Origin of the sequence: Lentilactobacillus parakefiri (assembly GCF_002157585.1) — a bacterium.
GTDB classification, from domain to species: Bacteria; Bacillota; Bacilli; order Lactobacillales; family Lactobacillaceae; genus Lentilactobacillus; species Lentilactobacillus parakefiri.
This window is the reverse complement of sequence record NZ_BDGB01000064.1, coordinates 519-58,189: the sequence shown is the minus strand read 5'-3', so window position 1 is coordinate 58,189 and position 57,671 is coordinate 519. Positions and strand designations below refer to the sequence as shown.

Here is a 57,671-nt window from a genome sequence, read left to right as displayed (position 1 = left end):
TAGTTGTACATATACCCAGGATAAACCTCGGTTGCCTGATAAGGCGAAATCACGTCAAATAGAAACTGGCCGTCAGGATTCAAATGGTCATACACTGCTTTAAAAGTTGTCTGCAAATCTTTTTGATCAATCAGATAATTCAGTGAATCATCAAAACAGCAGATTAAATCATATTGATCGAGACCCTCGAGATTTCGCATATCAGTTTGAATAAAGGGCACGTCAACGTTTGCCGCGCGTGCTCTTTGCTCAGCAATTGTCAGCATGTCCTCTGATAGATCTGCTCCGGTAACCTGAAACCCCATTTGGGCTAATTTAATTGCCAAACGGCCGGTTCCACAAGCAAGATCCAAAATTTTGATTTCTGAAGGCTGCTTTTGAATGATCTTTGCCTTAGTCACAACAAAATGGGCCCAACGATCATAGAGAGTTACGTCAAATAAATCATCATAAAATTTGGCGAATTCTGTATAGATCATTATGCCTCCACCCATGAATCGATATTAACAATTGGGGCGTCCGACCATAATTTTTCCAAATTATAAAAATCACGGACGTCTTTCTGGAAAATGTGAACGACCACGTCGCCTAAATCAATTAAAATCCAGCGGGCAGTATCCTTCCCAGAAACGCTATAGACATGGACATCGGAAGCTTCAACCTGGTCGACAACTTCATCAGCGATCGCTTTGACCTGTCGATTGGAAGCTGCATCAGCGATGACAAAATAATCGGCCATCAGACTCACCTTTTGCATATCAAGAACAACGATATCGTTTGCTCGTTTACTGTCCGCAGCCCGAACAACGACTTCTGAAATTTCTTTAGTGTTCATATTTACTCCTTAATCTATTCCTGAGCTCGGAACCCAGCTATTATAAGTGACAATTGTCTGTGGGAAAACCGGCTTGTTATGGGTAACTAAATAACTCAATGTCTGTTTAGTTTGATAAGCAACCCCATCTTGCAGATTGTTCCTGGTAATCTTTCGTGCTTCATCGACGCCAGGAAATGCTCGACCGGGCTCAATGTAATCTGCCATGTAAACAATTTGTTCTAATGGCGTCATGTACTGGTGTCCAACTGTATGGTACCTGACGGCGTTTAAAATATCAATATCATTGATCTGCAACTCATTTTTAACGAATAACCAGCCGACCACTCCGTGCCAAATTGCATTGCCATAATTCAGTAATTCAGGATCTAATTGATAGTCCTTGATTGCTTGAATGAAGTCAGCATCTGGACGCTGCTTGGCATAATCATGAACCAATCCACCAATTGCCGCTTTTTCAATATCAACGCCATTTTGCTCGGCTAAATCCATGGCAGTTTGTTCGACGCGTAAGCAGTGCTGATAGCGGTGATCCGTGAGGGCAGCCCGTAATTTAGCAACCAACTCGTCACGGGTATAAGGAACGAAATGGCCATGATAGCTTAGCTGATCATTTTCCATATAAATGGTTCTCCTTTATATAATGTTCAACGGCAGCCGGCACCAGATATTTAATGGATTGGTGCTGGCGCATTTTGGAACGAATCAGTGATGATGAAATATCAATAAACGGCACATCAACCCAGATGACCGGATATTTGGAAGCTGGGGTATACCCATCACGCTTGACGCCAACAAACGACACTAATTTGATCAAGTCGTCAATGCGATACCATTTAGGCAAATAGTTAACCATGTCACCGCCGATGATAAAATAATATTGATTCTCTGGATGTTGTTGCGTCAACTGCTTCATGGTGTCGTATGAATAACTGACCCCACCACGCATAATCTCAGCCATTTCAATGGCAAACTTGGGATTGTCCCGAATAGCGCAATTGATCATGGCCACCCGATCTTTAGCGTCAATGGCAAACTTTTTGTCAACATGTGGTGGATTGGCATCCGGCATAAAATAAACCTTGTCGAGGCCAAGTTGATCTCTCACCTGTTCGGCAATGATTAAATGACCATTGTGAATTGGATTGAAGGTCCCGCCCAAGAGGCCAATCCGTTTGCCGTTTTGTTTGGTAATCGTTTTAGTCTGTGTTAATGTTTCAACATGATTCATGACGTTGCTCATAGTGCCTTACCTCTAAATTGCCAAAACTTCATTGGATAATTTTTGCTTACTTGGATCTTTGGATGGTTTGAAGAGTACCAACGTCTTACCGATGGTCTGAACCACCGTGACATCGCTTTTGGTTTCAATATAGGTCTTAATGTCATCAACGGTCGCTGTGGCATTCTGTAAGACATTGATTTTGATGAGTTCTCGCGTATCAAGTGCCTTTTGAATCTCATCAAGCCAAACAGTTGAAAGGCCGCTTTTACCGACCTCAAAGATTGGCCGCATGCGGTTGGCATTGGCTCTTAAAAAGCGTTTTTGTTTTCCTGTTAATTTCATAAATGCCTCTTTAGTTAAATCATTGCGGGGCGCATCAAAACAGATACGCCTTTAGGAGCCCAGCCTGTAACCGAAACCCCTTCTGGAATCGTTACCCAACCCAGACCTTCAATCACCAAATCACTCTTTTCAGTTGATTTGAATTCATGGGGCTCCAATGCTGGAAAATCAGCCTTTTGGTCCTCAGTTGGTGGGGCCAGAAAGGAACCGACATGGGTCGCGTAAAACTCGTCGGCATTTTCCAATTTCGTACGGTGAATAAACAAATTATTTTCAGCATACACAGTGAATCCGTGGCGCTTATCACCGGAATTGTAATCAAAACGGGCCACTCCCGCGAAGAAAAGTGTTTGACCAGGATTCAACTGGTAACCTTTAGGCTTGATCGTTTTTTGTGGTGTCACCAGATTTAATTCTTTGCCAGATAAATGGTGAGCCATTTGCTCAGGCTGAATGATCCCTGGTGTATCCACCAGGTTATGACCATCGTTCAAAGGAATGTCGATCCGATCCAAAGTCGTCCCGGGAAAACGGGAAGTGGTGATCAATTCCTTGATCCCAGTTGATTGGCGAACAATTGAATTAATTAAGGTTGATTTACCAACGTTGGTAACACCAACCACGTAAACATCTTTTCCTTGACGATACTTTTCAATTTGATCCAACAAATGATCAATATCAAAGTTTGTCTTCGCAGAAATCAGTTCAACGCCAATTGGCCAAATGCCAGCAGCATTAGCCTGTTGCCGCAGCCAATCCTTCACTTTGTTGTGCTTCAAAGCCTTGGGCAAAATATCCAGCTTGTTCCCAACTAACAGGACCGGATTATTACCAACAAATCGATGGAGGCCGGGAATGAGACTTCCGTTCACATCAAAAATATCGACGACATACACGATCAAGGAGTCCGTATCAGAAATACTGGTTAACAGCTTTAAGAAGTCATCGTCTGATAAACTGACGGGCGCAATTTCATTATAGTGTCGAAGTCTAAAGCAACGCTGACAATAGACTTCCCCATTTTCAAGCCCCTTCTTCAAAGCAGATTCCGGAGTATATCCGAGTGCGTTCTTGTCAGTCGTCTGGACAGCTGCCCCACAGCCCACACAATGAACGACTTCACCGTCAACAATAACTTCATTATTTGCCATAATTCCTCCTATTTCCAATGTAAGTCAGGATATTTTTTTGATAATTTATTCCAAACGATCTTTTCAAAGTAACGGTTGATGGTGGTATTCCACGCATCGTCACGCACCAGTGGCTTGACCAAAATACTACGAACACCGCAACGATTAGCTGCAACGACATCAGTCATCAATTGGTCTCCAATCATGACGGTGTTGCGTTTTTGCAGATTAAATTCTTTTAAGGCGTGCTGAATACCAATCGTTAACGGTTTCATTGCCCGGGGGACAAATGGTAGTTCGTAGTCCTGAACGGCACGTTGGATCCGCTTATGACTGTTATTGGATACAACAATCACCTTAATCCCAAATTTTTTATTTTCTGACAACCAGTTGCGTAATGCCTGAGAACCCTTCTTAGAGTTCCAAGGGACCAACGTATTGTCTAAATCGGTTAGAACACAGTTGATATTATGATCCCTCAGGAATTGGGGAGAAATCGTGTAGATATCCCCAATCATCCATGTTGGTTTAAATCGAGACAACATATGTCGCTCCTTAAATATCGTTAATTTATTTAAAAAAACTTCCACCAAACTATCGGTGAAAGTCATTTTAGCACATCAAAATTACTTAAGTGCTTTTTTAGCTTCGTCAGTTAAAGCTTTGAACGCTTCAGTGTCGCTAACAGCTAAATCAGCAAGCATTTTACGGTTCATGTCGATGTTGGCAAGCTTCAGTCCGTGCATAAATTGGCTGTAGCTGAGGTCATTAAGACGTGCAGCAGCGTTAATCCGTGCGATCCAAAGTTTACGGAAGTTACCCTTGTTGTTACGACGGTCACGGAATGCGTATACCTGTGACTTCATCACTTGGTCTTTGGCAGTCTTGAATAAACGAGACTTTCCACCGCGATAACCCTTAGCTAATTTTAAAACACGCTTACGACGTGCATGTGTGACTGTTCCACCTTTTACTCGTGGCATTTTGAATTCCTCCTATAGTTTGAAAAGTAATGATTGAATGTCTAGTTTCTTTTATAGATGTGGCAATAACTTCTTGTAAGTCTTGATATTAGTCTTGTCCATCATACTAGTACCACGAAGTTGGCGGCGTTGCTTCTTTGTCTTACCATGAAAACGGTGACTGGTATAAGCATTCGCACTTTTAAATCCACCGTTGGCAGTTCTCTTGAAACGTTTTGCTGCAGCACGGTTCGTTTTTTGTTTAGGCATTGGTAAAAATCCTCCTCAAGTATTTAAAAACTATTATTTTTGATCTTGGTCTTTTGGTGAAAGCATTAAGAACATGCTTCTTCCGTCCATTTTAGGTCGTTGGGTAACGGTTGCGACATCTGCTGTTTCAGCAGCCATTCGGTCAAGAACTTTTCGGCCGATATCCTTATGCGTAATGGCACGGCCCTTAAATCGAATTGAGACACGAACCTTTTCGCCCTTTGCCAAAAACTTCTTAGCATTCTTCAATTTGGTGTTAAAATCGTTCACATCAATTGTTGGGCTTAATCGAACTTCCTTGACACTGATGACTTTTTGTTTCTTACGAGATTCACGTTCCTTTTTCTGTAAATCGAAACGATACTTCCCATAATCAAGAATCTTTGCAACCGGTGGTTTGGCTTTCGGTGCAACCAGGACAAGATCCAAATCGGCATCTTCGGCTAACCGAAGTGCTTCTGACTTAGTCTTAACACCAAGTTGATCACCATTAGCACCAATCAAACGAACCTCACGAGCACGGATTCCATCATTAACCATCATATCTTTTGCTATGGTACTTCACCTCCGAATAATTTGAAAAAGCAGAAAGAGAGTGGGCACACAATTGCGCCCGCTCTCAATTAAAGAACTTGGCTGACCAAGCTCTTACTCGATATCATGCCCAGCAAATTCAGAAATTTACTCAGGCGAGAAGCGGGTAGCTCCTGCTTTCATTTGAACAACTATTAAAGAATATCATCTAATCACTTATGTGTCAACTATCAACCATTAGCCACGTCGACATGCTGCCAATAAAAATTATTAATCGTCTTCACGTGAGTACGAAGCAATGTCTTTAGAGACTTCATCAATGAAGTCTGGAACCGACTTCGATTGGGTATCCTGTTCACCATACTTACGAACTGAAACACTGTTGCCACTCACTTCTTCATCACCAACAACCAGCGTGTATGGAATCTTATGGGTCTGGGCATCACGGATCAGGTAGCCCATCTTTTCAGCACGGGTATCAACTGATGAACGAATCTTCAATGCCCGGAGTTGGTCGTTAATCTTCTTAGCGTAATCCAAGTGCTTGTCTTGGCTGACCGGAATGATCTTAACTTGATGTGGTGCCAACCAGGTTGGGAAAGCACCCTTGTAGATTTCAGTCAGGTAGGCAACAAATCGTTCCATAGTCGAAACCAAACCACGGTGAATCATCACTGGCCGATGTTGTTTGCCATCTTCACCGATGTAATGGAGATCAAATCGTTCAGGGAGCATGAAGTCTAATTGAATGGTTGACAAAGTTTCTTCATTTCCCAGCGCAGTCTTGGTCTGAACATCCAACTTTGGACCATAGAAGGCAGCTTCACCTTCAGCTTCAACATAATCCAAACCCATTTCATCCATGGCGCCTTTCAGCATGGTTTGAGCACGGGTCCACATTTCATCGTCATCGAAATACTTCTCAGTATTCTTCGGGTCACGATAGCTCAAGCGGAAAGTGTAATCGTTAATGTCAAAGTCGTGATAAACCTCAACCATCAAGTTCAAGATATTCTTGAATTCTTCTTGAATTTGATCCAAGGCGACAAAGGTGTGACCATCGTTCAAGGTCATTTCACGAACTCGCTGAAGTCCGGATAAAGCGCCTGACTTTTCATAACGGTGCATCATGCCCAATTCGGCGATCCGCAATGGCAATTCACGATATGAACGAATGTGATGGTTATAAATTTGAATATGACTTGGGCAGTTCATTGGACGCAATTCAAGCTCTTCACCATCACCCATATCCATTGGTGGGAACATGTCTTCACGGTAGTGGTCCCAGTGTCCTGATTGCTTGTACAGGTCCAGGTTGGCCAAAACCGGTGTGTAGACGTGTTGGTAACCGTTGGCAACTTCCTTGTCAACAATGTAGCGTTCAATGGTTCTTCTGATTGTGGCACCATTTGGCATCCAGTAAGGCAGGCCGGCACCGACTTTAGGATCAACAAAGAATAGATCCAGTTCGTTGCCGATTACCCGATGGTCACGTTCATGAGCTTCTTGACGTTTCTCAAGGTCTTCATCCAACTCTTTTTGTTTATTAAAGGCCGTTGCATAGATCCGTTGCAACATTGGGTTGGATGACTTTCCCTGCCAGTATGCTCCGGCAACCGAAAGCAGCTTGAAGATCTTAACTTTACCAGTTGATGGCAAAACTGCTCCCTCAGCGATTGATTTGAAATCGCCGATTTGGAAGAATTTAACTTGGCCGTTGACTTCATTTTCTTTGACCAATTCTTTTTGATAAGGATCGTCGCCAGCGACTTGGGCAGCGTCAGCAGCGCTTAAGAAGACCACGCTAATTGGCTGATCTGCTTTGATGATCTTGTGCATTGAATCTTCAAGTGCACTCAATTGATCAACACTGATTTGAGTATCAGGCTTGTCGGTATCCACAAAGAAGCCATCTTCATCGGCGTCACTTTCACCAAAGTGAATATGATCAAAATCATTGGCGATCGCCATTTTTAAGATTTGAGCAGCAGTCGCACGCAAAACACTGAGACCCTCGTCACTATCTGAAGTAACAATTTCAATCTTGCCACCTTTATGTAGGGGCTCATCGTTGTTGACCCACTGACCATCAACCTTGGCAGCAACGGCTTTTTTACCTAAACTAACGGCAATTGATTTGGCAATGGCTTCTGAGGTAACGCCATCATCAAATTGTTTAACACTGCCATCTGGAAATTCAAATGAAAGTTGTGACATATTTCTTACTCCCTTTATATTTTATTGGAGCCACAAAAAAAGCCCCTGACATACTTATACAAGTACATCAGGGACGCAATTAGCGCGGTTCCACCCAAATTGGATTTTTGGACACAGATATCCAAAAAGCTCTCAAGTGGCTGCTAACGGTACCAACCGGGAAAGCATTATCCGCAATCCATTCTCAAAGAGTGGTAACAAAAGATTTCTCAACAAATGGTCTTCCAGGCTGGGACCATTCTCTCTGTGATGAGTCATCACTGTCATGTCTCTTTGATTCATTGACATTTAGTATAGAGTTGCACTTTAAAAATGTCAATTCAATTTGCAAATTAACTTGGTCGTCGATTTTTACCGGTCATCTCAACTTCACGTGATAAGAATCGGATTCGCTGCATTAATCGTTTGGCTTTCAAGGGCTCATCGTCCCCTTTTTGATTGATTCGCAAATGTTCCTGTTCAAGTTGGACCATTGAGAAATTGGACGTGAAAAACGTCGGTAACTGCTGCTGCATCCGATATTCCAAGATAACCCCCAACACCTCATCTCGAACCCATGAGGACATGGAGTCGGCGCCAATATCGTCAATCATTAAGACGGGGGACTTTTTAATCACATCAATTTTGTCGCTGACAGAGTTGTCGTTAATTGCTGACTTCATCTCAACGGCGAAACTTGGAAAATGAACCATCGTCGTTTGGATCCCGTTATCAGCAAGTTCGTTGGCAATTGCGCCCGTCAGATACGTTTTACCGACACCAAATGGCCCGTATATGTACAGACCCGGATGGAAAGCCTTTTTATCCGCCTTCATTTGAGCAATAAAATCCAACGCCATTGAAAGGGCTGTGAACCGATTGGGGTCTGGATTGTTGGGATCAGCACCATCAAATTCAACGATCCGGGCATCTTTAATATCTTTGGGCATTGAAACGGTTCTGATTCGCCGTGCCAAAGATTGACTCCGTTGTTTCTCAATGACCTCGGGGGATGCTGAATAAGAGATGTCAATCAAATGATCGTTAATCACCAGTTGTGGCAAATAGCCAGGCGCAAATGATTGTTTTTTAGCCTTAATTTGATTTTTGACATTGACATACTCATACAGTTTGGCGGCTGAACGGTCAACCGCATCTGAAGCCAGTTCATCTTGATGATCGTGAAGAAATTTGGCAATCTCAGGATCATTTTTTATCTGTTCAATAATTTTTTGGAAGCCACTCGCGACGTTGCCACCTTTGAAGTGGCGGTCTTCCATCAATTTCTTGACAAAATCACTTACTTTTTCCATTCAATCTCACCTACTCCCCGGCTTTTTTAACTTATCGAGCTGTGCTTTGAGTTGTTTTCTTTGGGCCTCAGTTAATTGTGAGGTTGGCTTGCTTGTCGACGGTGTTTGATCATCCTTAGCCCAATCAGGCAGGGTCTCTTTAACATTAACCCGCCGCTGTTTGTACTTGGCAGCCCGCTCGTCGGCCTTTTTCTGCTTGTCGATTGTGCGATTCTTGATGGCATTAATGGCACTCTCAGCATCAAAAATATCATGTTGGGACCAGTCGTCCGCAATCGTTGACATCAAATTTTTATTCAGGGTCGAGCGATTTTCGTCCACCAATAAATAGTAGATCAAAATATTGATGACTTCATTCGGCAACGCCCTCAGGCTGACAAGCTCGCGTAAAGTCCGCTGTTCACCGCTGGTCACAATACCGTGCTTTTGTTTCTTAATTTGTTCCAAAAACATCACCGGCGCAACCTTTTTACTGATTGAAATCAACTGGGCGACTGGCGTGTCAAATTTTGTGGCAGACGAATTGCTTTTGACAGCTGGCGTTGATTTCTCAACATTCTCTGCTTGATGGTGGGTAAAACTATCCGTGATGATCGCTTTGAGCTGATTCTGATTTAATTCGTTGGTACTGAGATTAGTCGCCTTTTGGACAAGTTTTGACATTTGAATTTCATCAATCCCGTAAAGCAGGTTTTCCGATAAAATGAGATCTCTAGCAGCTTTAACAGAGTTGAGATCCACGTAGGAATTTTCAAGCATATTTAGCAGCAACTTGAAATTAAATTGGCGACTATCCGGTTCAAAGCTGCTCTCGCTGATAGTTGCCGAAGAGTGAGCAATCGTTGATTTGGCATCATTGACCGCCCCTGGAATATTTTTAATCAGGTTCTGAGGCACAGCAAATGAATCCAGCAAAGATGCCGAAACATTGGTCGTCTCACCGAGATCTGGAAGTGGCGAAACAAGTCGATCGACAATCTGCTTATAGGTCGTCTCGCCCACCTTACCCAAGAGGATAATCGACAAAATATCGGTTCGTAAAAACTGTTCGGCAGATAATGGCAGGTTCAACGAGTAAATTAAGATATCCGGCTTGGCGTTAGAAACCAGTGTGTTGATCAGCTTAACACCCTCCAACTGCTTTCGAATCGCCACCAGCTGACCAATCTTGCAATTAAGCATACTTTGAATTTCGTAGTGCTTATGCAAAATTAACTGATTATGGTCGCTTAAACTCATCGACCACAACAAGTTGTATAACCCCAATGCTTTTTCACCAATCATTGGTAGATACAAATTGGTTAAAACACTGTGATCCAAGCTCCGATTAATGTGGGCATTGATCGTGAGATACTTTGTATCGGGTGTTAACTTGTCGAACGACTCTGCCATTTATTTGTCCCCCGAGTGATCCTGACCCTTTTTCTTATCCTTTTCCATAATTTCTTTAAGCTCTTTATAAAAGACCGACATGTCCTTAAACTGTCGGTAAACACTGGCAAATCGGATGTACGCAATTTCATCCAAGTTAGCCAAGTCTTCCATAACGTATTCACCAATTTGCTGGCTGGAAACTTCATTTTCGCCTAACGACCGTAGTTTATTTTCAACCCGATCCACCAAATTGGTGATTGCATCCATGGATACTGGACGCTTTTCTGCTGATCTGACAATGCCTTTTAACAGCTTCTCACGATTAAATTCTTCGCGGTTGCCATTTTTCTTCACCACTAATAACGGGGTTACTTCCACCCGTTCAAATGTCGTAAATCGAAAACCGCAGTGTTCACATTCTCTTCTTCGTCTGATCACCCGGCCGTCATCAGTCGGCCGACTGTCAACCACCTTGGAACCGTTGTATCCGCAATGAGGACATTGCATGGTGTTCACCTCGTCTATTTCGTTTCCTTCGCCAACCATCTATCGACTTGTGTTAGCGTTGTTGTCATTGTTCCTGAGTTATAAATAATTGTATCAGCCAAATCGCATTTTGTCTGCAATGGCCATTGGTTCCTGATTCTTTTAGTTGCATTTACAATACTTAGTTTATTGCGTTTCATCAATCGACGCAACTGAGTAACCGGGTCGCAGTATACCACGACGATCTCGTCGACCAGGTGGGCATAACCATTTTCAAACAGGGTTGGCGCATCAAGCACCACTAACTCGGCGTTTTGATAAGTATCAAGCTGGCGGAAAATCTCTGATCGAATGAACGGATCAATGGTTCGAACCAACTGCTTAAGGTCTGCCGGGTTACTAAACACAATGTGGCCGAGTGCTTGGCGATCAAGTGTCCCATCAGATAACAAAATCCGTTGTCCAAAGTGATCCACTAGTGCGGAAAGTCCAGGCGTTCCAAATTGTTCCACTTGATGGGTCACGATGTCAGCGTCAATCACTGGAATCCCCCGCTGGCGAAGATAGTCACTGACCACCGATTTTCCGGTGGCAATTCCGCCAGTTAAACCAATTAATTTAGTCATTTTTTTACACCACGCAAGGGCTGGCATTGAGGACAAAAATGAGTTCCCCGCTGTGCCAACTTAATTTTAACGATTTTTGTGCCGCACCTTGGACACGGTTCGCCTTCACGACCATACACATTTAATTGATTTTGGAAACTGCCGGCTTCACCATAGGCCGTTGAGTATGAATGAACGGTCGTTCCATGGCCGGCGATGGCCTTGGCTAATTCTGCAATGATGTTTTTCCGCAACGCTTTAATTTGACCCAGTGTCAATGTGTTGACGGGCTGTTGGGGATTGATTTTGCTCAGCCATAAAACCTCGTCGGCATAAATGTTGCCAAGCCCGGCAATGTTACTTTGGTCCAGCAAAAAAGGCTTGATGACCTTACGGCTTTTAGAAAATATTTTCTGCATGTAATCGACCGTCAATTCTTCTTCGGTTGGTTCCGGTCCGATCGTTTTCAATCCGGCAACTTGCATCTCGGTGCCGGTATCAACCAAATTCATTCGGCCGAATTTTCGGGTGTCGTTATATCGTAACTGGCGGCCGTCAGTTAGATGAAAAATGATGTGGGTATATTTGCCAACTGGTGCCCCTTCAGGCTCCACATCGTACTTGCCTTCCATTCGTAAATGAGAAACAATTGTTAAATTGTCACTTAATCTGATCAACAGATATTTGCCCCGCCGATCAATTTTTTCAATCAGTTTGCCGCGGAGGGCTTTTTTAAAATCGTTTGGTGGTAAATTAATCATTTTGGCATACAAAACATCCACCGATTGGATGGTACTTCCTTCAACCAATTGGGTCAGGCCGCGTCGCACGGTCTCAACTTCAGGTAATTCAGGCATTGAGATCCCCCATTTACTTCAATTTATTTTGCATCATACCAGGTCTTACCCCAGTGGCTTTCAACTTTTAGTGGCACATTCAAGTGAATGGCTGAATCCATCACACTTGGAATCAATTGTTTGACGGTGGCCATTTCTTCGTCAGGTACTTCAAAAATTAATTCATCATGAACCTGCAGCAACATGCGGGTTTTCATGTCCTTAATTGCATCCGCCATATTAATCATGGCAATTTTGATAATATCTGCTGCGCTGCCCTGGATTGGCGTGTTCATCGCTGTCCGCTCAGCAAATGACCGCAAATTAAAACTCTTGGAATTGATATCCGGCAAATAACGGCGTCGATGGGCAATTGTCTCCACATAGCGGTGATTGCGGGCAAATTCAACGATGTCTTCAGTGTACTTTTTAACGCCTGGATACTCCTCAAAATAACGTTCAATAAATGAATGGGCCTGCTTTCGGGTAATGCCTGTGTTGGACGCTAAACCAAAATCACTAATCCCGTAAACAATCCCAAAGTTGACGGCTTTGGCTTGACGCCTAAGCTCCGGGGTCACTTCTTCATTTGACGATAAGCCAAAAATTCTCCGAGCAGTGGTGGCGTGGATATCTTCGCCATTTTTGAACGCATCCTGCATGTTGTGATCGTCAGTGATCGATGCCAAAACCCGCAGTTCGATTTGGGAATAATCAGACGAGAAGATCTGCCACCCGGGATGAGATGGTATAAAGGCCTGACGGATTAGTCTGCCTTCTTCTGAGCGAACCGGTATGTTTTGCAGATTCGGATCAACTGAAGACAGCCGCCCTGTTTGGGTCAACGTTTGCAGATATCTGGTATGAACTTTAGAATCATCCGGATGAATGACCTTCAGCAAGCCATCCACATAGGTTGACTGTAGTTTGGAAATCTGGCGATAATCTAATACATTCTGGACGATTGGCGCATCCGGGGCCAGTTTCTCCAAGACATCCACTGAAGTTGAGTAGCCGGTTTTAGTCTTCTTTAAAATTGGCAGACGCAACTTCTCAAACAAAATTTTTCCGAGCTGTTTAGGAGAACCAATGTTAAATTCTTCACCAGCTTCTTGGAAAATGGTCTGCTCAATTTCAGCCAACCGTTCTTTGAATTTACTGCCCATGCCTTCCAAAGTTGCTGAATCAACTTTGATACCATTAATTTCCATGTGAGCAAGTACAAAAGCGATCTTAATTTCAATGTCCCAATACAATTTAGATTGATTATGGGCATCCAAATCTTTAAACAGCCCATCGTGCAGTGCATCAATTGCTTTAGCCTTGTGAACCAAATGTGCCAGGAAGGTCGGCGAATCGGGATCAATGTTTCGCTTAGCACCCTTGCCATACACTTCCTCATCGGTTTTAACGTTATAGAACCCGTGCAAGTGGGCAACGGTGCCGACATCGTTACTGTTATTAGTTGTATTAAGCAAATACGATACCAACAGCATGTCAAAGTCAACATTGGCAAGGTTGATGCCTTGTCGATAAAGGCCCACATAGGTCCGTTTAGCATCAAAGACATTCTTTTTGATGGACTTACTGGTCAAAAGACCGCTGACGTGCTGATTGTGAAGCAGATCCGGATCATTGGTCACATACCAGTGATCGCCCTGTCCAATCGCAAAACCAACCAATGGCGAAATGTGATAATTTTCTTCTGACATCTCTAAATGAAACGAAACTTCATCCTTAAATTGATCGAGTTCAGCAGCATTCTTAGTGGACAAAACCGTATATTGAATATCAGCCTGATCGTCCGCATGGTCCTGATCATCCACTGACAATTTTGCCAGGAATGATTTGAAACCCATTCGTTCGTAGAAATCAGTCAGTTTGTCAATATTGTCCCCTTGATACTTCAATTGATCCAACGAAATGGTGACCGGGGCATCCCGATTAATGGTTGCCAACGTATGAGCACGTTCTGCTTGTGCTTGATCATGAATCAAGTGTTCCTTCAACTTTTTGCCAGAAACCTGATCAATATTTTGATAAAGATTGTCAATGGTGCCAAATTGTTGGACAAGCTTGACTGCCGTTTTGTCACCGACCTTCTCAACACCCGGATAATTATCGGAGTTGTCGCCCTTAAGCCCCTTGATTTCAATAATTTGACTGGGTTTAACCCCCAACTTTTCTTCGACATGCTTGGGTGTATAAGTTTCCAACTCAGTCACACCCTTTTTTGAAACCTGAACGGTGGTTTTATCCGAAGTCAACTGGGTCAAATCCCGGTCTCCGGTGACAATCACAACTTGATAATTGTTGGCTTCTTCAGCCTTTTTAGCCAAGGTGCCAATAATATCATCGGCTTCATAATCTGGTAATTCATAGGTCGAAATCCCCCGGGCGTTAATTAATTCCTTTAAGAATGGAAATTGCTCAGACAGTTCAGTTGGCGTCTTTGCGCGACCACCTTTATAGTCAGCGTACATTTTCGTTCGAAAGGTTGTCTTGCCGGCATCAAATGCAACCAGGACGTCAGTCGGCTTTTCATCTGTCAATACTTTATCCAGCATCCGGTTGAATCCATAAATGGCGCTGGTATGTAAGCCAGATGGATTGGTAAATTTATCCATGGCCGTGTATAAAGCATAAAACGCTTTGAAGGCAATACTGTTACCATCAATTAATAATAATTTTTTAGTCATTAACTTCTCCTCTGATGAAAACTATTACTCTAATTTTACCACGACAGATAATAAAAAACGATTAACCAAATCAATGGCCAATCGTTGTAACAAGGTCTAAATTAACGGTCGTTATTGCCGAAAATCGAGAGTAATTGGAGAAATAGATTCACAAAGTCCAAGTACAATTGTAAAGCACCGAAGACTGCCAAACCGGTCATGGAAACTTCACCGTTCCCCGAATACTGGTTGTACATTTGTTTCATTTTTTGGGTATCATAGGCAGTTAAAACCGTGAAGATTAGCACTGCAATGATTGAGAAAACAAATGAAATCACCGAACTGCGTAAGAAAATGTTAATAATCATGGCAATGATTAAAGCAATTAAAGCTGCCGTCGCTTGCGCACCCCAACGATCGAGATTCTTGTGGGTCACTAACCCAACGGTCGTCATTGTGATGAAAATTGCCGAGGCGGAAACAAAAGCTGCCGCAATTGAGGCACCCGTATATGCCCAGGCAATCGTCGCAAAGACAAAGCCACTTAGAATTGCATATAACATCAAGACCGTAAACGCAAGGGTTGGCCGTTTCAATGCCTGAAGTGAAATGACAAATGGTAGGACAAACCACAAAATCATTGACCCCCACATGACACCTTGGTGACTGGCAATGTAAACAGCCATTCCACCGGCAGTCGAACCGCTAACTAAAAATGCTGTTGCGGCAGAGACTAAAACCGCCAAACTCATCCAACCATACATTTTGGTTAAAAAAGCATTCAACCCGGCTGCGTTGTTGACGACTCGTCGAGCTTTCTGTTGTTCGTTTGGATAATTGTTCATTCAATCCGCTCCCTTTTGTTTGTAAGTTCAAATATTGCCTCAAACAATTTGCAGTATTTATACTTATACTGTTAAATAATTCTACCAAATAAAAGCCATTAATCAAGTATTTACGACTCAACTAACGACTTCTATAGGATATCTTAATTAATCTTTTTGCTCAAATGACTTAACAGATCTTCATAAGATTTCTCGTACTTTTGAATGTCGCCGGCACCCATAAAAATCACCACGTCGTTATCGTAATCCAACAGTGGTGACATGTTGTCGACAGACAAAATGCGACCACCCTTCGTGATCTTCTTGGATAGGTCTTCACTGGAAACTTTTCCGTGACTTTCTCGTGGTGAACTATAAATCGAGGTCAGGAAAACTTCGTCAGCTAAATTCAAACTCTTAGCAAAATCATCCATCAAAGCAATTGTTCGACTGAAGGTATGCGGTTGAAAGACAACCGCGATCTTTTTGCTAGGGTATTCCTGACGAGCAGCATCAATGGTTGCTTTAATTTCAGTTGGATGATGGGCATAATCGTCGATGATTGTCATCCCGGCAATTTTACGTTCAGCAAACCGACGCTTAACGCCTTGGAAAGTCTTTAGTTCTTTGCGGATTTCATCTAAGTCAACATCTTCGAAGTAAGCGACGGCGATCACAGCCAACGAATTGAAAATGTTATGTTCACCAAACAAAGGCACCGAGAAATTACCGAGATTTTTACCCTTGTAAGTGACATCAAAACTCGAACCACTGGTTGTCCGCTTAACATCAACCGCCTGAAAATCATCAGTATCGTTTAAGCCATAATAATAAATTGGCACCTTGGCTTTCAGTTGACGGAGACGTTTGTCGTCGCCCCAAGCAAAGATTCCCTTCTTCGTCTGATTCGCAAACGTTTGAAATGCGTCGGCAACATCATCGATGCTCTTGTAGTAATCGGGATGATCAAAATCAATATTAGTCATGATGGCGTAATCTGGTTCAGTTGCCAGAAAATGACGACGGTATTCATCGGCTTCGTAAACGAAGAAACGGGCATTTGGGACACCCTTCCCAGAACCATCACCAATCAAGTAATCAGTTGGGGCGATTCCCGAAAGCACATGGGACAACAGTCCAGTCGTGCTGGTCTTGCCGTGGGCACCAGAAACCCCAATACTGGTCTTACCCTTGATGATTTTGCCAAGAAACTCGTGGTAACGGTAAACCGTCAAGCCCATTTCCCTGGCTTTCTTGATCTCTGGATGGTCATCCGTAAAGGAGTTGCCGGCAATCACTGTCAGTCCTTCGTGAATGTTGTTTTCATCAAAGGGTAAAATTTTGATGCCGGCCTTTTCAAGTCCTCGTTGCGTAAAGGTGTACTGGTCAATGTCTGACCCCTGCACTTTCTCACCACGGTCATGCAAGATTAAGGCCATGGCGGCCATCCCAGTTCCTTTAATTCCTACAAAATGATATACCGTATCTGAATTCATTAGACATCCTACCTATCCCATTATGTTATTTTTGATTATTTTCTGGAGATTTCCGAGCGGATTCATCTGCCGTCTGCTTATAGTACACTGTCCGCGGCTTGGACCCCTGCTGCTCTGAAATCAAATTCTTTTCCTGCAAATGATCAATAATGTTTGCAGCTCTATTATACCCGATTGAAAATACTCGTTGAAGCTTTGAAGTCGAAATTGTGTCTTCGCTGCCAATATATTTTAAAACTTGGGGCATCAATCGGTCCTCAGAACTCGTTTCAGCAGTCGCTTTTTTCAAGCTGTCAGGTGTGAACAAATATTTAGGTTCTCCCTGCTGACGGACATAGTCAACAATTCCGTCAAGCTCTTGATTGGTCACGAAAGCACCCTGCAATCGGACTGGTTGATTGCCACCACTTCCAAGATACAGCATATCTCCGCGACCAAGTAACCGTTCAGCTCCAGCCGAATCCAAAATCGTTCTGGAATCAACCTGACTGGAGACCATGAAAGCAATTCGCGTCGGAATGTTATTCTTGATAGTTCCAGTCACAATATCAACACTTGGACGCTGAGTGGCCACAATTAAATGAATGCCGGCTGCCCTGGCTTTTTGAGTAATTCGGACAATGTAGTCTTCAACTTCACTGGAGGCGACCATCATCAAGTCGGCCAATTCGTCAATAATCACAAGAATATAAGGCATTTTGAGCCCGTATTCTTTTGCTTCACTTGCCTGTCGATTGAACTGTTCGATATTTTTAGCACCCGCTGCAGCCAATTTTTCATACCGCTGATCCATTTCCTTGGTGACCCATTTGAGAGAGGCAGCCGCAGCCTGTGGATCAGAGATAACCGGCGATAATAGGTGTGGTATCCCATCATACGGCGCCAGTTCCACTGCCTTGGGGTCAATTAAGAGCAACCGCAAATCCGCCGGTGTCGCTTTATACAGTAAAGAAACCAACAAACTATTGATAAAAACACTTTTACCGGATCCAGTTGCCCCAGCAATCAGGCCATGGGGCATTTTCTTGATATCAGTCGTTCTCGGGACTCCTGACAAATCAACGCCTAATGCGGTCGTAAGTGGCGAGTGACTATCTTGGAAATGCTTGGTCGAAATAACTTCTGAAAGCACAACCGGTCTCGGATTAGGATTAGGGATTTCGATTCCGACAGTGGTTTTTCCGGGAATTGGTGCTTCAATTCGAATATCCTTGGCTGCCAAAGCCAGCTTCAAATCATCGGTTAAATTGGTAATTCGGCTGACTTTGACGCCAAGTGCCAATTTAACTTGAAATTGGGTCACTGTTGGCCCATTTGTCCAATCAACAACCTGCGCATTGACCTTAAAGGCGGCAAATGTTTGATTGAGAATCTCAGATTGATGAGTGATCCAATCATCAATTGAATCGGATTCCATTTGCTGCGGTTTCGACAATAAAGATAGCGGTGGAAAATGGTAACCATGGTCGTCAATCGAAGTGTTTAATCCAGTTGTCTGAGATGAGGATTGCCGTTCAACGACATTAGCCGATTGACCAATGTGATTAACTTTTTTAACGTCGGCATTGTGGTTAAGTTGTTGCGCGTTAAACAAAGAAAGGTCAGATTCACTGGCCCTTTGATTATGCATAATTGAACTGAACGACTGCCCCAACCCGTGCTGACTCAAAGCCTTCCTGGGTTGACGATTTAAATGTCGAATAGCCGGGTCTGAACTGGTTTGTGGCTGCTCAGGCACAGGCGACTTCTCTGATGAGTTCTGAGGTTGACCCTTAGTCGGCTTAACGGGCTTTGTTTTGGGAACAGGTTGATTGGAACGCTGCTCACGAGGTTGATCAATCGTTGGCTGTTGATCAGCAATCACGATTAAATCGTCATATGTAATCCTCAGCCGACGCGTCAATTCATCGTACAAACGATGTCTGCGATGGGCCTGGCTGAGAAAATAATTAGTTTGAATTTGCTGCTTGCGTTTATCGGATTTTGAACGCTTTTGAGGTTTGAAATTCTTAATCTCTTTCAAAAAAGCCGGAGTCTCATCCCCACGGTCAAATTTGGCATCTAGGAGCCTGTTTGACCGCGTGTCTTGGATTTTAGGCACTGCCGGCTGATTATTCTGTTTCGTTATCCGCTCTTGACGAGGCTTTCGGGTAATCCCCTTCCGCCGGAAAAAAGCGGGTCCATCATAATGCTTCATTACTCATCCACCCAAAATCCTTAATCGAATAAATGCTGTGCCTTGTCAAAATCAAAGGCATCCCCTACCTGATAGTCATCAGGTAAAATCAGTACACCTGGAACCTGTGGCGCGTTCTTCAATCCCAACTCACGGCCGGAACAAATCATTCCATCACTCTCAACACCACGTAACTTACCCGGCCAAATAATCTGGCCGTCAGGCATCATGGCGCCACTCAAAGCAACCACCACTTTAATGTCTTCACGCATGTTCGGCGAACCACTGACAATTTGAACGTCTTTGCCAGTGCCAATGTCTGTTTGAGTGATCTGTAAATGATTAGCCTTTGGATGGTCTGCCACTGACTTAACATAGCCAACAACAAACTTCGGCTGATTATCATAGCGGACATCCGCCGGGAAATCGTGATCGCCCAAATATTGATTCAAGTGAGCAACCTGTTCTTCAGTTAAATGAATTTGGCCATTTTCATGAACAATTTCTGGAAGAATTTCGCTTACTGCTAAAAAGTTGTACCCCAACGTCTGATTAGTATCAGCTGCAAAAATCCGGGCAACCTTGTCATGAATCGTCACGCTTTGTTCACCCACATCCGGGTTCATGATGAGGACCATTGTGTCGCCTGTACTGTTTGGGTTATAACTGGTTATTAACATTTCAAAATTCCTTCCAACAATTAATTATTTTTCTACGGTACTTGCTAACGAGTTAATAAAGTTTTCAACTTCTGCTTTGGTCTTTCTGTCACCATTATTGAAGCGGCCGATTTCTTGACCATCTGAATAGGCAACAAAACTTGGAATCCCCATAATGCCCATCTCACCAGCCAGATCAATATTTTCATCACGATCAACTTGTAAGAATGTGTATTCAGGATATTCGGCTTCAATGGCGGGCATAGCCGGTTTGATGAAGCGGCAGTCCGGGCACCAGTCGGCCGTGAAGAATAGCATATACTTGCCATTCTCAAGTTGTTTGGTCAAATCTTTTAAATTCGTTTTAGGTAAATTTTGCAAAATTATCATCCTTTCACTTACTAATGTAAAGTACATCATAGCATAAATCTTCGGCCAACTAAATCAGTTTGCTCATCGGCTGCTAATAGTCTAAGGTAGACGTATTACATACAAAAAACAGGTGAAATGATGAAAAAACAAACAGTTTTCTATGCCCTATCACTCGCAGCCCTTGCTGCCAGTACCTATATCGTGGCTAAGTCCGATCGCAAACACGAAACTTTTTTAGCAGCTATCATCAAGGATACCAAACAATCGGCTGCATTAAAAGGTTTCAAGTACATCGGCAGCTGGAGCATACTACCGGCAACCGAGTCAACGGCCATTTTTCACTTTGGCTTTAATTACTTGAACGCTAATGGTGACCGAAAAGCAGAAGCCTTTTGGGTCGACCAAGCTTCACAACAAGTGGTTAAACATCAAATTATCACGCTGTGAAATGAGCAATCAGCTTATAAATTGGCCCCTTTGGACTGAATTTGTGCTCATACTCAGTTTCAATATTCGCTTCATTTTCAGGGGAACGGTGCAAATCCAGTGAAACATAATCGAATGTCATTGGAAAATTGTTCATCGTGACCAAGGTGTATTCAAACAACCCACGATTATCAGTTTTGAATTCGATGTCGCCATCTTGGTCCAGCACATGGTTATAAGTTTTCAAAAAGAGCGGGGAAGTCAAACGACGTTTGGCATGCCGCTTTTTTGGCCAAGGATCAGAAAAATTCAAGAAAATCTTTTTAATTTCATTTTCATAGAACAATTCATCAAGGTCGGCACCATCAGTCAGAACAAACTGGACGTTTGGCAATGAATCTGCCATAAATGACCGAAGTGCCGTCGCAATGACAGAAGTCTGCAGTTCAATGCCGATATAGTTAATGTTGGGGTTGGCTCGAGCTGTTTCAATAATAAAGCGTCCCTTGCCAATTCCAATCTCAACATTGAGGGGTTGAACCTTGCCAAACCGGTCCTGCCATTTCCCCAACCAGTTCTTTGGATCCGTCACAATATAATCGCCATGGTCTTTGATATATTGATCGGCCCATGGCTTTTTTCTTACACGCATATCATTCTCCTATTTTATTCAACAATTTATCTGGTTCGTTCGCTTCTAGCGAGGCGTTTCGGCAGATACAGATAGACAAACAGCCAGATTTCGAGTACTTCACCAACAATCACACCGATGAAAGTCACTGGCGTTGCCAAATTAACGGCTAACACTGCCACTGCAAAAACGACACCTACTGTATTCAATAAGTACAGTAGAACCCTTTGAAAACTTTTTAGTTGGTACCGATTAGTGATTGGGTACACATGCACAAATGCGTTATCCGAGAAGTGAAAATAAAACGGGATCATTTGGAAGCCGATTAAATAAACAAACAATAGGCTCAAAAAGATGGGTAACAGCGCCCCCTTGACGAATACCAGAAACAAGGTTCCAATCACGAGTAATCGCACGTACAACCCACTCATTTCATTGTCGCGGACAATTCCATGGGCATACAAGTACAAATAAGTATTCCGAGGAATTAGTTTGATTCGATTCAAGATCCCGTCAACATAACGACGTCGTTTGACAGAACCCTGCAAAGTTGGGACGTCAGTAAATAAATTAAAGAATTGGTAGACGGTGTGCATCCGACTGTTTTCATCGTCAATCATCGTTGTCCAATCAAGCGATCGATTAGCCCAATTTTGCCGGGTAAAATAGCTGGCCAAAAGCGCAGCCAAAGAAATGATCAGGCCAATCCAATAATTAATGTAGACTGACAAACCCAGTGCAATCACGGGAACCAGCAATCGAAAGATGAACCGACTCGCCAACCACGATTGTCGTAAGTGGTATTTGCGGGCGAAGTCCGTATTTAACCAGGTTAATTTCAGAATCAAAATGCTTGCCAAAAGCAGATATAACTCGGTTGTCGTCGCATGCATGGTAACTTGAACAAACGGCATTAGCAAAATCCAAAATAGGACTTGGATTGCAATGGCGATTGACACACTATATCTAAAACCGCTCCGAAGATAATGATAGAGTTCCGCCTCTTTAGGCAGCAAAAAAACATAGTCGGGGCCCTCAATCAAAGTTGCAAAACGCCCCAGCTGCACGCTGACCAATAGAATTCCGACAATAACAAGTGGCGCCCACCACAAACCGGTGTGCAATTGTTTCAGTGCGTTGGAATAATAGTAGCCCAACCCACCGATTACAAATAACAGTGCCAGAACAAAATAGTCGTTAAAAACTAATCTGAGATAACGCATCATTTCCTTGAGATGCGTTGATAAGCGCTGCCTGAATAACTGCTTCATGAGGCATCGCCTTCCCTTGCCAAAGTCAGGTAAATATCATTAAGTGAATCGCCAGCATCTGGGAATAATTTCCGGAGCTCTTCAATGGTACCTTCTGTCCGAACTTGACCGTCGTGAAGTAACACAAACCGGTCACAATAACGCTGGGCAGTATCCAGCACGTGAGTCGACATTAAAATGCTGGCACCCTGTCGTTTTCTTTCAGAGATCAGGTTCAACAAGTCATTAACAGCCAATGGGTCCAAGCCAAGAAACGGTTCGTCAATAATAAATAGCTTGGCATTAGTCAAAAAGGCACAGACAATCATCACCTTTTGTCTCATCCCTTTTGAAAAGTTATCTGGGAACCAGTCTAATTTGTTGTCTAACCGAAAAAGCTTCAGTAGATCATGTGCGCGTTTCCAAGCCGCATCCTGATCAAGCCCATACGCCAACATGGTCATTTCCAAGTGTTCCTTTAAGGTTAATTCTTTGTAGACAATGGGTTGCTCAGGAATATAGGCAATTTGGGCTTTATATTGTTTAACGTCATCGTTCAAACCAATACCGTTAATTTTGATTGATCCTCTAAAGGGTGTTAACAACCCGATAATATGATTGATGGTCGTTGACTTTCCGGCCCCGTTTAGGCCAATTAAGCCAACCAACTCACCATCTTTAACGTCAAAATTGACGTCTTTTAGCACTGGTACTTGGGAGTAGCCCCCAACCAGATTTGAAACTTGTAAGGTCATTGTTTACCTCCGTATGATGATAAATGTACAAACAAGATTATACCATACAAAATTAGCCTTTGAGCTGGGTCAAAAACGCATTAATGGTATAATACACTTAGTATTCACAGAAAGAAGGTAGAGATTTTGAAAGATTGTATTTTTTGTAAAATCGTAAGAAATGAGATCCCCAGTTACACCGTATATGAGGACGACATTGTCAAGGCATTCCTGGATATTTCTCAAGGCACCCCTGGACATACACTGGTTATTCCAAAGAAGCATATTGCCAATATCTTTGACTATGACGAAGAATTGGCAAGTGCCGTCTTTGACAGAATTCCTAAGATTGCCCGGGCTGTGAAAGCTTCAAATCCTGACATTAAGGGCATGAATATTTTAAATAATAACGGCCAAGTTGCTTATCAATCCGTCTTTCATTCACACTTCCACCTAGTTCCCCGATATACCAGCAATGACGACTTTAAGATGATCTTCAAGGATAACTCCAACAAATACTCACCGGAACAGTTGAAGGCCATCCAAGAATCAATCGAACAACACATGGGTGATTAATCATGAAAACCGTTTTTAAAATTGTCGGTGCATCCGCCGTTGTCGCCGGCGCTTATTTATACAGTCGAAAAGAAACCCCACAAGAATTCGTTGAACGAGCCAAGTTAACCTTCAATGATCGAAAGAAAAAAGCTGCTGACTGGAAAACTGCTTATGATGACTTCAAGAAATCAATGGATGCCTTCACAGCGCAGATACCTGTGCTCGAGAAGACGATTGATGACATCTCACGCGACGTGGATGAAGCCATGTTCAAAATTCAGCCCCGCCTTGATGAAATCAACAATTATACCGACAAATTGAAGTGAGCAAAATATGAATATTTGTTTAAATTCTTGCGGTCATTATATAAACGAGCCAGATTATGTTATTATTATCGGGAACGTTTGCTTTGCAGACGAATACTTTTAGGAATGGATGTGTTTTTGTATGAAAAAATGGCTAATCGTTTTAGCCGGCATTATGATGAGTTTTACTCTCGCAGCTTGTGGCAGCAAAACTGTTGCAACGACTAACGGTGGTAAGATTACAGAAAGTGCTTATTACAGCAGTTTGAAGAGTACTTCAAGCGGTAAACAAGTATTGCAACAAATGATCTTGAACAAGGTCTTGGACAAGCAATATGGTAAAGATGTTAAGGACTCTCAAGTTAACAGTGAATTCGCTAAATACAAGAAGCAATACGGTTCATCATTTAACTCTGTTCTCCAACAAAACGGTATGACTGCTTCACAATTGAAAGATTCAATTCGTTCTAACCTCTTATTGAAGCAAGCCGTTAAAGATAACGTCAAGATTAGCGACGCTCAACTTCAAACGCAATTCAAGTCTTACCAACCAAAAGTAACTGTTAACCAAATCTTGGTTTCAAAGAAATCAACTGCCAACAAAGTTATCAGCGAACTTAAAGACGGTAAGAGCTTCTCAAGCTTAGCTAAAAAGTATTCAACTGATACAGCAACCAAGAACAAGGGCGGCCGAATCGCAGCATTTGACAACACCAACACTTCACTTGATACCAACTTCAAGAAGGCTGCTTTCAAGCTGAAGAATGGTCAATACACTAAGACCCCCGTTAAGACTCAATATGGTTACCAAGTTATCCAAATGGTTAACCATCCATCAAAGGGAACTTGGAAGCAACACGAATCTGAATTAAAGGATCAAATCGTTACCAGCAAGATGTCTGATAGCAATACCTTACATTCAGTTGTTTCCAAAGTTCTTAAGAAGGGTAAAGTTACCATCCAAGATAAAGACCTTCAAAACGTCTTATCTGATTACCTTTCATCAAGCTCGTCATCTAAGAAGTAATTTCAAAGCGATTCATACAAAAAGGATTGGACAATGTCCAATCCTTTTTGTGTTGGTTCAATTATAACAATTCACCTTGTGTCGGTTTGTTCTTTGGGTCAACTGATTTTTCCGGTTTGTAGAATCGCCGATTATCCAACCCAAAGATCCGATCACTGAACTGTCCGGGATCAATGTTCTTAGTGGCGCTTTGAATCATGACAATCGTAGCGTCTAACTCATCCAAGTGATGGAGAATTTCGGCCTCCAATATTTTCGGCCGTTCAGGCGAACCATACTCGAGTAAGCCATGATGGGACAGAACCATGTGTCGTAATAAAATGAGATCTTGAGATTGCTGATCAATCCCCAACTTGTCAGCCGCTTCAACAATTTCAGCGTCCATAATACTTAAATGGCCGAGCATATTGCCTGCTAACGTGTATTCTGTCGCAATCGGCCCAGAGAGTTCAATGGTTTTCCCAAGATCATGTAAAATGGCACCGGCATACAGTAATGGACCATTAATGCAGTCATACTGATTGACGATCGAATGAGCCAGTCTCAAAATTGAAATCGTGTGAAAAGCTAATCCACCGGCAAAGTCATGATGATTGGATTTTGCGGCTGGGAAGGTATAAAAGGCGTTTTCGTGCTTTGAAATTAAGCTGCGGACAATTCGATTATCGACGGCATTGGTAATCTCAAAGATGGTTTGGTCAATGTATTCTTCCATCTGGTCACGAGACATACCAGCTCGTTTGATAAAGTTAACCGGATCATGCGGCTCACTTTGATTGGCCAGCCGCATGGCTAGAATCTTGATTTGGGGAGAATTCATATAGTTCTCCCGCTTTCCTTTCAGCAGAACGACTTTTCCAGACACAAAGGCTTCAATATCCGCTGGGGATGCATCCCAGTACTTGCCCGAAATTTGGCCGGATTGGTCTTGAAAGACTAAAGATAGAAACGGCTTGCCATTTTTGGCCACCCGCTTGGAGGCGTCCTTTAATAATACATACATCTCGAATTCTTCATCCAATTTGATATCCATCAATTGTTTTGCCATAAAATCGCCTCCTAAAGCGTTTTAAGATCCAAGACAGGCATGTTGTCAGCATTGCCTTCGAGATTGGCGGTGAAATAAAGGACTTGGGTCTTCTCACTCACCTGTTGAAGCATCATCAGGGCTGCTTTTTTTCGGCTTTGATCGAAATTCACAAAGCCATCGTCAATGATAATTGGCATCGGGTATTGGTTGCTGAATCCAACTGCCATCGAAAAGATCAGCGCCAAGTAAAGCTGTTCCAACGTTCCGGTAGATAATTCGTTAATTGGAAAGGAAACATCGTCTTTTCTGACAACTGAAATTTCCTTTTTAAAAATAATATCCTTATAAGCATCATTCGTCAAAGTCGCAAAATATTGTTTTGCCAATTCGAGCGTCTTGGGCAGCCGACCCTTGCTGGCGATGTCCAAAACGGCTTGAATCCATTGAGAACTCAGCTTAAGTGCCAAATACTTTTGGACATTGCTGACAATTTCAGCCTGTTGGTTGGCCAATTGCTGACGCAGGTCATAATATTTGCCATCCTTGATTAACCCATCAATTTCTGTCTGAAATTGGGTCATTTCCCGACTTAAATCTGTCAGTTGATCTTGTAGACCCTGGACTTGTTTCGTAGCTTCATGAACCTCGGTGTTTAAGGCATCTTGATCGACCTTCGCAGGAATAACCACGTTAGCAGATTTGATTTGACTCTCAAAGGTTGTTTTTTGCTCCAATTTCTTAGCCAAGTCTGACTGAAAAGTAACACTTTGTTGAAATGCTTCATCATCGTCAACATCACGGCTTTCCAAGAAGGCCCGCTTTTGCTTGACCAGTTCAGCCAACTTGGTTGTAGCGGCGTTCAGTGTCTTTTGATCGTCATTCAACGTCGTTTGTTGCTGCTGATAATCAGTTGCTAATTTATGCCAGTGGGCAACGGCCTTGCCAATGGTCTCGACGGCGGCGGAATACTTAGATTGGTCGAACTTCAACCAGTCCGTGGCAAACTGCCACTGATCAAGATACCCCTGGTACTTAGCTTGTTGCTGAGCGAGCGTATCCTGTTGGTTTTGATAACTTTTTTTCAGACGCTGAATTTCCTGAAGTGAGCTTTGCATATGAAGCCATTGAGATTTATCAATTCCCTGCAGATCAAATTGCGTCTGAATGGCTGTCAATTCTCCACGAATCTGTGTAAGTTGTCGATCAAGTTCAGCCGGATCCTCACGAGTTTGATCTGTTTGCCGTTTTGAACCACCTTTGGCAGTGTACCAGCCCCAAACAGCCGCAGCGGCCGCTAAAATGTATCCGACCCATCCAAATGACTTGGATCCTAATAAAAGAGATAGTACCGCAAAGGCGATCGCTACACCATACCAGATGAGACCATTACCATGGTGCTGGTCGGGTTGAACAGGTCGCTGACGGGTCCTTTGAGTACGCTTTTCTTGAAGATTCTGTTCCTTTCGCAGCAACTCATTGACTTTAGCAAAGGTCTGATCATCAAATGGTCGCGGCAGCCCCCCCTCTTCGTTTTTGTTAATTGAATCTAACTGCGCTTGAATTTGTTGTTGAACGTCTTTTTGTTGCGACTCCCCCAGTTCAATCGCTAAAGCGGCCTTCCTAATTTCAGGTAGACCCTGAGCTAGTCGCTCGATGGTGTCACTATGAGTCTCATAAAAGGCTTGGGCAGGTGTTTTCACCGTTTTACCGGCATCTGCATCAACAACCTTTTGAGCTTTTTGAACAGCCGCTTTTTGGGATGTCAGCGCCATATTGAGTTTATTAAATGCATTCAGGTCCCCGCTGCTGAATTTAGCCTTCACCTGAGCGGAATCAACATCGCTGAGATCACTCAGCTTGTTAACCAGTGGTAACACCGTCTGTAAGCGGCGCTTATCATCCAGTTGATGATTGGCTGCCTTTAGAGCCACTTGGAGATCATTCAAGTCTGATTGATCCCGCTTTAAGTGAGTCCGCAAGTCCTGGTAGCGCGGAAAATGATCCTTTGCGGCGCTGACTTGATCTTCAAGCTTTTTATAAGCGGCAATTTGCACGTTGATGGTTTTGGTTCGGCCGCGAGGTGCATATAGCTTTGCAGACTGCTTGTCCAAATCAGCTTGCAGGTTCATCCAATCCCCAGCCCCAGCAACGCCAATCGATTGAATCCGCAGCCGTAATTCATCCCGGCCCATTTTATAAAATTCGGTTTGATCAATGCTGCCAAAGTAAAATAACTGGTCGTAAGCAGTTCGATCAATGGGGGTAATTAATTGCTGGTAATCATCTTCACTCAGTTCGGTATCGTTATCCAAATCATAAAATTTGACGGTCCCGCCATATTTCAAGCCTGTCCGGACAACCTTGTAAAGATGGTGATCGGAAGAGAAAGTTATTTCACCACCGTACGGCGCGCTGCCTTTCGGCTGATATTGACCATGAACAGAATGTTTTTTGTCAGTGAAGCCAAATAAAACACCCTTGATAAACGCGATAATCGTACTTTTGCCAGCTTCATTTTGACCATAAACAATCTGAAGTGGATTCTTTATATCAATTAATTGATCAATCCAGCGGCCAAAGCCATAGATGTTTAACTGTTTAATTATCACTTGGATTTGTCCTCCTGTGTTCCGTCATGAATCACGTTTTCTTGAAGGATGGTTCCTGCTTGATCAAAGATTTCCTGTTTGGCTTCTTTGGCCCCAACTTCATCCTTGATAAAAGCCGGTTGTTTATTGAATTCCTTGAGAAGTTGATCAAAAACTTCATCGTTCAAGGTTTCTGCCTTGGCTTGATTAAAATAGTCCTGGTCAATACTGCTGTAGACCAAACTTTTGACTTGTGGTGCTTCAATCGAAGTAATCCAGCAGTTCAGCTGCTGCCATTTATCAGCATTTATTTCTTGAAGTTCGTCCAGGAGATCGCCATCACTCATTTTAGTGAGTAAATCAGCATCAACAGCCGTTTGACTGGTCAATTGGATCCGAATAAAATGCAACTTCGAATAGTGCAGATCAGCGATCTTTTCCAGAATGGCTTCTACCAATTGGTCAACCGAGACCTCATCCAGGGAAATGATCACCCGGTCCCAAATGATCGGGGCGGTTGGGATAAATTGAGTTTTAAGGCGTTTGTCATCGCTTTGAACCAATAGGTAACCCTTTTCACCGGATTCGTTGATATGGCGCCCTTGGGTATTACCAGAATAATTGATGGTTTGCTGCTCATTTAACGCCTGACGCTTATGAATGTGGCCCAATGCCCAGTAGTCATACCCCTTCTCCTGAAGTTCGGACAACGTAAATGGGGCGTAATTGGCCTCTGGAGAATGAAGTGAGCTTAAACTTCCATGAAGCATGCCGATATGCCAATCAACGTTGTCAACTGCTGTTGGGTAGTTTTGAATCATCGGCTGGGTGATCCACTGCTTATCAAAACTAAAGCCGCTGACGGCCACCACTTCACCGTCATTTAGGGTATACTTTTTGGTTTCAACCTGGTTACCGAAAACCAGTGTATTATCTGGATAACCAAAGGACGCCGGGTCTGCCGTGGAATAATCATGGTTGCCAAAGCTGACAAATGCTTCAATTCCATGGTCATTCAATCGATTAAGCTGAGCAATTAAAAATGCGTCGGCAGCCACACTGCGCTCTTCTCTGTCAAACAAATCACCAGCCAAAAGGACAAAGTCTACTTGCTGGTCAATTGCATCATCAATGATTTTTTGAAAGGAGTCAAAGGTTGATTGGTGAATCTTCTCCCAGAGCTCGTTGGGTAATACATGATTTTTGAGCCCCAAAAAAGGACTGTCCAGATGTAAATCTGCGGTATGGATAAATTTCATATTCGATTCCTTCCTTGATTATGTACAAAATAAGGGCCAAGACAAAAGTACTCAAACTTTTTTTGTCTCGGCCCCTTTTGTCACGTGCTTGATTTCCTTATGACTTGTACAGATCACTGATTGGCTTTGTCACCGTTTCATTAATATCAGATAATAATTGGCTCAATGCCTTCTCTTTAGTCATCAATTCAGAAATTAATTGACTCTCACGCATTTTCCCAGCAATTGCCTGGATGTTTTGAATCTCATCTTGGGTTGGCTGGACACCCTGCATTTGCTTTTGCTGAAGATTTTGTTGGGCGTCTTGAAAGTCATTGAACAACTTGTAATCGTCTAAGCTTTTCTTCAGCGCATCATAAGCAGCTTTAATCTCAGTAAATTCATCAGACGCGATTAATTCTGCTTGGAGCTGGTTGGTTGTTGCGGTCATTTTTTCATTCATCAAATAGTGTCCCCTAACAAGTTTATTTACCTAATTCTAACACATTCTAAAAATTGCTTCCTGAAAAAGTTAATGGTTGAACCAACTTTTGGCATCATCTATTAAATCTTTTGCCTTTTGTTCGATTTGGTTACCATATTGATTCGTCTTCTTTTGAATGGTATCCCAAAGATTGTCGTTACTACTTTCGCCTTGAACAATCGATTGAGCATCTTTGGTGTTGAAACTCGAATTCTTGGTATACGGCAGCATCGTCTGCATCTCATTTTTGAAAAGCGGTCCAACACCTGTTCCACTTAGGTTCTCCAAGTGGTGTGCCTGACTGGTACTATCAAACCCTTCCCAAGTTGCGACAACCAAGTCAGGTGTATAGCCAATAATCCACTTATCCTTGGTTGCGTCAGCTGAACCGGTGTTATCGGCTTCTGTACTACCAGTCTTACCGGCCACTTGGTAGCCATATGGCTTGGCATCGGCACCGGTTCCGTTGTTGAAGACGCCAAGCATCATGCTGGTCATCTGTTTGGCAACCGAACCGGACATGATTTGCCGGCCTTCTTGCTTAGCGGTATTGTCAACCACCACCTTGCCAGTGGAGTCAACAATCTTTCGAATATAAAATGGTTTAACAATCTTGCCGCCATTTGCGAAAGCGGTATAAGCACCAGCCATTTGCTGGGGTGAAACACCACCGGACATCCCACCCAAGGCTAATGCCAGGTTCTTATCTTTCTTCGTGACTGGGATGTTAAAGTCCTTAACTGACTGATAGCCTCGATTGACACCGATTTGATTCAGCAGCCAGACGGCCGGCGCGTTCATACTCTGCGCCAACGCTTCATACATTGGCACCTTGCCTTGATAAACGTTATTATAGTTTTTCGGTGTGTAATGATTGGTCCCATAAGCTTTCTTCTTATCCACCAGCTCGGAATCAAATTTGTAGCCCGCTTCAAGTGCCGGTGTGTAGACGGCCAATGGTTTCATTGTTGAACCGGGTTGCCTGCTAATTTGGGTGGCCCGATTATAACCACGAAAAACGTGTTTACCGCGACCGCCAACCACGGCGGTCACCCCGCCGGTGGTTGGTGAGACCCCGATCGATGCGGCCTGGACTTCAGTGCCGTCAGCAGCATTAGCCGGAAACATGGCATTGTTGTTAAAGTTGGTCTGCATTGCCTGTTGCTGAGCTTGATTTAAATTAGTGTAGATTCGATAGCCACGGTTCATAATCTCTGATTCAGTCATGCCATACTTACTGATTGCCTCATCAATAACGGCGTCAAAGTAATACGGATACTTGTAACCGTCTTTTCGAACGTAAGTGTCCCGCACCGTGATTGGGGTTTTCTTGTAGTAATTTGCCTGAGCCTGATTCAGCTTGTTGTTTTCAACCATCAGCTGCAAAACAACATTTCGGCGCCACTTAGCGGCTTTTGGATGATCAATGGGGTTAAAGGCACTTGGCGAAGTCAACATCCCCGCCAAAACAGCTGAGTCGGGAACCGACAGGTTGACAGCATTTTCACCAAAATACTTTCTGGCGGCGTCTTGAACACCCCAAACCCCGTTACCAAAGTAAGCATTGTTGAGATACATCGTCAGTATTTCGTTTTTCGAGTAAACATTTTCAACTTGAATCGACAGGAATAGTTCCTTTAATTTTCGAGTCATCGTCTGCTCTTGCGAAAGATAGGCATTCTTAACCAGTTGTTGAGTCAACGTACTTCCGCCACCACTGATGTAATTGCGATGCAGTAATTTGTTCTTAACTAGTAAGAACATCGCCCGGGCAATTCCTTTGAACGAGAAACCATATTCATGGTAAAAATTGCGGTCTTCCGTCGATAAAACGGCCTTTGGAATGTTAGCCGAGACCTGATTCAAATGAACATAGGTCCCCTTTTGTGCGTATAATTCGCCAGCCTTGTGATTGCTGACATCAAAAATTTCAGTTGTCTTTGACAGTGACGATTCCAGGTTCTGGACATGAGCTGTTTTAGCAAGAAACACCAAGTAGGTACTGGTCACAAGTGAGATGCTGAGAAAAACCACTACCAGCCACTTAACCAAATGGAACCTTCGACAAAATCGGTTGAAGCGTCTCAAGAAGTGCCCCACCGATTTTCTAAATGAGTTGGTTGAATTGTTATTCATACAATACTCCTTTTGTGAATACCCCAATATTGTATCATATCTAAAAAGTGGGGAAATTACGGGTAGAAAAATTTAAGGAGGATTTAAAAAAGATTGGGAGGCAAAGCTGCTAATCGGGTCCTTTAAAGCTTGGTGAAAACAAAAAAGCCCCAAACCGGTTGACTTGGGACTTTCAGACTTAACGATTGATTACATTGCATCTGGGGCTTTAACACCCAATAGACTCAGGGATTCTTTGAGAACGATTGAAACCGCTTTGACCAGTGACAAACGAGCAGCTAATTGGTCATCTTCGACCAAAATCTTTGAATGGGCATAGTACTTATTGAAGGCTTTTGCCAATCTCAATGAATACTTGGCAATTTCTGATGGCTCAAAGTCCTTGCAGGCACTCTTCACAACATCTGGGAAATCCTTCAAAGCAGTCACCGTTTCCCAGGCAGCCGGATCGTCCAGCTGTTTGTTGGCACCATGAAGATCGATGTCGCCAGCTTTTCTCAAAATACTTTCCGCACGAGCATGTGAGTATTGCACGTAAGGTCCGGTTTCTCCTTCAAATCGAAGCTGATCTTCCAGAACAAAGTCGATGTTATTGGTCCGTTCATTCTTCAAATCACCGAAGATAATGGCGCCAACACCCACTTCTTTGGCAACCTCATCCTTGTTAGGCAAGTCAGGATTCTTGGCTTCAATCTGCTTTTTAGCAAGGCTGATTGCATCATCCAGGACCTCGTCCAGTAAGATAATCCGGCCAGAACGAGTGGAGAGCTTTTTTCCGTTAACGGTGATCAGGCCAAACGGAATGTGGTGCAGATTTTCGGCGGAAGGTAAGCCCATTTCAAGCAAAACGGCCTTCAACTGCTGGAAGTAATAGGTCTGTTCAGCACCGACAACGTATAAGTTCATTGCTGGTTTGTAGGTGCGGTCACGGTAAATAGCGGTGGCGATATCACGGGTAATGTACAATGTCGCACCGTCACTCTTTAAGATGAGGGCTGGATTCAAATCATATTTGTCTAATTTAACAACTTGGGCACCCTGAGATTCTACGAGCAGACCCTTGTCTTTTAGAATCTGAATCCCTTCATCCATCTTATCGTTATAGAAGGCTTCACCGTTATAAGTATCAAAGGTCACCCCTAGTTTTTCATAGATCTTGTTAAATGATTCCAATGAAACTTTACGGAACCACTTCCATAAAAAGACTTCTTCTTCGTTGCCGTCTTCCAACTTCTTAAAAGTCTCACGGGCTTCGTCATCCAGTTCAGGATGTTCCTTATCTTCCTTGTGGAACTTAACGTAGTACTTGACCAGGTTATTAATTGGATCTTTTTTGACGTCTTCTTCATTGCCCCACTTCTTGTAGGCAACAATTAATTTTCCAAATTGCGTTCCCCAATCGCCTAAATGGTTATCCTTAATTGGATGGTACCCATTTTTGACTAACAGTTTAGCAATCGAATTTCCAATCACAGTCGAACGCAAATGTCCCATTGAAATTGGCTTGGCAATGTTAGGTGATGACATGTCGATTGGGACATTGCCGCCTTTACCACTGTCATTTTGGCCGTATGCTGCGCCTTCCTCTAAGACTTCATTCAAAATTTCATTACTGAAGTTGCCCTTATCCAAGAAGAAGTTCAGATAAGCGCCCTTTGCTTCAACCTTCTCGTAGGAAGACTGGTCAATTTTCTCAACCAATTCTTGTGCAATGGCGTTGGGTGCTTTGTGGAAAACTTTAGCCAATGAGAAGGCAGGAAATGCCAAGTCGCCCATTGCCAGCGTTTTTGGCTTCTCCAGCTTTTCGTAAACCTCAGCTGATGATAATTCGTCGTTTAAGACACTTAAAATTGAGTTCGTAACCTGTGCTTTGTAGTCCATTAATGTTCCCTCCATCTATAAATATACAAAAAGACTCTTACAAAAATAATTGTAAGAGACGAGTAAACCCGCGGTACCACTCTATTTGATAAAAATATCCGCTCAAAGTATTAAATTGATATTCTAAAAAGCGCGCTTTGCTGACTAAATTTTTCGGCTCCCACCATCCCGAAATCGCTGACAATTCAGTGACCAGCTACTGTTCTTTTATTGTTGAATATTTATAATGTTCATTATGTATAATAACTTGTCAACCCGGTACGTGTCAACATTTATTACCACAACCCCAGTGCTGATACAACCAACACTAAGCGGGTAACGGGAATCGGACCCGCGACGCAAGCTTGGGAAGCTTGTGTTTTACCACTAAACTATACCCGCATAACAAAAATAATTATACCATTTTAAATTATCTTTGTCATAAAGATTTGAAATCGCTAAAGAATTTTGGAAAGGATTGCTTTTTGAAGCTAAAATATAGATACTTGACTTAAGAGGTGATTTGAATGTGGATCATATTGAACTACAGCTGCTGGGCAATTCTATTTGTGAATTTTATCTGGGGATTAACCAGATCGATTAAAAAGCACGTCATCGATTCGATGATGATTGCCCGCCTCTTCTACTGGCTCATCATGATTAGTCAAGTCGTTATTTCACTGCGTTCATTTCACCGTCACCCACTACTGGTTATTATTGGTGCGGTAATCACACTGGCAGTCATTGCGTTAACAGAAACGGCTTATGGCAGAAAACAAGACGTCAATTACAGCCCAAAACTGCTGTGGCTTTTGATAATTGCCACACCGATAGCTGTTTTCCTTCAAACTTTGGTCAACTATTAAGTTAGTTGGCTATTTATTTTGCCCGATTTTGCTGAGCTAGTTGGATACACTTGTCAGCCAAGACCGTCTGGGCATCAATGACCGGATAGTCGTGATTGCCGGCCCGCTGCTGAGCAACTGACAATTCCGTACAGCCCAAAATGACGATGTCACACTTTAAGGACTCAACCATTTGGGAGAGAATCAAGTGATACAGACCCTCGTCTACTTCATTTTTAGCTTTAATATCATCATAAATCAAGGTCATAGTTTGATCGGCAATTTTGGCCGTTGGTTTAACCAATTCATAACCAGCGTTCATAATTTCTCGATCATAAATTTTGTCATGCAGTGTCCCCTCAGTCGCAATGATTCCGACTCGTTTAGCATTGGGCGCATAGTCTTTAATAGCTACGACGGTTTCTTTTGGCATATGCAAAATCGGCACATCAGTGAGTTTTTGGAGCTCATCATAAAAATAATGCGCGGTATTGCAGGGAATCGCAAAAAAGTCTGGGCCTAAGGTACTCTGCTGCTTAATGTCATCAGATAACGGAATCAACGGATTGGGCTTTGAGTGATCCAAAATATAATCAGTTCGATCAGAAATGGTCGAATGATTGACTAAGATGTAATTTAGATAGTCCTGGTCTTTTTTTGCCTGCGTCCGCTCATTTAAGATATGAATGAAGGTCTCAGTTGCTTCGGTGCCCATGCCACCAATGATTGTAAAGAAATTTTTCAACTAAATCAGTCCCTTATTTTTCGACAAAGTACGTCTTAAAACTCTTGGCATAATTGTGCATCATCCACTTATATAATGCAAAGCGTTTGATGTTTTTGTCCTTAGCATACCAGAAAGTGTCCCCATAACGGCCTTCATTGATCATTTCCATAGCTTGTTTTTTGGCATCATTATCTTTGGCGTATTTTTCAAAGATCTTAGGTGTCACACCGAGCCACAGGAAGAACTGACTTTGATCCTGATTGGCATACAACGTTTTTTTGTCCTTCAATGAGTCGAAGACGTAATCTTGAACCACCCAGTCAGCTAGATGATGGCCGTTCAAGGTCACAAAGAAACTGCTGCGGCCTGTTCGCAAATTGATTTCAAACAACTTGTAAGAATTGTCTCGATGGTCAAACTTAAGGTCAAAATTGGCATAACCATGGAATTTGATTTTTTCAAGAAATGCTTGCACTTTGTTGTAGATTTCCTGGTTAAAGTCGGGAATAATTGCGACATAGTTTCCAATCGCAGCCGGGGCCGGATCTTCCAGCAATGGATGGCCCAGACACATCAGTTTAACCTGATGGTTCTTATCAACATAAACGTTTAAGGTCCGCATATTACTGTCGTCACCGGGGATAAAGTCTTGAAGAATAAAATCAGATGTGTAGCCGTTGTCATAACTCTTGGCAACAACATTCTGGAATTCCGCTTCACTTTTGATGATAAAGGCCTTTTTGCGCCCTTCAAAATGAATATCCAACCACTCAACACTATTGGCGGGCTTAAGGGCAACTGGATAGCCAAACGGCTGTTCAATTGGCTCACCTGAGGCGTACATCGCTTTGGAAATGATCTTTGTCTTAGGATATGGCAAATCATATTGATCACACATCTTGTAGAAGTTCTCTTTATCATTGAGCTTTTTAATGAGATCATAATCAATGTAAGGACAAATGAAGACATCTTCTAATTCTGCCTTGTGTTTGGCGATTAATTCAGCATAGCCATCCCCACAACCGATCAAAATGACCGGTTCTTGATGGTTAACATAACGATTTTTAATCTGCTTCATCGACTTAATCCAGACCGGATCCTCACTGAAGCCGGGAATCAGCTCTAAATCAACAATTTTTGTGAAGCGCGTCGGTGCCAGTTGGGTTTGGGCAAATGCTTTGACGGGCTTACCGTAAATTTCGTATAAACTTCTGGCCATCCCATAGGCATTAAAGTCACTACCTAAAAGAACAGGCGTAAAATCAAGCTGCTTATTTTTCATTACTAGAGTCCTTTCACGAGATTTTTAACAATTGCCGCATCGCCTTCATACGGAACGTTTTTACCATTCATTTTTTGGTACTGATCATGGCCCTTGCCAGCAACGACAACCAAGTCACCTTTTTGACTGTTTGAAATTGCCTGAGTGATCGCCTGTTTGCGATCGGCAATGTAGGTTGTGGCCACTCTGGATGTGTCAATGTGAGCAGCAATTTCCTTGGCAATTTGTTGGGGATCCTCAGTTGCGGGATCATCAGTCGTCAAATAGGCCTCATCGGCAGACTCATTAATTGCTTTTCCCAGACCTTCACGCCGGTCGATTCCCTTATCGCCGGTGCTGCCGGTAATAACGGTTACTTTGCCGGCTGGAGCCTGCTTCTTCAAGAAATCAAGAACCGAATGAAGGCTGCCGTAGTTATGGGCGTAGTCAACGTAAACCGTTCCATGGTCACGAGTCCGATAAATTTCCATTCGTCCGGGTACCCGGGTATTAGCCAAACCGTATGCAATCTCGTTGGGTTTGGCACCCATCAAAGCGCTGGTAATCGCTGCGGCAACCGCATTGCCTTCGTTGTAATCGCCGGGAATGCCAATTTGATACACGCCATCGATGTTCAATCGTTTGGCTTTAGCTGATCGGGCAGTTACTTGAATTTGATTTTCCGTCAGTGAATCCTTTAAAGAGCGATATTCGACGTCCACCGGAAAGTCAGTTTCTGAATGCTGACCAGCTCTACCATAAATAAAAATGTTCTCCGGCTGAGTGGTGGCTTTGGCTGCGTAAAAAATGTCAGTCAAATGCGTCCCATCGGCATTCAGCACGCAAACATCGGAATTAACCAGTAACTGTTCTTTGCAATGCAAATAGTCAGCAAAAGTTGGGTGTTCATTTCGGCCGATATGGTCAGGTGAAATGTTTAGAAAAACCCCGACATCGTAATGCAGGCCGTAAACCCGGTTCTTCTTGTAAGCCTGTGAAGAGACTTCCATTACTAAGTGACTCATCCCATTATCAACGGCTTTTCGCATTGTCGTGAATAAATCCAGGGATTCAGGGGTCGTTAAAGTCGATTTAACAACATCTTGTGGCATCAATCCAACCACCGTATTAATTGTTGAGGACAATGCAACTTTGCGTTGGTAAGTTTGGTCCAGAATCGCCTTGGTAAAGTAGGCTGACGTTGTCTTGCCTTTCGTTCCCGTGTAAGCAATCGTTGGTAAATCATCTTGTGGAAACCCAAAAAATGCCGCACTTACGAGCGACATTGCTTTTTGGATATTTTTAACGATAAAGCCTGGGATGGCGGCGTTTGCGTATATCTTTTCGGACATGTAGGCAGTCGCCCCGTTTTTTTGCGCATCATCCAGATAAGCTGGTTTAAAGTTACCCTTACAGAAAAATAAACAATTATCAGTGACTAATTTAGAGTTGTATGCAATCTGGTCAAAAGGATGACTTGAGCTGCTCAATTGACTTTCAAGCAATAAATTGTGTTCATTGAGTAAAACTAAAACCTCAGCAACAGTCATTTGTGCCAATTCGTGCACCTTCCATTCTTCGCATATTTCTAAATCTGAGTCCGATGAACCAAACTGACGGTATTCTCAGTTGTATCTTCTGGGAAGTAAACTTGGTACCAGAGGATAAAGGTATAGATGGTGAAAATCTTCTGCATGTTGGACTTGCCTTCAGCATGTTCCTTTAAAAGCCGGTCCAATTCGTTGACGTTGAAGAACTTCTGACCGGTATCAGAATGAAAAGCATTCACAATTCGTTCATGATACTTGGGATCATTGATCCAGCTGGCGATTGGAGACGGGAAGCCAAGCTTTTCTTTAAGAGCGGTCTTTTTAGGCATTTCCCGTTCTGCTGAAGTTCGCAAGGCAATTTTGGTTTCATCAGGGGTAATTCGCGTCTTAACCGGCATGGTTTCGGCAAATTTGGCAACTTCCTTATCAACAAATGGCACCCGAACTTCAAGCGAGTTACACATACTCATCCGATCAGCCTTATGCAAAATGTCGAAAGGCAGCCAGGTATTGATATCAAAGTATTCCATTTGAGTCATTTCGTCTTTACCCTTAACATCGTCAAAAATGTGCTTGGTATAAGCACCTGAATCGGTGTTAATTGCAGGATCCTTTAAGACTCGATTCCGATCATCATAATTAAACACGTAGTTCACACGATAGTAGCGTTCACTTAACGGCTGTGCACCACGAACCAAGAAGCGTTTGCCATGGAAACGAGGGAGCCGCTTGGCAACGGCAGCCAACCCCTTACGAACGGGCTTTGGCACATATTTCTGGTAACGATCGAATGGAATGGCCTCCAGATAGGTGTTGTAGCCACCAAAGAATTCATCAGCACCTTCACCAGATAAAGCGACTTTAACGTGCTTGGACGTGTCCTTTGATAGGTAGTACAACTGAATGGCAGCTGGGTTGGAAAGCGGCTCATCCATGTAATACATCATGGTTGGTAGGAAATTGAAATAGTCATCACCATTCATGTAAATTGGCGTATTCTTTTGATTAATGGTCTTGGCAAATTCAGTCGACCAAGCCAACTCACTATATTTGGAGTGGTGAAAGCCAATTGAGAAGGACTGGATTGGCTTTAACTTTGCGGCTTCGTTCAAAACGTAACTTGAGTCAATTCCACTAGATAGGAAGCTACCCACTTCAACATCGGCAATCATATGGGCCTTAACAGAATCATCGATCAATTTACCAATCTTGTCAGCGTCCCCTTCAATTGTTTGACCGTTATCAATATGATCGTAGTTGAATTTGTAGTAACGATGGGTTTCGGTCTTGCCGTTCTTGTGCAAGAAGTATTGACCCGGCAACAGTTTATAAACGTGCTTGAACATGGTTTCTCTTGAAGGGATAAACTCAAAGCTCAGATGAATTGGCAGTAAGCGCAAGTTCAGTTCCTTATTGAAATTAGGGTGTTCCAAAAATGCTTTGATTTCAGAACCCCAAAGAAAGGTATCACCGTCATCGTAATAGTATAACGGCTTGATTCCAAAGTGATCCCGGGCACCAAAGACCTCGTTATTCTTCTTATCATAAATCACAAAGGCAAACATGCCGCGAAGTTTATCTAATAAGGCTGGGCCCCATTCTTCGTAGCCATAGACCAACACCTCGGAATCAACATCAGTCTTGAATTCATATCCTAAATCGCGAAGTTCTTCACGAATTTCTTTATAATTGTAAATTTCACCATTAAAAGTCAGTACCTTAGTCTGGTCAGCGTTAAACATCGGCTGACGGCCATGGGCTAAATCAATGATTGAAAGTCGACGAAATCCCATTGAAACATTATCGTCGGTAAAATAAGCTTCGTCGTCGGGGCCACGATGCTTGATCCGATCAGCCATGCTGTTAATGGTACCTTCTGGAACATCTTTTTGGTTAACGTAACCAACAAATCCGCACATATTTTATACCCCTTTTATCAAATCTTCTTGGTTAGTCTTGAAATTAATAACGTTGTATATTTTATCAGATTACATAGCTTGCTACCAGTCCTATAAACCTTTCTTAAAGAACGGCTTGGTTAAAGGAAATTAAAACACTTTCGAATTTCATTTTACCATTCTTTTACGTTATACTTTAAATAGAGTATCAAATTGTTTTGAAGGGAGAGATACAAATGGATGAGATCGTATTTTTCAACCCAGGAGATTCTATCGGCAACTTTCATGATCATAATGAAGCTGTCAAAACAGCCCAAATTTATAAGGAAAAAGAACAGAACAAGCGGGTTCTGGTTGTTCATGGCGTCGACAACAAAAACTTCGACATCTTTATGGCTGACGACATCATTAGCCATGATAATGAAAAAAATGCCATTCAAAAGCCCTATAAGATTTCGGATCGGATTTAATGAAATAAGAATGGAACTCAAAAAGGATTCAGAATTTGTTATTTATAGAACAATTCTGAATCCCTTTTTGAGTTGTTTAAATGTGAATAGCTATGCTTTTGTATTAACAACCAAGACTTTCGTCGTCGCGTTTCGAACAACAAAGGCAGTTGTCGAACCAATCAGAAGTCGGTTAATGGCATCGACACCTGATTTACCAATAACGATCAGATCGACATCGTGCTCATCCGGATAAACATGGGCAATGATGTTCTTTGGATTACCGATATCAATGGCCGTTTCATAGTTGACACCTTGCGAATCAGCATACTTCTTAACCTCAGCAATAATATTTTCAGCGATCTTGTGCTGGTCATCATACATGCTTGGCGGCATGCCAGCAGCCCCTGCGCCGTAATAGAAATTAGTGTTGTTAATAACCGTTACCAACTGCAGCTTTGAGTCAAATTGCTTGGCCAGCTTGCAAGCCTCTTCCAGTGCCTGTTGGGAATTTCTACTTCCGTCAAGTGGTACTAAAATGTTGTTGTACATAAATATCACCCTTCTTTCTTGTAAGCGGAAACATTCTTGTCTACACCACTATAATGCTACGATTATATACAAAAAGCAATTAATGAGTTTAGAGATATATTCTTAATCACAATGATCATAATTTCCTGTAAAATAACCGTATTTAACCAGTGCAATCACAACTTTGATATAATGAATGCATCAACTTAGAGAGAGGCTGATTGAATATCCCATTGATAACGATTCTGCTTGATTTAATTTGTATTGGTCTGTATTTTGTTCAGGATACTTATGGTAGTACTGCTATTTACATGACCGGGTTCATTATCCAGACCGTGATAACCATTTTTTTGATTATCGCCGCTTTCACGTATAGTGGGAAAAAGTATACCAATCACTTTTTTTCAATTTACAATACGACATTTCGATACGACATCATTGTCATTTCTGCAATCGTAAACGCTTTGATGCTGTTTTTGTACGGCATGAACGTATTTGGCATTAATAACGTTATTTTTTCGCAATGATGGGTTAATGCCTAAGCTACTTTGGCTGATAGTGGTTTTAACACGAAAACGCCTCAACCCATTATTCCTAATGGATTGAGGCGTTTTCTGTTATGCCCTCGGCAGGATTCGAACCTGTACTTGATTGCTCAAACAGCGACCTGAACGCTGCGCGTCTGCCAGTTCCGCCACGAGGGCAACAACAGGTTTTATTTTACACTAAAAGTAGTAACTTGAAAAGAAGTTTTGTCGTTTTGTTTTAAAAACCAGGTATCTGCTTGAGCTTGGATCATGTTTCATCATCAAATAACCAATCAAAGCCATCAAGAAGGCCCCCGCCAAATCAGCGATCAGATCGGTCATGGTATCCATCAAGGCAGCTCGGCCAACTAACAACTTACCGGCTTCTTCGTACCGTTGAAGATTCAAGCCACCCAAACCATCAGCTGTAAACTCATACATTTCCCAGAAAACGCCACAAGTCGTCCCAAACGTAAACGCAAACAAGCTCATCAAAAATGGCTTGTTTGTGGCGTTATCCCTGGCGGTCATCAATCCTTGAAAGATTGAGAAGCCTAACCCGGCTAACATCATTGCGGAAAAGACATGTTCATATTTATCCCAAAATGGCACCCCGTAAAATTGGAGGCCTGATCCCAAGAAAATGGACATATACAGAAAGATGTAGAAGAAAATCAATTCAATCTGTGGAAAATAAAACCGACCCAACTTTTCAATCAAAAATGGCAGGCTGGCAATTATAATGCCAATAAAGACTTCCACCAAGAGCAGTGTCTGCCCGTGGATTTTAGGTTGGCCCTTCATTAACCAATACCCAAAGTATCCGATATAAGCGGCCATTGAAACGACCGTAATCCAAAACAACCAAGTACTAAATCTAAATTTACTAATCTTCATATGTAAAAATCCCCTTTTGTGTCAAAATAATTGTCTGCAATTAAATTGACTCCCGTGTATAAGTCTTGCTTTTAAATATAAATACATTACAATAATAACATAAAGTATTTAAACTCATTCGACTAGTGTCGGAAGTAGCTATCAGCCACTTTCAGCACGCGCAAAACCAATAGGAGTTGAAAAAATATGCCTCAAATCCAACCAATTCACCTAGACGAGCAGTTGTGCTTCCAAGTCTACTCGGCGAATAAGAAATTTAATCATTTTTACCAACAGGCACTAAAACCTTTCGATTTAACTTACCCACAGTATATTGCGATGTTGACGCTATGGCAATACGCACCGCTCTCTGTTAAACAACTGGGTGAATATTTACATCTTGACAGCGGTACTTTGACGCCTTTACTGAAACGACTCGAAAGTCACGGCTGGATCAGCCGCAGCCGTAGCCGCTCAGATGAGCGAACCGTGGTGATTCAGTTGACGGATAAAGCAAAAGAACAGCAAAACGTGGTTTATGGTCACATCAATAGTTGCTTTGATATTTTGGGATTGACCCCCGATGAAAAAGAAACTTGCATGCAGGCCATGACAACCCTCGAACAAAAGCTTGACTTATACAACGATCCACAGGTATAAGCCGAAGTTGTAGTGTCAGAAACTTGGCTGCTTAAATTTGATATATAACGATGAAACTCAATAAGGGACTTGGACAAAACTAATCGCTTTGTCCAAGTCCCTTTTGTAGTCTAAATGTTATTCAGCCAGCCAATCGACAATCGCCTGGCCAACCTGATTAAATTTCTGTAAGGTTGCCATTCGATTAAGTGACCCAAGCGTCAGCATTGCAACATCCACAAAATGATTGTTATATACAATTCTGGCCACATCATGGTCAATTAGATTGCCTTCACCAGTCTTGTTGTATACAACAACCTTTTCTGAAGATTCATCAAAATTGCCGGGCAACTTATATCGAAATTGTTGATTACGAAACCAGTTCTGAATTTCAGGCCCGTGACTCAGTGCTTGTTGGAGGAGCAATAGGCTTTCAGCGGCACTTGTTTGATTGTCATGCCCCGTAGCCAGTGCCCGACCATCCATCAGGTAACGCTCAAGCTTAGTCTGCTTGAAATCACGTGTTTCAAGGTAGGCTTGAATTTGTGCCATCCCCATCAAAGAAATAACCAGGTTGGTTGCGGAATTATCAGACACGCTGATCATCAATGCCAGCAAATCCCCCAGTTTCCAAGATCGATTGGACATCAATTGCAGAATGCCAGCTCCCCCAACTAGCTTGTCAGATGAGACATGGATCAGTTGATCCAAATCAACTTTACTGTCTAAAACAGCGTTTAAAACAGCTAGTTTGATCAAAGAAGCAGATGGAAAAGCTTGCCGACTGTCATGTTCTGCCAACGTTTGGCCATCACTTTCGATGAGTAATCCATACTTAAATGGACTGTCTGCCATCACCTGGTCAATTGTTTCGGAAAGATCGCTCATCGCAAATATCTCCTAAAGCCGGCAAATTCAGCTGCAAACTTGGGTTCAGTTAATTCGGCAATATCGACCTTGGCGCCAGGGGTTCTTGATTCGATCATTTTGCCGTTACCAATGTACATGCCAACATGATGAACGTAGCCTTTGCCATGATCATAGGCAAAAAACACCAAGTCGCCGGGTAAAATCTCTTCGGGTGACAACGGTAGGCCGTTTTCCTGTTGATCGTCGGCATCCCTGGGAATATCGAACCCGAGAATGCGATGAAGGGTGTACGCAAAGCCAGAGCAGTCAAAACCATAGGAACTGATACCACCCCAAAGATAACGCTCGCCTAAAAATTGACGGCCCATTTCGACCATCGTTTCACCGGCGTTAGCCCCAACGAACGGCAGAACAGCTGCTGATTGATCAATCAATCCCTTCCCAAGCGGTGTTACGACTTCGATGTAATCGCCACTGGTACCCGTTTGCGGCAGCACCGTTCCCAAGCTCATTTCTAGGAGAGGCTTTTTATTTTCATCATACAATTTGGCTGTCCGAATGGCAATTCGCACGATCGAGGTGACTGGTGGATAACTAATTTGCTGGTCACTTAATAATTTAGTTGGTACCCAACCAGGATAACCCCTCGAATCAGAATCATCTCGCTGACAGGGAATGGATACTTTCGCCCAATCACCCTCAAAATGATCAATAATGACCTCGTCGTTAAACAAAGCTTGGGTTTCTAATAAATCATCATCAGAAAGCGCAACTGATTGCTCAACACTCATTTGCTCAACCCATTTTTTACCATCACCATCTAAAGCAGGTTGATCAACTTTTCTTGGTGATGCTTTAGCTTTCCAGATAGTTGCGACTGGAACTTTGACACGTCTTGTTTCCATTTGGGCACCTCCATTCGTTAAATTTTAGTATACATATATTATACCTCATTAGCCACCAACCACCCGCTAGATAGCATTAAAACCGGTAATTAACCGTTAATGATCAATCTGTCAAACGTAAAAGAGGCTGGAACATAAACAATATTTATGCCCGAGCCTCCTCTACTACTTGAATCCTAACCCTGGTAAATCCGGGAAAGTGATGCTATTTTGTTGATTAATGATTCCACCGGCAACCGGGTTGCTGGAGAACATCATCGATGCGTCTAAATCAACATACTTAATATTTTGCTTAGCTGCTGCCAAATGAGCCGCGGCAGTTACCGAAACCGATGACTCAATCATGCTGCCCACCATACAGGGAATACCGGCGACTTCAGCAAGGGTATTGATCTTAATCGCATTATCAATCCCGCCCGCTTTCATCAACTTAAGATTGATAATGTCACACCCATGCATGCGAATCATTCGAGCGGCATCTTCAACCGAAAAAATACTTTCATCGGCCATAATCATTGTCGTCGTATTTGCAGTTACATATGCCAGACCATCGAAATCGTCGGCTTTAACCGGCTGTTCAACCAGTTGAATGTCGAGCTTTAAATCCCTCATTCGATTAATAACCGCCACCGCTTGTTTTTGGTGCCAGCCTTGGTTGGCATCCAATCTGATATGAATGTCTGGACCAACGGCTTTCCGGATAGCGACAACTTTGTCGAGATCTGCGGTTTCAGAATCGTCACCCACCTTGATCTTCAAAGTGGTGAACCCCTGGGCAATCAAATCCCTGGCTTGTGAGATCATGTCATCAACTGTCCCAACACTAACCGTATAATCGGTTGTAATCTTATTTGAATGGCCACCCAGCAACTGGTATAGGGGCACGCCATACCGCTGAGCCAGCAAATCATTGACAGCAATATTTAAGGCAGCCTTAGGACTCGAATTATGGACGATTGACTGGTCAATCGTAGTCTTAATGTCTTCTGAGTCAGACAGTGGTTTGCCAATGATTTTCGGTCCAATGACGTCTTCAACTGCCGCTTCAATACTTGGCAGCGTATCGCCAGTGATGACGGGGGTCGGCGCTGCCTCACCATAACCGACTTTACCATCGCTGGTAACCACTTTCACGATCAGAGTCTGGGCAGTGGTCACAGTCCTTAAAGCGGTTTTAAACGGCCGTTTAAGTGGCACAGCAGCTTTCTTTACTTCAATTTGTTTAATAACGGGTTCCAATCACTGTCACTCCTAATGATTATTTGACGTAAGCGGTTTTGAAATTGTAGTTGGCGCCAGCCGTATTATACACAATTCCCTTCACTTTTGAATTAACCATCCACTTTTCACCCGATTGGTAAAGTGGAATAATGGCTTGATCTTTCAAGGCCAAGTTCTGAGCCTTAACCATATCCTGCCAACGGGCGTTCGCGTTGCTGCCATCGTCTGCGTTGCTGGCCTTAATGAGGGAATCATAGGCTGAATTCTTCCAACCGGAAATGTTGCTTGGATTATCAGAAGTCAAAATGTTCAAGAATGTAATCGGGTCAGAGAAGTCAGCAAACCAGTTGGCAACGGTCACAGTGAATTGACCATCAGCTTGTCGAGACAAAATTGAACGACCCGGAATGTTATTGAGCGTCACTGTTAACCCTGGGAGCTTTTGTAAGGCACTTTGCAGGTACTCACTGTTCTGATCACTACCGTCCGAGTTTAACAGGGTAAAGTGCAGTGAAGTTCTGCCAACTTCTTGAAGGCCTTCCTTAAACAGCTGTTTTGCCTGAGTTGGATTGTAGGTCATTGATGCGGGTGCCGTCGTGTCTTTGGTAAAGTCCGTTCCGTTCTTTGGTGAAACGGCTAATCCCTCAGAGACAAAGCTGTTATTATCGATTGCACCGCCGCCCATCACTTTATTAGCCAAAGTCTTTCGGTTAATAATCATCGACATCGCTTGGCGAATTTTCAGGTTCTTAAAGACCTTATTCTTTTGGTTAACCGCGATGTAATAATTGGAGGATTGTTTACGTGAAATCATATCTTTTTTGTTACCCATTTGTTTAGCTTGGGTAGCTGAAAGCTGTGACATATCCAGTTTGCCTTGATTGTAGAGATTCAGTGACGTTGAAGGATCTGCTTGAACACTAAACTTGATGTTATCAAGCTTAACGGCCTTCTTATCCCAGTAATTGGTATTCTTCTTCAAAGTCCACTGATTATTAGTCCCAGTCCAGCCGGTCAACGTAAATGGGCCGTTATAGACTTGGGTTTTAGCTGAAGTGCCATAATCATTCCCGTATTTATTGACAGTCTTGGAATCTTGTGGGAAAAAGACCGGAAAGCCCATTAGCAGATTGAAGTATGGAATCCGTTGTTCCAGGGTCACTGTCAATTTGTAATTGCCGTCGGCTTTAATGCCCAGCGAGGAAACTTTGGCTTTTTTATTTTGAATCTTGTCGGCATTTTTAATTCCTGAGAATAGATACCCGTATTGCGAAGCCGTTTTCGGATTCAACGTCCGCTGCCATGAATAAACGAAGTCTTTGGCAGTCACCGGATCACTGTTACTCCATTTGGCACCCTTCCGGAGATTGTAAGTATACGTCTTACCATCTTTTGAAACCGTCCATGATTTGGCAATTCCAGGTTCCACCTTACTATCCTTCCCTAGTCGAACCAAACCTTCATCGACGTTATTCAAGACGTTGAAAGTCCCGACCGCCGTGGTCTTCGATGGATCGACAGTTGTCAGTTCAGAATCGGTTGAAGTCTTAATCGTCTTGTTAGCTTCGCCAGACTTTTGGCCACAACCTGCCAGAATTAATGCAATGCTTGCTACACCTGCGAGTGCAGCCACTCCACGAGATAAATGCATGATATAATCCTCCTCTAATATGTAAGATGTTTAACAAAGGCATCTTGGTTCTAATTTAGCATAAAAGTATCAAAAAAACAGGCCTTTTCTAATATTGATTTCAGAAAGCCTGTTAAAGTATGCGATTTTACTGTGAACTTTACTTATTAATTGCAATTGCCATCCGGCGAGTTTGATAAATGAACTCGAATTTAGCTTTTGACAGCCAATACTGACCGTCAATCGGATCACTCACATGAACCTGGTCACTATCGATCCCATCCAAAAGGACCGCGTGATTATTTGCCGGGACTTGGCCAAACGGATAGGAATCCCAGTCAGGTTGTTCAAAGTGAACGGTGACAAACGTTAGAACGGGATTGCCTTTTGTCACCGAATCATATAACCACTGCGGGTTTGCGCCACTCAACTCTTGTAGATGACCATAACGATTTCCCCACCACAGGAGCGGTCGGGTAAAGATCGCTTCGAACTTACCAGGGCGATTCGTGAAAGGTGAACCACCAAATCCATGGTAAGGGTTGTTGTCAGCTGAAATTGGCATTTGGAGCAGGAACTGACCATAATTCAGATCTAAAGCACGCCCTTGATAATGCAGCCCCTCCAACAAACTGGCAGCTTCACAACCGTTAATGGCGCCCCAAGCAACTTGGTCGATATTTTCAGCACCCAATAAAACTTTTGAACTCATTTAACCACCCCGAGCTGTGAAAAGACCTGCTCAACCATTTCCTTATAGGCCGGTTGTTGCTGGATCAACCTCTTGCATGCATCAACTAAATTCAAACGCAGCCGCCCTTTTCGATCAATGATTGATTCCGCATGAACCATCGAGCTCAAGACCGACTCATCAACGACACTGGCGACTGCTCTGAAGAATAAGTCAATTTGGTTGTCATTAAAGCGGGTAACCGTATCAAACTCACTACTTTCAAAATGATCCACCTGATTCGCAGTTGAAAAGGCCAGAACAATTTCGCCACTGCCGTTACCAATGTAACCCCCGGTACGATTAATGCCCACGCTCGCCCTTTTAGCCATTCGTTTGAGTTGCCTGGCATTTAAAGGCGCATCGGTTGCCAGAATTGTGATAATCGACCCCTTTTCTTCTTTGTGCTTATCTTCTGCCAACACTTTAGCTAATGGTGCACCAATTGGGGCGCCATTGACAATAAAATCGGTTAAATAACCATAGTTGGTCATAACAAGTGCGCCTACCGTGTACTGATGCTTAGAATCAACGGTCACAATTCGCGATGAAGACCCAATGCCGCCCTTGAGATCGTAGCACATCATCCCACGACCACTGCCGACCGCACCTTCTTCAAAATCGGTATCCACGGCCGCTAAGGCATCGATTATAGTTTGCTCACTAATCGCCATTTTGCGAATGTTGGAAACATCACCGTCGTTACATTCAGCAACAATCGGGTTGACTGTACTGGTGGTATCCCCAATCTCGGGATTGGCAGCCAGCATTTGTTTGGTTAGGGCATTTAAGGCCGTGCCGACCCCAAAGGTATTGGTCATTAAAATTGGCGTTTCAATGGTCCCCAGTTCATCAATTTGAACTAAGCCGACACTTTTACCAAAACCATTAAGAACGCAGGATGCTGCAGGCACTTTATGCCGAAACAGATTCCCGGGGTGCGATAAAATTGCGGTCACCCCACTATGAACATCACCATCGTCAATCGTCACCTGGCCGACTTTAACGCCGGCAACATCTGTAATCAGATTCCGTTGACCTTTGACACCATCAGAAAGATCATTCATTAATTTAACCGATAAACCCATATTTGACACCTCTCACATTTCTAGACCGAAAAAATCATCGCAATCATGCCACCGACGGCGATCAAATTGTTTAAAAAATGCAGTCCAATTGATACTTTTAAATTTTTGGTTGCCACGTACAAATAACCTAGGATACCGCCCAGAATCGCATATGTTAGAAAGCTAATCACATTAAAATGGGCAAAGTTAGGATCCATGTGGGGTAACGCAAATGCGATTCCACTGACAATGATGGGTGCCCACTTACTGGTTGATCGAAAGAACGCTGTGATCAAATATCCCCGAAAAATGGTTTCTTCAAGAATTGGCGAACAAAAAATCGCTGTAAACCCCATCAAAACCAGGGTGAGATGATTACTGGACAGCAATGATTGAATTTCTTGATTATTATCCGTTTGGCTCACGTGATAAACCAATTTATTGAGGTTACCCAGTAATAATTCAATCACTAAAAATGCAATCCAGGCAATCACAATCATTTTAACGTTTTGCCAGGTGATTTTTTGGATTTGATACCGACCGTACTTCCGATAGGCAGCCTGAGCCAGCCAAATCGCAATCACAAAGCCCAGCAGATACAGCGCAGCAACGACATAGTTGGCGATAGCCGACAGTTTCCCCTGGGCAATAAACATTAATGGCAATTGAACCGATCCCACCAAAATAATCAAACCTAAAAAGATCATTAAGCGTTCAAAATAATCGCCAAGTGTTAACTTTCTTTGCTCTTCCATGCAGCGCCTCCTTAAGGATTAAAAGCTTTGTTTAAAGCCGTAAAATCAACGGTTCCCAGCCCGGTAGCCTGATTATATATTTTCCCAGGCTGCCCAGTATAGTATAGATTAGTGTTGTTTGACCGACTATCTAGTGGCTTAAAGGGTGATGTTGACCGTTTAGCAAATCGATAGATCTGTGGGTTCCAGAAGCCTAGACGTCCGTTAGTGGTAAAATCAGACATCAAAACACTGGCTGCCGCCATCTGTGGCGCGACAACACTCGTCCCACCGGTGATCAGCCATTGCCCTTTGGAATTACGATTATTCTTCGGGGTAATAAACATACTATACCCCGTATTGGGATCGGCATTGGCTGAAATGTCGGGCAGATTTCGCCCACTTTTTTTGCCGCTGAGATTAACCGGCTTTTTTAACAATTCCGGTCTGCCGTACTTAAATTTCCATCGATTCGTGGCATCATACGTGCCGACACCACTGATGCCCTTTTGATAGGCGGGGATGGCATTATACTTACTAAAACCGCCCCCACCCCCGGCAAAAAAGCTTTGAAGCATGTCCAAAGTTCCAAAGAAACGTTGGTGTTGATAGTTGGGATATAAGAAATCAGCTCCCCAGGCGCGTTCCCGCTTGATCGTGACTTTCTTCTTATTGACCGTATAGGTTTTGGGAAGCGTTGTGCCCCCCACTGCAGTCACATAGGACGAATTAGACGGCGTATCCACCGACAACCCAGACGTTAATCCGGTCGTGATCCCATCATAAGCACCATTATCGCCAGTCGCAGTGAAAACACTCATCCCTTGTGCAGCTGCCTGCTCAAATAATAAGTTCATAATTTGATTGTATTTTTTCGGTGTAATCCCCTGTTTCATTTCATAGGCCACTTGAGCCTCGCTTTGGCCCCAGCTCAGTGACAAACTGTCAGCCACATTTTGGCCAACCGCTGCAGCAATTGAGTTCACCATTCCCAAAATGTTTGGGCGGGCAATGTAAGTTCGAATGTTGCTATCCGGTGCGATGGCCCCAGCCTGTTCAACATCAATGGTGGTTTCATCATATCCGTCCCCAGTGCCCTTAAAGCCATTGGTGCGATATACACTCAACCGGTTGGACAACACATTGATCCCCTCGTCATCCCAATAACGATACACATCATTGGGGTGAAAGTTGGCAAAGGAAATAATCCCAATTGTTTTGCTGCGCCCGGTGGATCCATTATCGTACAGAGACTGCAGATTATAGCGGCGAACAAAGCGAGTCGGTGAATATTTTTTCGTGGTCGTCGTGCCATTTGCGGCACGGGTATGAAGAGATGAGGGCTGAAAATTAGTTTTGGACGATGAAAATGGTGAGTAATTGGATAACCCAAAAACGGTATAAACGGCTTTAGAAAGTTTCTTTGGTAATTGAGGATTTCGGCTGGCCTTTTGATAGGTAACTTCACCATTATTAACGTTCACCAAATTGACTTTAAAAGCTTTTTCAATATTTTTGGTTGATCCTTTAACCACCATAATTAAGCTGCCTTTATAAGTCTCAGCTTTTAAATGATGCTGTCTGAGATAGGTTTGTAAAGCCTTGATTTGCTTGGGGCTTTGACTAAACCGTTTGGCAAATGTGTTGGGCGAGATAAATTGACGGTAGTTTGAAGAAGTGGGTGTCACCGTATTGTAGACAAATCGGTGGAGAGCCGACTGACTTTTCGGCCGCAGCACAACATCAACCAACTGCTGTTTGGAATCAGCAACGTTGGTTGTGCGAGCCGACACTTGTCCAGCGGTGACCGTAAAGCCACCGACAGCAAGCAAGGTAAATCCTGCGGTTATAACAATCTTCTCGAGCCAGTTCTTCTTCATGTAATCCCCTTCATGCATTATGATTTATCGTGACGGTTCTCATCAGCTTCACGCTGGCGGACAAGCACCACGACCAATGGCGTCAAAATTACCCGAATGACAATGATTGCAATTAGCCAAACCAGTGCAAAAGACAGCACTGACAAATGCCATGACTTCGTGATGAAAAATGCGACTGCCAACACAAATATGACTGCGCCAACGATTAAGAATAATTTAGACTTCTTCAAATGAATTCTCCTGTAAAATTTCTTATTTCATACTATCATACTTTGTTGGCCGAGTTCACGCTTGAATTAGTAAAGTTACAGTTTGGCTTAAAGCATTTAAAGCCGATATAATAAATACATCACAGAAATGAAATGCTTGAAAGGAGAAAAACAATGCTCAAAGAATTTAAAACTTTTATCGCCAGAGGAAACGTCATCGATCTGGCAGTTGGTGTTATCATCGGCGGTGCCTTCACTGGAATTGTGACGTCACTCACCAATAATCTGATCAATCCATTAATCGGAATCTTCCTAGGGAAAATCGATTTATCAAATTTGGTTTTCAAAGTTGGTAATGCCACGTTCAAGTACGGGGCCTTCATCAATTCGCTGATTAATTTTATCATTGTTGCCTTTGTTGTTTTCATTTTAATCAAACTCATTAATAAGGTGATTAAACGTGAACCAACCAAACCGGTCATCGATAACAAAGAAGTACTACTTTCAGAGATTAGAGACTTGTTAAAAACTAAACAATAATGTCCAAAGCGACTGCCTGATCCATTCCAAAGCGGTAATTCATTGCGATTGCACGATGTCTGGGCTAGAATTAAAAGTGTGAAGAATTAATTAATTTCCAAAAAATTGAGAAGAGGTTTTGTTATGAGAACGTTTGCTATTAGGGCCCGCGATGGGGTCATGGAATTAAACTATTCAGAAGATTCCAACAAACCGCCGTTTCGAAAGTTTATGATCACATATAACCCCAAATTTTCAATTGGCGATAATCTTGAAAATATCAAAGCGGCACTCACTGGCCTGCCAATTGACGCAGCCATCATTGAAAATTCGTTAAACTATGAATTTTCCGATACGATTATTGGTATTAATCACCAAAAGATTGATATTGGCCTGGCAATTGCCAACATGATGAATATTCCGGTTGTAAATCTGCAAAAGATCAAAGAAGTTGGCTTGCAAAAAGCCATTGCCGATAAGGAAGAATACCTCAAGTGGCACCTGGATTACTATGGTGAGTATGCCGGTAAACGTAACTACGGCCAAGAAGCGATGCTGACAATTGGTAATGGGTACTTTGGTTTGCGGGGGGCGTATGTTGAGTCTCACGCTGACCAGGATAATTATCCCGGCATGTACGTTGCTGGTGTCTACAACCAACTTACCACCAAAATTAATGACCGTAACGTTGTTAACGAAGACTTGGTTAACCTGCCGAATGCCCAGTACATCAGTTTTGGTGTCGATCATCAGCTGCCATTTACAATCAAAAAAGCAGACATTCAAGATATTTATCGAAGCTTGAACCTTAAGACCGGCACATTGACAACCACCCTGCACATTCAACTTTCAACCGGCCATATTATTCAAGTTCGCGCAACAAAAGCCGCTAACATGGATCAGTGGCATCGTTACGCAATCAAATATGAATTAAAACCCATTAATTTCTCGGGTAGTCTACAAATATATGCTGGCATTGACGGCAACGTGATTAATGGCAATGTTGAGCGTTACCAAGACTTCGATCAGCACCATATCGACGTCATTGGCATGGCAGCTCATGACAATCAAGTATCAATGACTGGTCAAACCAAGACTTCTCACGTTCAATTCGTCATTAACTCCAAACTCAGCAGTCAAGATTTCGACACAAAAAAACTCATCGATACCACCACTGAAGAAAGCAAAGTTCAGCAGGCATTGAGCATTGACGTTGAGCCAGGCAAAACCTATGAATTTGAGAAAAACGTCACCGTGTTCACCTCACAAGATCAAAACGATCATTTGGAGGCTGATGCGCAAAAAGAACTTGATGCCTCATCATTTGAGGACACGTTAAATGATAGTGAAAAATTCTGGCGTAACGTCTGGCAGAAGTCAGATATCATGATTGATAACGATTTAACCAGCCAAAAGTTGACCAGAGTTAATATTTTCCACATGCTAGTGACCGGGGCCGCACTGGCATCCGGCAAATTAGATGCATCTGTTGGTGCTCGAGGGTTGCACGGTGAGGCCTACCGGGGTCACATTTTTTGGGACGTTACCTTTGATCTGCCATTCTATGCGATTCATTACCCCGCGATCGCTAAGCAATGCCTGCTCTACCGTTACAATCGTTTAACGGCGGCTAGAAAATACGCCGCTTCAGAAGACAAGCAAGGTGCGATGTACCCTTGGCAGTCTGGAATGGCTGGTGATGAGCAGTCCCAATTTGTTCATTTAAATCCAGTCAGTGGCGAATGGGATCCGGATAATAGCCGCTTGCAGCGACACGTTTCAATTTCAGTTGCCTATGACATTATCAATTATGTCCACATCACCGGCGACAAGGAATTTATGGATCAATACGGGTTGGAGATGCTCCTATCTATTTCTAAATTCTGGGTCAGCATGACTGATTATGACAAATCAGCCGACCGTTACGATATTCACCACGTCATGGGTCCTGACGAATTTCATGAAGAGTATCCAAACTCCAACGATCATGGCTTAACCAACAACGCCTACACCAACATCATGGTTTCCTGGTTGTTTGATAAAGTCAATACGCTGGTATCACAGGTGAATAGCGATGCTTTAAAGAAAGCGAGTGAAAAAGCCGGCTTTGACAATACCATTCTCGCAAAAATGAACGATATCGATCATAAACTACGATTGGATATTAACGAAGAAGGCATTATCGGTCAGTTCTCAGGTTACTTCAATTTGTCTAAACTTAATTTTGATTCCTATCGAAAGAAGTACGGCGATATTTCCAGAATTGATCGGCTGCTAAAGGGCGAAGGCAAGTCGCCTGATGCCTACCAGGTTGCCAAGCAGGCGGATACCTTAATGGCTTACTACGAATTACCATTTGACGAAGTTCAAGAAGTCATCAACCGGTTAGGTTATAAACTGCCAGCCAACTTCTTTACCAGCAACTTGCGATTCTACCTTGATCGAACGACCCACGGATCCACCCTTTCCAGAATTGTCTATTCTGTTCTAGATGAAATTGACGGCAACATGGACCAATCATGGCAATTATTCTCAACTGCCCTATTCTCCGATTACTACGATATTCAAGGTGGCACCACTGCCGAAGGAATTCACTTGGGTGTGATGGGTGCGACCCTCCAAATTGAAACGAAATGCTATGGTGGTGTTCGTTTCGATACGGATGAGGTGACCATCAATCCTCACCTGCCAACGACTTGGAATAGAATATCATTTAACGAAACTTACCAGGGAATCAATTATAGCTTCGTTATTGGTCACCACCGGATTGATGTAAAAGCGGATGCTGATACACACGTCAGTGTTGCCAAAAAAGCTTATTCACTGACTAAAAATAAAAAGACCACAATTACCTACAAATAATGAGGAGTGAATGAAAATGGCAAAATTTTCAGATATTAAGGGTTTCGTATTTGATCTAGATGGTGTGATTACCGATACTTCCATCTTTCACAGTCAGGCTTGGCATCAGGTAGCCGATAAAGTTGGTGCCCCATGGTCTAAAGAACTCGAAGACGGCTTGAAAGGTATTAGTCGAATGGATTCACTGGAAATGATTTTGAAGGCCGGTAATCTTCAAGACAAGTACACAGACGATCAAAAGGTCGATTTGGCCACCGAAAAAAATACCAACTACTTAAAATTAGTTGACCAAATGACCCCTGACAATATCTTACCTGGCATTAAAGCATTCTTGGATGAAATCAAAAATGGCGGCTATTTACTATCGTTAGCTTCAGCGTCCAAAAATGCGCCTAAAGTGTTGCAAAAGCTGAATTTAACTGATTATTTCCCAAAGATTGTCGACCCAAAGACTTTGAGCAAAGGCAAGCCGGATCCCGAAATTTATTTAAAGGGAGCTGAATTGATTGACCTCAAGCCAGAGCAATGTATCGGTGTTGAAGATGCCGCGGCCGGTGTTGAATCCATCAACGCTGCTGGCGAAACCTCAATTGGGATTGGTGATCAGACCATCTTGAAGGCTGCTGACATCCATTTTGCTGATACCTCAGAAATGACGTTAGCAAATATCGAAAAACAAATGAATTAAGCATTCATTGACCTATTAGTCCGATCTGCATCTAGGTAATAAACAACGAAAGGCAACCGCGGAGCTACCCCGGGTCAAGTAGACAATTAAATAATTAAAACTGTTATGCAGTTTCTTCAACGGTATGATTCCGGTATTCCACTGGGGTCATGCCGTTGAGTGTTTCTTGTCGTCGTTCGTTGTTGTACCAGTTAATGCACTTTTGAATTAAAGTGATCATCTCGATCTCAGATAACGGTTGTTCGAAGGCAAAAAATTCCGTCTTGATGTGACTCCAGAAGCTTTCCATTGGGCTGTTATCCCCTGGAGTTCCTGGCCGCGACATACTATGGACGATGCCCATTCCAGCCAATGCAGTATTATAGCGTCCGGATGTATAGCTTGATCCCTGGTCGCTGTGAATCAACCCTGGCTTGACACCATGATTATTCTTAATGGCAGCTTTGAAGGTATCAGTAACCAGATCAGCGGTT

General features: G+C 42.9%; 58 protein-coding genes and 2 tRNA genes (1 of these 60 only partly in view). 11 read left to right on the top strand and 49 right to left on the bottom strand.

Going from position 1 to position 57,671, the window contains the following annotated elements; all coding sequences use genetic code 11:
* From LPKJCM_RS06920 to LPKJCM_RS06810, 22 genes are all read right to left on the bottom strand, one after another.
* Positions 1-479, bottom strand: the 5' portion of a protein-coding gene (locus LPKJCM_RS06920) for a class I SAM-dependent DNA methyltransferase (protein WP_057963259.1). Its footprint begins 277 nt before the window's first position; 479 of the gene's 756 nt are visible here — the first part of the coding sequence; its start codon is at positions 477-479; its stop codon lies beyond the left edge, outside the window.
* Positions 479-835 (bottom strand): ribosome silencing factor, encoded by a 357-nt coding sequence (gene rsfS / locus LPKJCM_RS06915; RefSeq protein WP_057963258.1) that lies wholly within the window; start codon positions 833-835, stop codon positions 479-481. The genes LPKJCM_RS06920 and rsfS overlap by 1 nt, the downstream gene beginning before the upstream one ends.
* A 9-nt stretch (positions 836-844) precedes the next feature.
* Entirely contained in the window at positions 845-1,456 is a 612-nt protein-coding gene (gene yqeK, locus LPKJCM_RS06910) for a bis(5'-nucleosyl)-tetraphosphatase (symmetrical) YqeK (protein WP_057963257.1), read from the bottom strand.
* Complete coding sequence (locus tag LPKJCM_RS06905; RefSeq protein WP_057963256.1) at positions 1,446-2,078, bottom strand: nicotinate-nucleotide adenylyltransferase; 633 nt, start codon at positions 2,076-2,078, stop codon at positions 1,446-1,448. The genes yqeK and LPKJCM_RS06905 overlap by 11 nt, the downstream gene beginning before the upstream one ends.
* Before the next feature lie 12 nt (positions 2,079-2,090).
* A complete protein-coding gene (gene yhbY, locus LPKJCM_RS06900) occupies positions 2,091-2,402 on the bottom strand; it encodes a ribosome assembly RNA-binding protein YhbY (RefSeq protein WP_057963255.1) in 312 nt (103 codons plus the stop codon).
* 14 nt (positions 2,403-2,416) lie between these two features.
* A complete protein-coding gene (gene yqeH / locus LPKJCM_RS06895; protein WP_057963254.1) occupies positions 2,417-3,553 on the bottom strand; it encodes a ribosome biogenesis GTPase YqeH in 1,137 nt (378 codons plus the stop codon).
* Positions 3,554-3,561: 8 nt separating this feature from the next.
* On the bottom strand, positions 3,562-4,077 hold the full coding sequence (locus LPKJCM_RS06890) for a YqeG family HAD IIIA-type phosphatase (protein WP_057963253.1): 516 nt from the start codon (positions 4,075-4,077) through the stop codon (positions 3,562-3,564).
* 81 nt (positions 4,078-4,158) lie between these two features.
* Complete coding sequence (gene rplT / locus LPKJCM_RS06885; protein WP_013728012.1) at positions 4,159-4,515, bottom strand: 50S ribosomal protein L20; 357 nt, start codon at positions 4,513-4,515, stop codon at positions 4,159-4,161.
* Between the two features lie 51 nt (positions 4,516-4,566).
* Positions 4,567-4,764 carry a 50S ribosomal protein L35 gene (gene rpmI, locus LPKJCM_RS06880; RefSeq protein WP_008856901.1) on the bottom strand — a complete coding sequence of 66 codons (198 nt, stop codon included), beginning with the start codon at positions 4,762-4,764 and terminating at the stop codon, positions 4,567-4,569.
* Between the two features lie 33 nt (positions 4,765-4,797).
* Positions 4,798-5,307 (bottom strand): translation initiation factor IF-3, encoded by a 510-nt coding sequence (infC, locus tag LPKJCM_RS06875; RefSeq protein ID WP_057963252.1) that lies wholly within the window; start codon positions 5,305-5,307, stop codon positions 4,798-4,800.
* A 261-nt stretch (positions 5,308-5,568) separates the two neighbouring features.
* Entirely contained in the window at positions 5,569-7,515 is a 1,947-nt protein-coding gene (gene thrS / locus LPKJCM_RS06870; RefSeq protein WP_057963251.1) for a threonine--tRNA ligase, read from the bottom strand.
* A 332-nt stretch (positions 7,516-7,847) separates the two neighbouring features.
* Positions 7,848-8,807, bottom strand: a complete 960-nt coding sequence (gene dnaI / locus LPKJCM_RS06860) for a primosomal protein DnaI (protein WP_057963250.1) — start codon at positions 8,805-8,807, stop codon at positions 7,848-7,850.
* 6 nt (positions 8,808-8,813) lie between these two features.
* Positions 8,814-10,199 (bottom strand): replication initiation and membrane attachment family protein, encoded by a 1,386-nt coding sequence (locus tag LPKJCM_RS06855; RefSeq protein ID WP_087069585.1) that lies wholly within the window; start codon positions 10,197-10,199, stop codon positions 8,814-8,816.
* Positions 10,200-10,688: a transcriptional regulator NrdR gene (gene nrdR / locus LPKJCM_RS06850; RefSeq protein WP_013728017.1), complete on the bottom strand. Its 489-nt coding sequence runs from the start codon at positions 10,686-10,688 to the stop codon at positions 10,200-10,202.
* Between the two features lie 14 nt (positions 10,689-10,702).
* The gene (gene coaE, locus LPKJCM_RS06845; RefSeq protein ID WP_057963248.1) at positions 10,703-11,293 is read right to left on the bottom strand and encodes a dephospho-CoA kinase; all 591 of its coding nucleotides are present in this window, start codon (positions 11,291-11,293) and stop codon (positions 10,703-10,705) included.
* A complete protein-coding gene (gene mutM / locus LPKJCM_RS06840) occupies positions 11,290-12,129 on the bottom strand; it encodes a DNA-formamidopyrimidine glycosylase (protein WP_057963247.1) in 840 nt (279 codons plus the stop codon). Before mutM ends, coaE begins: the two co-directional genes overlap by 4 nt.
* A 23-nt stretch (positions 12,130-12,152) precedes the next feature.
* The gene (gene polA / locus LPKJCM_RS06835; RefSeq protein WP_057963246.1) at positions 12,153-14,807 is read right to left on the bottom strand and encodes a DNA polymerase I; all 2,655 of its coding nucleotides are present in this window, start codon (positions 14,805-14,807) and stop codon (positions 12,153-12,155) included.
* A gap of 101 nt (positions 14,808-14,908) precedes the next feature.
* Positions 14,909-15,631, bottom strand: a complete 723-nt coding sequence (locus LPKJCM_RS06830) for a Bax inhibitor-1/YccA family protein (RefSeq protein WP_057963245.1) — start codon at positions 15,629-15,631, stop codon at positions 14,909-14,911.
* A gap of 143 nt (positions 15,632-15,774) precedes the next feature.
* Positions 15,775-17,106, bottom strand: coding sequence for a UDP-N-acetylmuramate--L-alanine ligase (murC, locus tag LPKJCM_RS06825; RefSeq protein WP_057963244.1), 1,332 nt, complete (start codon positions 17,104-17,106; stop codon positions 15,775-15,777).
* Between the two features lie 25 nt (positions 17,107-17,131).
* Entirely contained in the window at positions 17,132-19,303 is a 2,172-nt protein-coding gene (locus tag LPKJCM_RS06820) for a DNA translocase FtsK (protein WP_057963243.1), read from the bottom strand.
* Positions 19,304-19,323: 20 nt separating this feature from the next.
* A complete protein-coding gene (ytpR, locus tag LPKJCM_RS06815; protein ID WP_057963242.1) occupies positions 19,324-19,962 on the bottom strand; it encodes a YtpR family tRNA-binding protein in 639 nt (212 codons plus the stop codon).
* A 24-nt stretch (positions 19,963-19,986) separates the two neighbouring features.
* The gene (locus LPKJCM_RS06810; protein WP_057963241.1) at positions 19,987-20,322 is read right to left on the bottom strand and encodes a thioredoxin family protein; all 336 of its coding nucleotides are present in this window, start codon (positions 20,320-20,322) and stop codon (positions 19,987-19,989) included.
* A gap of 129 nt (positions 20,323-20,451) precedes the next feature.
* Between LPKJCM_RS06810 and LPKJCM_RS06805 the strand changes: the two genes are divergently transcribed.
* A complete protein-coding gene (locus LPKJCM_RS06805) occupies positions 20,452-20,760 on the top strand; it encodes a hypothetical protein (protein WP_057963240.1) in 309 nt (102 codons plus the stop codon).
* Here LPKJCM_RS06805 and trmB read toward each other — a convergent pair.
* Genes trmB through LPKJCM_RS06790 form a run of 3 tightly spaced genes read right to left on the bottom strand, consistent with a single transcriptional unit; the run spans position 20,750 to position 23,375 of the window.
* Positions 20,750-21,391, bottom strand: a complete 642-nt coding sequence (gene trmB, locus LPKJCM_RS06800; RefSeq protein ID WP_057963239.1) for a tRNA (guanosine(46)-N7)-methyltransferase TrmB — start codon at positions 21,389-21,391, stop codon at positions 20,750-20,752. The two genes, LPKJCM_RS06805 and trmB, sit on opposite strands and share 11 nt — an antisense overlap.
* A gap of 26 nt (positions 21,392-21,417) precedes the next feature.
* Entirely contained in the window at positions 21,418-22,641 is a 1,224-nt protein-coding gene (locus LPKJCM_RS06795; protein WP_057963238.1) for an ABC transporter permease, read from the bottom strand.
* Complete coding sequence (locus tag LPKJCM_RS06790; protein ID WP_057963237.1) at positions 22,638-23,375, bottom strand: ABC transporter ATP-binding protein; 738 nt, start codon at positions 23,373-23,375, stop codon at positions 22,638-22,640. Before LPKJCM_RS06790 ends, LPKJCM_RS06795 begins: the two co-directional genes overlap by 4 nt.
* A gap of 126 nt (positions 23,376-23,501) precedes the next feature.
* Here LPKJCM_RS06790 and LPKJCM_RS06785 point away from each other — a divergent pair, with 126 nt between their 5' ends.
* The 3 genes from LPKJCM_RS06785 (at position 23,502) to LPKJCM_RS06775 (ending at position 25,244) form a co-directional block, all read left to right on the top strand.
* Positions 23,502-23,930, top strand: a complete 429-nt coding sequence (locus tag LPKJCM_RS06785; RefSeq protein WP_057963236.1) for an HIT family protein — start codon at positions 23,502-23,504, stop codon at positions 23,928-23,930.
* Positions 23,931-23,932: 2 nt separating this feature from the next.
* A complete protein-coding gene (locus LPKJCM_RS06780; RefSeq protein WP_057963235.1) occupies positions 23,933-24,238 on the top strand; it encodes a hypothetical protein in 306 nt (101 codons plus the stop codon).
* 121 nt (positions 24,239-24,359) lie between these two features.
* Positions 24,360-25,244 (top strand): peptidylprolyl isomerase PrsA, encoded by an 885-nt coding sequence (locus LPKJCM_RS06775; RefSeq protein WP_057963234.1) that lies wholly within the window; start codon positions 24,360-24,362, stop codon positions 25,242-25,244.
* Between the two features lie 61 nt (positions 25,245-25,305).
* Here LPKJCM_RS06775 and LPKJCM_RS06770 read toward each other — a convergent pair whose 3' ends face one another.
* The 7 genes from LPKJCM_RS06770 to LPKJCM_RS06740 all read right to left on the bottom strand — a co-directional run bounded on the left by LPKJCM_RS06770 (position 25,306) and on the right by LPKJCM_RS06740 (position 34,982).
* Positions 25,306-26,292, bottom strand: coding sequence for a 3'-5' exoribonuclease YhaM family protein (locus LPKJCM_RS06770; protein ID WP_057963233.1), 987 nt, complete (start codon positions 26,290-26,292; stop codon positions 25,306-25,308).
* An 11-nt stretch (positions 26,293-26,303) separates the two neighbouring features.
* Positions 26,304-28,883: an ATP-binding protein gene (locus LPKJCM_RS06765; protein WP_057963232.1), complete on the bottom strand. Its 2,580-nt coding sequence runs from the start codon at positions 28,881-28,883 to the stop codon at positions 26,304-26,306.
* Positions 28,880-30,121: a metallophosphoesterase family protein gene (locus LPKJCM_RS06760; protein ID WP_057963231.1), complete on the bottom strand. Its 1,242-nt coding sequence runs from the start codon at positions 30,119-30,121 to the stop codon at positions 28,880-28,882. Before LPKJCM_RS06760 ends, LPKJCM_RS06765 begins: the two co-directional genes overlap by 4 nt.
* A 97-nt stretch (positions 30,122-30,218) precedes the next feature.
* Positions 30,219-30,563, bottom strand: a complete 345-nt coding sequence (locus LPKJCM_RS06755; RefSeq protein WP_057963230.1) for a YlbF family regulator — start codon at positions 30,561-30,563, stop codon at positions 30,219-30,221.
* Between the two features lie 69 nt (positions 30,564-30,632).
* Entirely contained in the window at positions 30,633-32,720 is a 2,088-nt protein-coding gene (locus tag LPKJCM_RS06750; RefSeq protein WP_057963229.1) for a PBP1A family penicillin-binding protein, read from the bottom strand.
* Positions 32,721-32,909: 189 nt separating this feature from the next.
* A complete protein-coding gene (gene argS, locus LPKJCM_RS06745; RefSeq protein ID WP_057963228.1) occupies positions 32,910-34,601 on the bottom strand; it encodes an arginine--tRNA ligase in 1,692 nt (563 codons plus the stop codon).
* Positions 34,602-34,911: 310 nt separating this feature from the next.
* Positions 34,912-34,982, bottom strand: a tRNA-Gly gene (locus LPKJCM_RS06740).
* A gap of 125 nt (positions 34,983-35,107) precedes the next feature.
* Here LPKJCM_RS06740 and LPKJCM_RS06735 point away from each other — a divergent pair.
* On the top strand, positions 35,108-35,446 hold the full coding sequence (locus LPKJCM_RS06735) for a YisL family protein (RefSeq protein ID WP_057963227.1): 339 nt from the start codon (positions 35,108-35,110) through the stop codon (positions 35,444-35,446).
* A 13-nt stretch (positions 35,447-35,459) separates the two neighbouring features.
* Here the strand turns inward: LPKJCM_RS06735 and LPKJCM_RS06730 are convergent, their stop codons facing one another.
* Genes LPKJCM_RS06730 through asnB form a run of 4 tightly spaced genes read right to left on the bottom strand, consistent with a single transcriptional unit; the run spans position 35,460 to position 40,882 of the window.
* Positions 35,460-36,170, bottom strand: coding sequence for an amino acid racemase (locus LPKJCM_RS06730; RefSeq protein WP_057963226.1), 711 nt, complete (start codon positions 36,168-36,170; stop codon positions 35,460-35,462).
* A 13-nt stretch (positions 36,171-36,183) separates the two neighbouring features.
* Positions 36,184-37,434: a carboxylate--amine ligase gene (locus tag LPKJCM_RS06725; protein ID WP_057963225.1), complete on the bottom strand. Its 1,251-nt coding sequence runs from the start codon at positions 37,432-37,434 to the stop codon at positions 36,184-36,186.
* A gap of 2 nt (positions 37,435-37,436) precedes the next feature.
* On the bottom strand, positions 37,437-38,963 hold the full coding sequence (locus LPKJCM_RS06720) for a UDP-N-acetylmuramoyl-L-alanyl-D-glutamate--2,6-diaminopimelate ligase (RefSeq protein ID WP_225364153.1): 1,527 nt from the start codon (positions 38,961-38,963) through the stop codon (positions 37,437-37,439).
* Positions 38,964-39,001: 38 nt separating this feature from the next.
* Entirely contained in the window at positions 39,002-40,882 is a 1,881-nt protein-coding gene (asnB, locus tag LPKJCM_RS06715; RefSeq protein WP_087069584.1) for an asparagine synthase (glutamine-hydrolyzing), read from the bottom strand.
* Positions 40,883-41,097: 215 nt separating this feature from the next.
* Between asnB and LPKJCM_RS06710 the strand changes: the two genes are divergently transcribed.
* The gene (locus LPKJCM_RS06710) at positions 41,098-41,331 is read left to right on the top strand and encodes a hypothetical protein (RefSeq protein ID WP_057963223.1); all 234 of its coding nucleotides are present in this window, start codon (positions 41,098-41,100) and stop codon (positions 41,329-41,331) included.
* Positions 41,332-41,421: 90 nt separating this feature from the next.
* Here the strand turns inward: LPKJCM_RS06710 and LPKJCM_RS06705 are convergent, their stop codons facing one another.
* A complete protein-coding gene (locus LPKJCM_RS06705) occupies positions 41,422-41,862 on the bottom strand; it encodes a universal stress protein (protein ID WP_057963222.1) in 441 nt (146 codons plus the stop codon).
* A gap of 200 nt (positions 41,863-42,062) precedes the next feature.
* Between LPKJCM_RS06705 and LPKJCM_RS06700 the strand changes: the two genes are divergently transcribed.
* A complete protein-coding gene (locus tag LPKJCM_RS06700; RefSeq protein ID WP_057963221.1) occupies positions 42,063-42,368 on the top strand; it encodes a hypothetical protein in 306 nt (101 codons plus the stop codon).
* Between the two features lie 93 nt (positions 42,369-42,461).
* Here the strand turns inward: LPKJCM_RS06700 and LPKJCM_RS06695 are convergent.
* A tRNA-Leu gene (locus LPKJCM_RS06695) sits at positions 42,462-42,545 on the bottom strand.
* Positions 42,546-42,566: 21 nt separating this feature from the next.
* A complete protein-coding gene (locus LPKJCM_RS06690) occupies positions 42,567-43,265 on the bottom strand; it encodes a DUF2238 domain-containing protein (RefSeq protein ID WP_057963220.1) in 699 nt (232 codons plus the stop codon).
* A 186-nt stretch (positions 43,266-43,451) separates the two neighbouring features.
* Here LPKJCM_RS06690 and LPKJCM_RS06685 point away from each other — a divergent pair, with 186 nt between their 5' ends.
* Positions 43,452-43,904, top strand: coding sequence for a MarR family winged helix-turn-helix transcriptional regulator (locus LPKJCM_RS06685; protein WP_057963219.1), 453 nt, complete (start codon positions 43,452-43,454; stop codon positions 43,902-43,904).
* A 117-nt stretch (positions 43,905-44,021) separates the two neighbouring features.
* Here LPKJCM_RS06685 and LPKJCM_RS06680 read toward each other — a convergent pair whose 3' ends face one another.
* The 9 genes from LPKJCM_RS06680 to LPKJCM_RS06640 form a co-directional block, all read right to left on the bottom strand.
* Positions 44,022-44,771 carry a serine hydrolase gene (locus LPKJCM_RS06680; protein ID WP_057963218.1) on the bottom strand — a complete coding sequence of 250 codons (750 nt, stop codon included), beginning with the start codon at positions 44,769-44,771 and terminating at the stop codon, positions 44,022-44,024.
* Positions 44,768-45,658: a C40 family peptidase gene (locus tag LPKJCM_RS06675; RefSeq protein WP_057963217.1), complete on the bottom strand. Its 891-nt coding sequence runs from the start codon at positions 45,656-45,658 to the stop codon at positions 44,768-44,770. Before LPKJCM_RS06675 ends, LPKJCM_RS06680 begins: the two co-directional genes overlap by 4 nt.
* A gap of 165 nt (positions 45,659-45,823) precedes the next feature.
* Complete coding sequence (locus LPKJCM_RS06670; RefSeq protein WP_057963216.1) at positions 45,824-46,897, bottom strand: dipeptide epimerase; 1,074 nt, start codon at positions 46,895-46,897, stop codon at positions 45,824-45,826.
* Positions 46,898-46,916: 19 nt separating this feature from the next.
* Positions 46,917-48,530, bottom strand: coding sequence for a peptide ABC transporter substrate-binding protein (locus LPKJCM_RS06665; protein WP_057963215.1), 1,614 nt, complete (start codon positions 48,528-48,530; stop codon positions 46,917-46,919).
* Positions 48,531-48,669: 139 nt separating this feature from the next.
* Positions 48,670-49,221, bottom strand: coding sequence for a C39 family peptidase (locus LPKJCM_RS06660; protein ID WP_057963214.1), 552 nt, complete (start codon positions 49,219-49,221; stop codon positions 48,670-48,672).
* Positions 49,218-50,327, bottom strand: coding sequence for a P1 family peptidase (locus tag LPKJCM_RS06655; RefSeq protein WP_057963213.1), 1,110 nt, complete (start codon positions 50,325-50,327; stop codon positions 49,218-49,220). Before LPKJCM_RS06655 ends, LPKJCM_RS06660 begins: the two co-directional genes overlap by 4 nt.
* Positions 50,328-50,347: 20 nt before the next feature.
* Positions 50,348-51,061 (bottom strand): CPBP family intramembrane glutamic endopeptidase, encoded by a 714-nt coding sequence (locus LPKJCM_RS06650; protein WP_057963212.1) that lies wholly within the window; start codon positions 51,059-51,061, stop codon positions 50,348-50,350.
* Between the two features lie 11 nt (positions 51,062-51,072).
* Positions 51,073-52,920 (bottom strand): S53 family peptidase, encoded by a 1,848-nt coding sequence (locus LPKJCM_RS06645; protein ID WP_057963211.1) that lies wholly within the window; start codon positions 52,918-52,920, stop codon positions 51,073-51,075.
* Positions 52,921-52,937: 17 nt separating this feature from the next.
* Positions 52,938-53,150, bottom strand: a complete 213-nt coding sequence (locus LPKJCM_RS06640) for a hypothetical protein (RefSeq protein WP_057963210.1) — start codon at positions 53,148-53,150, stop codon at positions 52,938-52,940.
* Positions 53,151-53,303: 153 nt separating this feature from the next.
* Here LPKJCM_RS06640 and mscL point away from each other — a divergent pair, with 153 nt between their 5' ends.
* The 3 genes from mscL to pgmB all read left to right on the top strand — a co-directional run bounded on the left by mscL (position 53,304) and on the right by pgmB (position 57,198).
* Positions 53,304-53,669 carry a large-conductance mechanosensitive channel protein MscL gene (gene mscL, locus LPKJCM_RS06635; protein WP_057963209.1) on the top strand — a complete coding sequence of 122 codons (366 nt, stop codon included), beginning with the start codon at positions 53,304-53,306 and terminating at the stop codon, positions 53,667-53,669.
* 123 nt (positions 53,670-53,792) lie between these two features.
* On the top strand, positions 53,793-56,510 hold the full coding sequence (locus tag LPKJCM_RS06630; protein ID WP_057963208.1) for a glycoside hydrolase family 65 protein: 2,718 nt from the start codon (positions 53,793-53,795) through the stop codon (positions 56,508-56,510).
* Positions 56,511-56,526: 16 nt separating this feature from the next.
* The gene (gene pgmB, locus LPKJCM_RS06625) at positions 56,527-57,198 is read left to right on the top strand and encodes a beta-phosphoglucomutase (protein WP_057963207.1); all 672 of its coding nucleotides are present in this window, start codon (positions 56,527-56,529) and stop codon (positions 57,196-57,198) included.
* Between the two features lie 103 nt (positions 57,199-57,301).
* Here pgmB and LPKJCM_RS13565 read toward each other — a convergent pair.
* Positions 57,302-57,671, bottom strand: a 370-nt coding sequence (locus LPKJCM_RS13565) for an integrase core domain-containing protein (RefSeq protein ID WP_225364152.1), incomplete at its 5' end; no start/stop codon positions are given.

Excerpts from the sequence above, each read along its gene's own strand:
- rsfS (WP_057963258.1), bottom strand. The coding sequence starts at position 835 with ATGAACACTAAAGAAATTTCAGAAGTCGTTGTTCGGGCTGCGGACAGT.
- yqeK (WP_057963257.1), bottom strand. The coding sequence starts at position 1,456 with ATGGAAAATGATCAGCTAAGCTATCATGGCCATTTCGTTCCTTATACC.
- LPKJCM_RS06905 (WP_057963256.1), bottom strand. The coding sequence starts at position 2,078 with ATGAGCAACGTCATGAATCATGTTGAAACATTAACACAGACTAAAACG.
- yhbY (WP_057963255.1), bottom strand. The coding sequence starts at position 2,402 with ATGAAATTAACAGGAAAACAAAAACGCTTTTTAAGAGCCAATGCCAAC.
- yqeH (WP_057963254.1), bottom strand. The coding sequence starts at position 3,553 with ATGGCAAATAATGAAGTTATTGTTGACGGTGAAGTCGTTCATTGTGTG.
- LPKJCM_RS06890 (WP_057963253.1), bottom strand. The coding sequence starts at position 4,077 with ATGTTGTCTCGATTTAAACCAACATGGATGATTGGGGATATCTACACG.
- rplT (WP_013728012.1), bottom strand. The coding sequence starts at position 4,515 with ATGCCACGAGTAAAAGGTGGAACAGTCACACATGCACGTCGTAAGCGT.
- rpmI (WP_008856901.1), bottom strand. The coding sequence starts at position 4,764 with ATGCCTAAACAAAAAACGAACCGTGCTGCAGCAAAACGTTTCAAGAGA.
- infC (WP_057963252.1), bottom strand. The coding sequence starts at position 5,307 with ATGATGGTTAATGATGGAATCCGTGCTCGTGAGGTTCGTTTGATTGGT.
- thrS (WP_057963251.1), bottom strand. The coding sequence starts at position 7,515 with ATGTCACAACTTTCATTTGAATTTCCAGATGGCAGTGTTAAACAATTT.
- dnaI (WP_057963250.1), bottom strand. The coding sequence starts at position 8,807 with ATGGAAAAAGTAAGTGATTTTGTCAAGAAATTGATGGAAGACCGCCAC.
- LPKJCM_RS06855 (WP_087069585.1), bottom strand. The coding sequence starts at position 10,199 with ATGGCAGAGTCGTTCGACAAGTTAACACCCGATACAAAGTATCTCACG.
- nrdR (WP_013728017.1), bottom strand. The coding sequence starts at position 10,688 with ATGCAATGTCCTCATTGCGGATACAACGGTTCCAAGGTGGTTGACAGT.
- coaE (WP_057963248.1), bottom strand. The coding sequence starts at position 11,293 with ATGACTAAATTAATTGGTTTAACTGGCGGAATTGCCACCGGAAAATCG.
- mutM (WP_057963247.1), bottom strand. The coding sequence starts at position 12,129 with ATGCCTGAATTACCTGAAGTTGAGACCGTGCGACGCGGCCTGACCCAA.
- polA (WP_057963246.1), bottom strand. The coding sequence starts at position 14,807 with ATGACTAAAAAATTATTATTAATTGATGGTAACAGTATTGCCTTCAAA.
- LPKJCM_RS06830 (WP_057963245.1), bottom strand. The coding sequence starts at position 15,631 with ATGAACAATTATCCAAACGAACAACAGAAAGCTCGACGAGTCGTCAAC.
- murC (WP_057963244.1), bottom strand. The coding sequence starts at position 17,106 with ATGAATTCAGATACGGTATATCATTTTGTAGGAATTAAAGGAACTGGG.
- LPKJCM_RS06820 (WP_057963243.1), bottom strand. The coding sequence starts at position 19,303 with ATGAAGCATTATGATGGACCCGCTTTTTTCCGGCGGAAGGGGATTACC.
- ytpR (WP_057963242.1), bottom strand. The coding sequence starts at position 19,962 with ATGTTAATAACCAGTTATAACCCAAACAGTACAGGCGACACAATGGTC.
- LPKJCM_RS06805 (WP_057963240.1), top strand. The coding sequence starts at position 20,452 with ATGAAAAAACAAACAGTTTTCTATGCCCTATCACTCGCAGCCCTTGCT.
- trmB (WP_057963239.1), bottom strand. The coding sequence starts at position 21,391 with ATGCGTGTAAGAAAAAAGCCATGGGCCGATCAATATATCAAAGACCAT.
- LPKJCM_RS06795 (WP_057963238.1), bottom strand. The coding sequence starts at position 22,641 with ATGAAGCAGTTATTCAGGCAGCGCTTATCAACGCATCTCAAGGAAATG.
- LPKJCM_RS06790 (WP_057963237.1), bottom strand. The coding sequence starts at position 23,375 with ATGACCTTACAAGTTTCAAATCTGGTTGGGGGCTACTCCCAAGTACCA.
- LPKJCM_RS06780 (WP_057963235.1), top strand. The coding sequence starts at position 23,933 with ATGAAAACCGTTTTTAAAATTGTCGGTGCATCCGCCGTTGTCGCCGGC.
- LPKJCM_RS06775 (WP_057963234.1), top strand. The coding sequence starts at position 24,360 with ATGAAAAAATGGCTAATCGTTTTAGCCGGCATTATGATGAGTTTTACT.
- LPKJCM_RS06770 (WP_057963233.1), bottom strand. The coding sequence starts at position 26,292 with ATGGCAAAACAATTGATGGATATCAAATTGGATGAAGAATTCGAGATG.
- LPKJCM_RS06760 (WP_057963231.1), bottom strand. The coding sequence starts at position 30,121 with ATGAAATTTATCCATACCGCAGATTTACATCTGGACAGTCCTTTTTTG.
- LPKJCM_RS06755 (WP_057963230.1), bottom strand. The coding sequence starts at position 30,563 with ATGAATGAAAAAATGACCGCAACAACCAACCAGCTCCAAGCAGAATTA.
- LPKJCM_RS06750 (WP_057963229.1), bottom strand. The coding sequence starts at position 32,720 with ATGAATAACAATTCAACCAACTCATTTAGAAAATCGGTGGGGCACTTC.
- argS (WP_057963228.1), bottom strand. The coding sequence starts at position 34,601 with ATGGACTACAAAGCACAGGTTACGAACTCAATTTTAAGTGTCTTAAAC.
- LPKJCM_RS06735 (WP_057963227.1), top strand. The coding sequence starts at position 35,108 with ATGTGGATCATATTGAACTACAGCTGCTGGGCAATTCTATTTGTGAAT.
- LPKJCM_RS06725 (WP_057963225.1), bottom strand. The coding sequence starts at position 37,434 with ATGAAAAATAAGCAGCTTGATTTTACGCCTGTTCTTTTAGGTAGTGAC.
- LPKJCM_RS06720 (WP_225364153.1), bottom strand. The coding sequence starts at position 38,963 with ATGACTGTTGCTGAGGTTTTAGTTTTACTCAATGAACACAATTTATTG.
- asnB (WP_087069584.1), bottom strand. The coding sequence starts at position 40,882 with ATGTGCGGATTTGTTGGTTACGTTAACCAAAAAGATGTTCCAGAAGGT.
- LPKJCM_RS06710 (WP_057963223.1), top strand. The coding sequence starts at position 41,098 with ATGGATGAGATCGTATTTTTCAACCCAGGAGATTCTATCGGCAACTTT.
- LPKJCM_RS06705 (WP_057963222.1), bottom strand. The coding sequence starts at position 41,862 with ATGTACAACAACATTTTAGTACCACTTGACGGAAGTAGAAATTCCCAA.
- LPKJCM_RS06690 (WP_057963220.1), bottom strand. The coding sequence starts at position 43,265 with ATGAAGATTAGTAAATTTAGATTTAGTACTTGGTTGTTTTGGATTACG.
- LPKJCM_RS06685 (WP_057963219.1), top strand. The coding sequence starts at position 43,452 with ATGCCTCAAATCCAACCAATTCACCTAGACGAGCAGTTGTGCTTCCAA.
- LPKJCM_RS06680 (WP_057963218.1), bottom strand. The coding sequence starts at position 44,771 with ATGAGCGATCTTTCCGAAACAATTGACCAGGTGATGGCAGACAGTCCA.
- LPKJCM_RS06675 (WP_057963217.1), bottom strand. The coding sequence starts at position 45,658 with ATGGAAACAAGACGTGTCAAAGTTCCAGTCGCAACTATCTGGAAAGCT.
- LPKJCM_RS06665 (WP_057963215.1), bottom strand. The coding sequence starts at position 48,530 with ATGCATTTATCTCGTGGAGTGGCTGCACTCGCAGGTGTAGCAAGCATT.
- LPKJCM_RS06660 (WP_057963214.1), bottom strand. The coding sequence starts at position 49,221 with ATGAGTTCAAAAGTTTTATTGGGTGCTGAAAATATCGACCAAGTTGCT.
- LPKJCM_RS06655 (WP_057963213.1), bottom strand. The coding sequence starts at position 50,327 with ATGGGTTTATCGGTTAAATTAATGAATGATCTTTCTGATGGTGTCAAA.
- LPKJCM_RS06650 (WP_057963212.1), bottom strand. The coding sequence starts at position 51,061 with ATGGAAGAGCAAAGAAAGTTAACACTTGGCGATTATTTTGAACGCTTA.
- LPKJCM_RS06645 (WP_057963211.1), bottom strand. The coding sequence starts at position 52,920 with ATGAAGAAGAACTGGCTCGAGAAGATTGTTATAACCGCAGGATTTACC.
- mscL (WP_057963209.1), top strand. The coding sequence starts at position 53,304 with ATGCTCAAAGAATTTAAAACTTTTATCGCCAGAGGAAACGTCATCGAT.
- LPKJCM_RS06630 (WP_057963208.1), top strand. The coding sequence starts at position 53,793 with ATGAGAACGTTTGCTATTAGGGCCCGCGATGGGGTCATGGAATTAAAC.
- pgmB (WP_057963207.1), top strand. The coding sequence starts at position 56,527 with ATGGCAAAATTTTCAGATATTAAGGGTTTCGTATTTGATCTAGATGGT.